Source organism: Aliidiomarina indica (genome assembly GCF_015354615.1).
In the GTDB taxonomy this organism is placed as follows: Bacteria; Pseudomonadota; Gammaproteobacteria; order Enterobacterales; family Alteromonadaceae; genus Aliidiomarina; species Aliidiomarina indica.
The window spans coordinates 173015-230685 of sequence record NZ_JACAVQ010000001.1 but is presented as its reverse complement, the minus strand read 5'-3'; the positions used below and the strand labels follow the sequence as shown (position 1 = coordinate 230685).

Below are 57671 nucleotides of genomic sequence, written 5' to 3'. Positions count from 1 at the left end.
ATAATTCGCAAAAATCCCCTTGCTTACTATCTAATCGAAGCGTTCTTTCTTTGGTAATCACTTCAATAACGCCATCTTTCAAAAAATTCACCTTGGGTGATTTGAAACGCAATCGGAAGCGGCTGGGTACGTAGTTATATGGCAACGGATACATAGAGTCTTGGCCTAACCGCAGCGGGAACGTATTCATGGGGTAGAGCTTTTCAGAATTATCTTCTCGTTTCTTCTCGTAAGTGCGGATAAACGCGGAAAAGCGTAAGTTATACAAGCGCAACGACGACGCGATATAGAAATGAATATTGAGATAGCGGTCATCCCCTTCTTCGAACACATCCGCTTTACTGCGAAACACAATATTATCGCGGCTCAGTACAAAGAATTTATAGATGATAATCCCGAGGAAAATAGACGGCGAGAGCAACGACAAGGTAGCCAGAAACGCCCGAATATTCTGATACATAAATTGATCAGGCAGTGTCCAGCGGGGTTCCTTCCCAAACAACTCGGTATAGATATGATAAAAATAGGTAATGGTATTTTGCACATCACCAATAACAAAGCCGATGATGATTGCCAACAACATCGCGAGCACGGCATTGACGATGATAAAATCGAGCGTGAGCCGCAAAATCGAATGGGAGGCAATATACTGCCGAATTTTAAAATTCTTCCTTGGGTGCATCTATTTATTCTTTTTAGTAACGTGGGGATCGGCTTTACCCTACCCCACTTTTTGTACAAGCGCTAATCTGGGCGCAGATTTTACGCCTTCAGCGCGTACTCAATACCACCCACCACAGCCGCGACCTGGGCCTGTGTACAGATTTCAGGAGTAGCATTGGCGCTATCGGGATACACTTCGGTCGTTGATACAAAAGGTGCGTCAGTTAATCCCATACAAAGGCCATAGCGTTTCCCTGCATAATGAATCAATCCAGGGTAGTCCACAGGCGCACCGATGAGTTCATTGCGCTCATCCGCTTCGGCAATATGGGTTACTTTGCTCACGGATTTAAGAATCGCCTTTTGGAAATCAAGCGTCGGACGCTCACTATCCCCTACCAGATAAAAGCCATCGGGAATATTCCAGTTGGTATTCACCGTCCCTTCACGTGCCGCTAACGCAGGGCGGAACTCGGTATTGTCCGTGTCGGTGGTTTCATGCAAATCGATATGCATAAGGACGGTGCCTTCTAATTTCTCCACCACAGCCATTGCCAGTGCCGCCTCTTGGGCAGGTGAGTCGGCAAGAAATGAACGATTCGGATCCACCGCTAATGGGTTCCAACGATTAATGGTTTCGTATCCCCAAGGACTAATGCACGGGAATACGAGAATGTTTACCGAGGTTTCATAGTGCTTCGCTTTTGTTTGCAGAAAACGTATTGCGCCGTGTACTCCCGATGTTTCATAGCCATGAACGCCTCCGGTAACCACCAGAATCGGTTTCGATTCGTCCCACTGCTTTGATTTCACTAAAAATAGCGGATAATCGCGCCCCACTAAGCTTGCGTACGGCAAGGTCCCATAGCTTTCTACCGCAAAGTCATCACGTAACCCTTCAATAGCGCTAAGAACATCCGTTTCATAGGAGCGACGAATACGTTGACGGGTGAGCCACGCTTGCATATCGGCTTCGTCCCACGGTTGTCCTGGCGTGCCAATTGGATAGGTTTCGTTATGCTTCATATATAACCTCGCTTCAAATTTACGACGATAGCCGACTAACCGCGGCGGCCAACGCCACCACGTATACATCACGGCCAAACAAAAAAGAACGTAGGTGACCATAAACACCCACGCAGGCAAATCAAAATAGATAAACTTGGATACCCAGTGATCAATAAATGAGGCGTCAAAACTGGATTGTCCCGCCGCCAAACGCAAATCGCGTTCAACGTACGTAAGTGGACAATAGCGACCCGACAACGCCTGAATCACCACAATCAAAATAATCACCAAATGCGCTAACCGAAACCAGGTGTTCCTAATCCAACGCCAGCGCTTTATCCCACCGATAATGGTGAGTGGCAGTGCTATGACGACAAACAACACAATAAGCCCGTGCAGCACCATGACGATATCTGCAGCAATGCTTGGATAGGGCACGAAAGCAGTCCACTCGGGTGCGGAAATTAGTTTTGGCATGAATATATCTGGGTTTAGGCGATTAGACTGTCTATACAATAACGTAAAATATCCGCTGAACACACCCCAAACCCGTGCAAATAGACTCAGAATGCATTCAGGTTGTCGTAGCGTATTCTTGCCAAGTTCGTTATAATGAACCTGTTCTAACATCTGGGGCTGATTAGGATTCGACGGGATATATAAAGCTCAAGGTGCATGCCGAGGTGAGGCTGGCCTCGTAAAAAGCCTCAAACTAATAGTTGCAAACGACGACAACTACGCTCTAGCGGCATAATAGCCCGCTAGCTATCCACTGGCGCTTCGTCTGAGAGACCAGGTCTGGATAGTCATCTAAGTCAGACTCGCGTGGCGGCTTCGTCCGGAGCCAAAGCGTTAAAACCAATCGGACTCGCTGCTGAAAAGCCTGCCCCTCGGCGTTTCAGTAGTTAATTAAATGAGACGGCTAAGCATGTAGTACCGAGGGTGGCGATATTGCGGACGGGGGTTCAAATCCCCCCAGCTCCACCAAACACTGAAACCCTGCACTGAAAAGTGCGGGGTTTTTTATTGGGTCTGTCGTAGCCATTGCATCGCGTTGGTCTCTAGCTCCGGGTAGACACGGTGTCAGGAATGTCCCCGTGCGGGACGCCGTAAACCCATCCATGGGGGCTTGGGCGCGGCATCCATGCCGCGCACACCCGCACGGCGCCATATCCTAACCCCGTATTTCCGGCACAGCTTCAAGTATGGTGGTAGCCAACGCACCGCGTTGGTCTCTCGCTCCGGGTAGACACGGGATCAGGAATGTCCCCGTGCTGGACGCCGTAAACCCGTCCATGGGGGTTTGGGCGTTCCCCCCCTCTCTGCCTCAGTTTGCTAAACTACTAGAAACCTTAGTTAATTCACGGGGGTGTTAATGTCCTTAGTCAGGTTTAAGAGTGCCTATAAGAACTCAGGATCGGGAAAAGACATACCGTTATGGATAAAACTCGGCTTTACGGTTATCGCTGTGGTGGTGTTGGTTTTTTGGTGGGATTATATGGGGCCAGCCAATTATCTGTGGTTTTCAGATATTGCGCTGATTTTACTAGTGCCCGCATTATGGTTCGGTAACCGACTGCTCGCAAGTACCATGGCCGTTGCCGTGTTGATACCAGAACTTGTGTGGGTGCTAGATTTTGTCACACTCAGTTATTTTACCGTGATCGCAAGCTATATGTTTGATCCCGACATGGCACTGCATATTCGCTTTCTTTCAGCTACCTTCCATATTGCCCTGCCACTGGTGCTCTTTTATATGCTGTATCAATTTGGTTACGATGAACGAGCGTTACCGCTACAATCTGCCATCGCTCTGGTTGTTTTACCTGTGACTTATTTAGTGAGTGAGCCTTCGGCAAATATTAACTGGGTGTACGGCCCTGGCGCGCCCCAAGATGTAATCAATCCATGGTTGTATTTACTGCTGTTATGGATTGCCTTTGTTGTTGTGATTTATATTCCTACTCATTTGTTACTCAAGCATTTTTTTAATAAATCTAGAGTAGACTAAATAACGCTCGCTATAAAAAAGCCCCGCATGCAGGCATGCGGGGCTTTTAGTACCGTCGTACAGAGGATAATTACCGGCCATTACCCCCACGGTTGCTGTTACCACATTGGGGAACAGGAAGTTGCTTACCACGGGGGTGCGCTGGACGATTACCAATACCAGGCGCGCAGGTAGGAAGCAGATTCAACTCAATGATCAATGGATCATGATCCGATGAACGATAGGGATCCGCATTGTAGAAGCTAGCAGGTTTAAACCATGAGCTTGAAGGTAAGCGCTCTTCATAGTTAAACGCTGGCGTCTCGTCGGAATTGATATGCCAGGCCCGGGCATCAACAACATACTGAGCAAACGCATTGTTCGCATAAGCATGATCAAGCGAGCCCGCCTGTCCCATAAAGGTATAGCTGTACACCTCTGGGCTGCCACCGTTCGCTGCAATTGCGAGGTTCGCGTAACCGGCATCTTTTAGAGCCAGCAATGGGTCTTCCATGGCATAGGCATTAAAATCACCTAAAATGACCACCGCATCAGCGCCTGTTCCGGTCGGATCCGTCTCCATCCAGCGCGTTAGTGCACCAGCAGAGAGCGTACGCCATTCATTCCAACAACCTTGGCCATCACCAGAATCCGCGTTGGGGCCTGAGCCACTTGGGCAGGATGCTTTCGCTCGTAAATGTACCGCCACAGCTGTAAACACTTGACCTGTTGGCGCGCGGAAGCTCTGAGCTAGCGCCGGACGCTGACGCGAGTCATCAAAGTCTGGATCAACAGCCGAGGTAAGTACCGCTAAATCCCCTTCCAGCGCTAAGCTACCGGTCCGATAAATAAATGCTGGTTTAATCGCATCCGTACCAACAAAGCCGGTGGGGATATATGCCCAATCCGCGCGGTTGTCTGCAGCATTCAATGCGCTTACCAACATCGCTAAGGTGGCGTCGTTGCCATCATTCTCGATTTCAACAAGTGCCAGCATATCGGCATTGGTTGCGAGAATGGCGGAGGTTACTTTGTCTAATTGACGATCCAACTCGTTTTGATTTCGGGCACCCCGACAGCCTAACGCATTAGGGCCACAGCTATTCCCTGATTGTTGGAAGGTCGTAAACAAGTTCTCTACGTTGTAGGTACCAATCCGCAGGTTACCGGTTTGCTGCATCTGTGGCTCTTCGCTACGCGCATTTGCGTTGGTATCAAACTCCGGTGTTGCTTCGCTGCGAATGCGATAGGCATTAAATGCATATCCCATAATGCCGCTAAAGCCTGGGTTTACCACGAAGCCATTACGAATTGGATTAGACGCAGAAAGCTCAGAGAAGCCATCAGCACCGGTCATATATGGCGTGCGGTAGGTTCCTGTGCGCGCGTTATCGATTAATAAGCGGTTGCGATCGTTTTCTGCTTGCAGCGCACGGGCATCATCGCCCGCTCGAACGACTTGCGTTGGCTGGAAAATACGCCCTTTAGACACACCGATTTCACCGAACCGCGCCACATTAAACACGTCAGTAACGGTAAGGCTTTGAGTGGTCTCGACCCACATCCCTTCAATTGATTCGAAATCAATCAAACTTGCTGCTGGCAACTCAACCGCTACTGGCGATACTCGGCCCAACTGATTGGTTGCACATACCGCGACATCGGTCACATCTTGAATTTGCGTATGACCAAAGAACTCACCGACCACACCGGCCACCCGTACTTTGTCGCCCACATTAACGTTCACGCCAAAGTTATTGTCGTAAACAAAAATACCTTCAGATGTAAGCGGGTTATCGTCGTGATTCTCATCTGCTTCTTGCAGATAGAAACCACCTAAACCACCATCAAAGGTATCTTGGAACGACGCAGTAACAATGGCTTCCACTTGTACTTGCGCACCTTGCACCGGGCTTTGGAAACCAAATCCTTGTACCCAATGTATGGCATCCGCATGTGCACCACACTGGAACGGAGATTCGTTGTTTTGAACATCTGCCTCAATGGCGAAGTTGGCAATGCGCCATGTGCTGCAATTTCCGCTATCAAAGGCATATCGGAAGGCAACATAACCTAGGCCTGATTCCCCCTGCAATGTGTCAAACGGGCCAAAACTTACCGGCGTATTATTGCTCGAGAAATCGTTGCCCGTAATTTCGGTAATCAGTGTCCAATCGGCCGCATCAATTACACCCGAACCGTCGTAACTGCTTGAGAAATACACTTCAAGACCGTTACTCCCGTTAAATCCGCGTGCCACATCAACCAATAAACGCTCGCCGCTTTGCCGGTCTAAATCAAATGCCGGGGAGATCATCCAGCTATCGGCTTCTGAACAGGAACCACCACTGAAAGTGGAGTAGCTCACATTGGCGAAACTACCGTTCCAATCCCAAGGTACATCTCCCACCACGTTTACTTGCTGCCAACCCCGTGAAAAAGGGTCATCTGCAAAGTCACGATCATAAACCGTCATGCGCGTTAGGCTATCTAAGCTCACGCCTGAAACCAGAATGTTATCGAATCGATTGTTGCCAGATGCATTGGTTGCACCGTCAATGGTGATACGAATATACACCTGATTGTTATCGTTCAGTTCGTTCACATCAGACAAATCATAAGAACGCACAAACCAGCTGCCGCGGCCTTGGTCAGTGGCAAACTCGGTGTAATTCACACCATCCGTTGACCACTCAAATACGCGCGTATCAAAGCCGGTTGCTGTGGTGTTAATGGCCAAGCTAAAGCGAATATCTTGAAAGCCCGTGGTATCTACTTCCATAACAACCTGAGCGCCGTTGTTACTTAAACCCGCGCCCCCTTGAATAGAAAGCGAACCACCGGAAGGATAACTCGTGCTCAAACGGTTTTGCGTGCTGCCGGCAAAGCTTAAAATGCGCTGATAGGCGCCCGCAGACGTTAAGGTTTCATCGAAATTCTGTAAGTACAGAATGCCGGACCCTTCATCCGCTTGCTGTGGAAAGGAATCTGGGCTGAAGCCATTCGAGCCATCAGCTAAGACATTGTCGTTTTGTGCCCAGTAGGCTATTGGTTCCTGCGCCCAGCTCGGCGCAACTGCGATAACCAATAAAATTACCGCAAGTAACATTCTCATGGTGGGAATCCCCATATTTTTATGTAGTTTTTGGTTCAGACGGATGCGGACAACGCGCTCGCACAATTAGCCGTTCAAAGGCTAGGGGATCTTCGTTACATTTGCATGACATTGAAATGAGGGAAAACCCCTATATTTGATCTAACAAAGATCATACACAGGGGCTATTTGCTTAATTTTTCAGCTATTTTTGCAAGGTATTCACCCTGAAAAAATGCACCATTTATTTCATTTTCTGAAGGAAGGCGCGCACCATCACCGCCTACGATAGTGCTGGCCCCATAGGGAGAGCAGCCGGTAATTTCATCAAGCGTCATTTGTCCCTGAAAACTGTATGGTAAACCCACAATCACAAAACCTAAGTGCAATAAAACCGTATGGAAGTTTAATAAAGTGGCCTCTTGGCCTCCATGTTGTGTCGCCGATGCAGTAAAGACACCACCGGCCTTGCCGATCAATTCGCCCTTTGCCCACTGACCGCCACACTGATCGAGAAAGTTCTTCATTTGTGCCGCCATCATGCCAAAGCGTGTCGGCGTGCCAAAAACAATACCGTCGTATTGCGCTAAATCAGAGGGCTTCGCTTCTGGAATTGACTCATTCACCTGATAGCCTGAACGCTCAGCCACTTCCGCCGGCACCAATTCAGGGACACGTTTTATATCAACATCTGCCCCACCCGCTTGGGCGCCACGAGCAACCGCGTGCGCTAGTGTTTCAATGTGACCATAACTGGAGTAATACAACACCAAAACCTTCGCCATGTTTATGTGCTCCTTCGTGTTCTGAGTTTTCTGGTTATCCCGTTGACACGGGTGTGCTTAATACAACAGCCGCCCGCAAACGCGAACTCCCATAAGAAAATGCTTTTTCAAAAATACTACGTGGTATAGGTAAATACTGTCGTTCGGTAATGGTTTGCCACGGCAATAAATCGTCGTCTGGATCGTTAAGATACACGTATTCATCATCAACGGCCGTGAGTAGTACCCAATGAGGGGCCCGTTGCCGATCAAACTGCCAGGTACTGATGAGCGCAACGACAAGCTTGCCTGCATTCAAGTCTTTCTCGAGTCGGCTTAACGCGTAATCACGATGGTGAATTCGCACGCCCGCGCCTTTCAACGCAGCTATGTCTGCCTCTTGAATACGCATCATTACGTTGCGTTTTTGCTCATTGCGCACCGAATCAAGTAAAACCGGACCTGGTTTACTGACATACACTTGCGCATCAAGCCCGCGTCGAATCGCAGCACGGGCTAGGCCATGAGGCCCACAACCACCATGACCGGAGGTCATATAGATAGTGGTCGCCTCACGCCATATCTCTAACTCTTCATGCTGAGGATTAACCGCCGGTTTATCAAACCAAGCCAACGCCATTAATAAGCTTGCTGGGCCACAGGTAAACTCCGTGCTTTGCGTCAGCAACGGAACTAAGCGCGGTACCTTGGCTGAATCAAAATAGTGCAATTGTTTCTGCAGCACTAAGGCGTCTGCGTGATCATCGTAGTAATCGGTACGCAACCCTAGTTGCACAAAACCGAAACGTTCGAAAAAGCTAACGGCACGTTGCTGATCTGCGCGCACTTCCGAACGCAAAAACAAACAATTCTGGTCGCGGGCTTGATCGATACAGTAATCCATTAAATGTTGCCCATAACCTTCCCCCTGAGCCTCAGGTAGAACAGCAAAGGAATAAAGCCGGCACAGTTTGGTGGCTTGCCGGAACAACAAAATGGCGTAACCCACGACATCGCCCGATGCCCCCTCGATGACCACCATGTGCCCCTGTTCATGCTGCATAAAGCGCCGAAAGCTACGGCGACTCATGGCATCATAGGGAAAACATGCTTTATCAATGCGCAGCAACTGATCAAGATGCTCCGCTGTCGCCACCTTAATATCAGCTGCCGACACTGATGCGGATGTCTTCGGTGTTCCTAACTGAGGGGAATACGCCATGAATTCGTGACCTGTGCACGGTGAATTGAAACTTAGCTACTATGTAAGAGTAGAACATTGGACGCTGAAAAAAACTTCGACACAAGCCCTGAGTGAAAAAATTTCGAGAAAGCATTCAAGCGGAGGCCCGCTGCTGTTAAAATATGCGCCCGAGGAAGCCACTCACCCCGCCGACCACCTGAATGTTCAGGTTAAAAGAGGACTCGTCGTGAACGAACAGAAACCTTCACTAAGCTACAAAGATGCCGGTGTTGATATCGATGCAGGCAATGCGCTGGTACAACGAATTAAACACGTGACTAAACGCACCACGCGCCCAGAAGTCATGGGCAGCATTGGTGGCTTTGGTGCCCTGTGCGAAATTCCAGAGGGTTACAAAAAGCCCGTTCTAGTTTCTGGAACCGATGGTGTTGGTACCAAGCTTCGTCTTGCCATCGATTTAGGCAAGCACGACACTGTGGGCATTGATTTGGTGGCCATGTGTGTCAACGATCTGATTGTGCAGGGCGCCGAACCTCTGTTTTTCCTTGATTACTACGCAACCGGAAAGCTCGACGTTGATGTCGCTGCCGATGTAGTTGCCGGAATCGGAGAAGGCTGTGTGCAATCAGGCTGCGCCCTCATTGGCGGGGAAACAGCAGAAATGCCGGGGATGTATGAAGAAGGCGATTACGATCTCGCTGGTTTCTGTGTCGGTGTCGTTGAAAAAGACGACATTATCGATGGTAGCAAAGTGGCTGCCGGTGACGCCCTTATTGCAGTGGCCTCAAGCGGTCCACACTCCAATGGCTACTCACTGATTCGTAAAGTTATCGAAGTGAGCAACGCCGATTTAAATGAGTCTTTTCATGGTCGCCCGTTGGCCGAACATCTGATGGCGCCTACCCGCATTTATGTGAAACCGGTGCTTGAGCTCATTAAAGAAATCGATGTTCACGCCATTTCTCACATTACCGGCGGTGGCTTCCAAGAGAATATTCCACGGGTTCTGCCAGAATCGTGTAAAGCCGTGGTGCAGCGTGATAGCTGGAACTGGCCTGTGATCTTCAATTGGTTGCAAGAAAACGGCAATATTGCTCGGGAAGAAATGTTCCGGACATTCAACTGCGGCGTAGGCCTGGTTATTGCGGTGCCCGCAGAGCAAGCCGAAACGGCAGTAGGCTTTTTAAAGAATCAGGGTGAAGATGCTTGGGTGATTGGTTCTGTGGCTGCCCGTGACGCGCACGAAGCTCAGGTGCAATTCGTCTGATGGGCGCAACGACTCGAAAACGTATTGTGGTTCTTATCTCCGGATCAGGAACCAACATGCTGAACATTGCTCAGGCCTGTGAAAACAACCACATCCATGGTGATGTGGTGGCCGTGATCAGTAATCGCGATCATGTCGGTGGTTTGGAAAAGGCCGCGGATCTTGGCATCCCTACGGAAGTACTCGCCCATCAAGGCTACGACAGTCGTGAAGACTATGATGCAGCTTTAGTGGAATGCGTTAAAGGCTACCAACCTGACTTGGTTGTATTAGCAGGGTTTATGCGCGTACTGACGCCGGTATTTGTCAGTGCGTTTGCCGATCGCATCCTCAATATTCATCCGTCGTTACTGCCTAAATACAAAGGGCTGCACACCCATCAACGGGCACTTGATGCGGGCGATGAAGAACATGGCGTTAGTGTTCACTTTGTGACCGATGAATTAGACGGCGGCCCTGTCGTTTTGCAAGCGCGCATTCCAATCTTTACCGGTGATACCGTGGATGATTTGCAAGAACGTGTGCACGAGCAGGAATACCGAATTTATCCACTGGTCATTCGCTGGTTCTGTGCCGATCGACTCGCTCTCACAGCCGATGGTGCCATGCTTGATAACATCATGCTGGGGCCGCACGGATACGCAGCCGACGATTAATCAGAAAAAGTTAATGATGTGAGGCTGATTAAAGCGGCCTCACGCCCTCCTTCAATTTGCTGCATGCGAACCAGCGTGTAATTCCATTCGGGCGCAAACCAAAAATAGGTTTCTCGGCGATCGTGATCGCGCACTCGGGATACTCGAATGGTTTCAATACGCTCATCGTTCACCACAATAGTTTCCCGTTTATCGACGGCAAATTCATAGGTCGTCAACGAGCCATCGTCGTCGATTAAATGATATTCAAAGGTCTCGTGCGCGCCTACCGCCACATCGATTTGTAGCTGATGCAACACCGCATTCGGATCGAGTAAGTCATCCCGCCATTCCGCTTGGATCGGTTCATCATTGGCCGGACGCAACACTTCCGCGGCGCGATCGAACACCACCGAAAAATGGCGGTTCGAGCCCGTGCCGCGACGTTCGTATTCAAAAGACATCGGCTGCACCTGACCATTGTTTAAGGTAAAGTAGGTGTCGTTAAAACGACGATCAGACAAAAGAAAAATAGAGGCTCGACTAAAGGTTTCATAGCGCCAGTACACGCTGTTATCGTTGTTACTTGCTGTGAGTTCTCGACCCGCACTGCCGTGACTACGACCGCGCCGACTTAAATCATATTCTGCTTTGTAAGGCCGAGTGATCGCGTTGGCCACCTGTTCGCGCTCAGAAGCGCCATCCGAATTTTCTGTATTGGCTGTCGCTGCAAGGCTAGAAACAATAAAACCCATGCAGAATATTCCGATAACAAGCCACCGCCGTTGCAGTCGTGGAAACAAGGGGGGTGAATCCGTCGGGGCGAGCGAGCTTTGTCCCAATTCCTTTAATAACATCACACTACCTTTTATTGGCGCCATCCCATAGCAAATAAGTGATCTATTTCATCGGTTAAGACCTATGATCATAGAACAAGTTCATTGCTTTTGCGTGCTGCTTTGCTTGCAATGCGAGGCGTTTTGTTCTAGTTTAGAGCTACTGGTCAGACCTCAAAACTTAGGAGTTAAAGATGAGTGTCGCTATTTGGTGTATCGCAACCCTGATTGTCCTCGGTGCGTTACTTTATCACCGCGCGTCGCTACGCGCATTTACCGCAGGTGTGGTTGTCATGTTGGCAATCGGCACGACCATTGGTTTATTCGCATGGGTACCATGGGTAATTGCCGGTGTGTTGTTGTTGCCATTAAATATTGGCTTTGTCCGCACTCGCTTCCTCACCAAGCCGATGCTAAAAACCTATCGGGCGATTATGCCTGAGATGTCGCAAACTGAACGTGATGCGATTGAAGCAGGAACCGTATGGTGGGATGGCGAAGTTTTCCGAGGCGAACCAAACTGGAAGAAACTCCATAGTTTTCCAGCACCAAAGCTGACCGCGGAAGAAGAAGCCTTTTTGAATGGTCCCTGTGAAGAAGTGTGCACCATGCTCAACGATTGGGAAGCAACCCATGAGCTGGCGGATATGCCAGAAAACGTTTGGCAATATCTGAAAGATAACAAATTCTTCGCCATGATAATTAAGAAAGAATATGGCGGACTCGAGTTCTCTGCTTATGCCCAATCGCGTATTTTGCAGAAGTTAGCGGGTCACTCCACAATTCTGGCAAGCACCGTTGGTGTACCGAATTCGCTAGGTCCAGGCGAGTTACTTCAGCTGTATGGCACCAAGGAACAGCAAGATTATTACTTGCCGCGTTTAGCAACCGGTGAAGAAATTCCATGTTTCGCCCTAACAAGTCCGGAAGCAGGCTCCGACGCGGGTGCTATTCCCGATACCGGAATTATTTGTAAAGGAACCTGGGAAGGTAAAGAAACCCTCGGCATCCGTTTGAATTTCAATAAGCGCTATATCACCTTGGCACCGATTGCCACTGTGGTTGGTCTTGCATTTAAACTTTATGATCCTGAAAGCCTGATTGGCGAAAAAGAAGATTTAGGCATTACGTGTGCCCTTCTACCGCGGGATCTTGAAGGCATGCAAATCGGACGCCGTCATTTTCCTCTAAACGTGCCATTCCACAATGGTCCGATTCTTGGAAAAGACGTATTTATTCCACTTGATTTCATTATTGGTGGCCAGGAAATGGCGGGCAAAGGCTGGCGCATGCTCGTTGAGTGTTTGTCGGTTGGCCGCGCCATTACCCTACCCTCAAACAGTGCCGGCGGTGCCAAATCGTTAGCGCTGGTAACCGGTGCATACTCACGCATTCGCCGTCAGTTCAAATTGCCTATCGGCAAAATGGAAGGCGTTGAAGAAGCCATGGCGCGCATTGGTGGTAATGCCTATCTGATGGATGCGGTGACCCGTTTCTCAACGACGGGTATCGATCTCGGTGAAAAACCTTCGGTTATTTCAGCCATTGCCAAATACCACATGACTGAGAAATTGCGCGAAGTCATGAACGACGCCATGGATATCCACGGTGGTAAAGGCATATGTTTGGGCCCGAACAATTATCTTGGTCGTGGTTACCAAGGCACCCCTATCGCGATTACCGTTGAAGGTGCCAACATCTTGACTCGCAGCATGATGATCTATGGCCAAGGTGCAATCCGTTGCCATCCGTTTGTGTTAGAAGAAATGGAAGCAGCTTCAATTAAAGGCAAAGAAGGCCTGACTCGCTTTGATAAAGCTGTGTTTGGACATATTGGCTTCGTGTTCGGTAACTTGATCCGGTCGTTCTGGTACGGGTTAGGAGGCGCTCGCTTTGTTAGTGCTCCCGCCAATGACAGCACGGCGATCTACTACCGTCAGATGACACGGTTTAGCACCAACCTCGCCCTTATGTCAGACATTGCCATGGGTGTGTTAGGTGGTGAACTGAAGCGCCGAGAACGCATATCAGCGCGACTTGGCGATATGCTCAGCTACCTATTTATCGGTTCTGCGATTCTTAAGCGCTTCGAAGACGAAGGACGCCAGGTAGAAGACTTACCCTTCGTGCACTGGGCCATGCAAGATACCTTATATAAGCTTCAAGAAAGCCAGCGCGCTATGCTTGAAAACTTTGGCGGGATTGGCGTTTTCTTGAATCGCCTTATGTTCCCATTTGGTCGCATTGTGAAAGCGCCATCGGATAAGCTTGGCCACAAGGTCGCGCGCTTATTGATGTCACCTAATGCTGCTCGTGAGCGCTTGGGTGATGGTCAATTCTTATCGGAAAAAGGCCCGTTCGGTTACGTTGAACAAGTCCTGCGCGATATCATCGCCATCGAGCCCCTGTACGATAAGGTGGTTGCTGCCTCCGGTGAAAAGCTACCGTTCATGCGCTTGCATGAGGTAGGCATCAAGGGCAAGGAGTTGGGCGTACTTAACGACGAAGAAGTCGCCTTGTTTGCACGTGCTGAAGAAGGCCGATTAAAAGTTATCAATGTTGATGATTTCGATTCTGCCGACTTACTTGCGGGCAAAGCCGCTCGTGAGCAAACAATACCCCAACCGATGAAAGCCAAGGCCAAGCCGAAGGCAAAATCAGTTGCTTAACCTTTAGGCTCAACGCGCCGCGTTAGGCAAGCATCACATAAGCCGCTGCATGCATTTTGTAGCGGCTTTTCTTTATCCGTAAAGTTTACGTAAACACCGTCGATAATCTTACTGAATAGGTTATTTTATCCCTGCCGATCGCAATCATCGTGCAACCCTGATTCGCTTTTTCAGGTTTCTTTGTGTCCTTGTGGGGGACCGAAACCAGTGTGTTGTGAAGAAAAAGCGAATGTTGGCGCCTCATCCTCTGAGGCGCTTTTTTTTGATTAATACCATTACGCCTAAAAAAAAGCGGCTGCATAACAATGCAACCGCCCGATGTTTTTATTTCAACAACTTAAGTAGCGTAACTATTTCACCAAACCAATCTCACGCAAACGTTCCATCAGATAATCATCTGCCGTGATAGGTGGGAATTTCTTCGGATTTTCCTCAGTGACACAGTCTGGCAATGCGTCTATCACAACATCCGGATTAAAATGCAAGAAGAACGGAATGGAGTAACGTGATACTTCATTGTATGGCGCTGGTGGGTTGACCACGCGATGCGTTGTAGACGGCAATAAACCATTAGTCAGGCGCTGTAACATATCACCGACGTTACAGATAATCGCACCTTCGATAATGGTCACAGGAACCCAAGCACCGGATTTCGACAATACTTCTAAACCTGGCTCCCGTGAACCAATCAACAATGTAATCACATTGATATCTTCATGGGCGGCAGCACGTACCGACGGGGTCCCTTTATCGATAATAGGTGGGTAGTGCAGTGGTCGTAAAATCGAATTACCTTTGTTCACTCGGGTACGGAAGTAATCACGTGGCTGCCCCAAGTAAACCGCAATACCTTCTAATACTTGATTTCCCAGCTCATCAAGCGCATTAAACAAGGTCGTCATTTTATCTTTAAAAGACGGTAGTTCTGCAGGCCAAATATTTGGAATCAGTTGCGGATAGTCTGCGGTGTTATCAACTTCACGACCGACATGCCAAAATTCCTTTAAATCAACGTGCTTCGCATCCTTGGCAATTTCAGTACCAAACGGCGTATAGCCACGCGCACCACCGATACCCGGGCGATGATACTTTAATTTCACTTCTTCAGGCAAAGCGAAAAGCTCACGCGTTGTATCTAGCGCATCCATAATCACATCGGTTTCGATACCGTGATGAGTAAGAGCAACAAAGCCATTCACTTCATAGCCTTGGCCAATTGTTTGAACAAATCCATCGAAGTCTTTCGCAAACTCCGACATATCAACATGGGGGATAGAGCTCATTTAAATATCCTGCTTGATCACTGGTATTTAGCTTTCCCGCGAATTCAGCGCAAAACACGGGCACAGATCCTTGATCTTAAACCTAGGCCCCGCACCATACAAGAAGTAAGCCTTATAAAACACAATAAATATTGGTTAAGTAAGTAAACACCGAGTTCCAAACCGCAACATCGAGAGCCAGGGGGTAAAAACCCAGCGTACAACTATGTAAATATTCAGCCAAAACATTACGTGTCAATTAAGTTTACCAAGGGTTTATTTACACAGGTCCGATTTGCATGCGAGTTGTAACAAAATGTTTCACCACAATCGGCAGCCAGACCCATTCAAGATATAAAATACTGATTTTACGTGACTTAATTTACAAACATTCGTTATAAATTTGTAAATAAAAATACTACGAAAATACATGTTTATGCATTACTATCAGGGGGCGCGCCCTTTTTGTGCAAACTATACAACTTGTCTGTGACATCAAGGCATCCAGCGTAAAATAAAAAACCATAAGAGGAAGATCTGAGGATGAAGGTAACTAACAAATTACCACGCTACAGTGTGTTGGCGACGCTAGTCGCCTCGGCGGTCGCCTTCGGCGTATCGGCCAATAACACACAGTTCGTGGAAGCGAACCTCGGTGCGGAGACTCTTGAGCAAAATCGATTTGAAAAAACGAATCGCCATGTTCGCGTCGAGTTTCCAAACTACTATATCGTGCAGCTAACAGATGCTCCTGCCGCAACTTATTCAGGTGGTGTTCGTGACTTGCCGGCGACCAGTCGTGCAGTTACGGGTAAAGACCGTCTCGACGTTCAATCTGATGAAGTGAAATCGTACAGCAGCTACCTGTTATCGCAACAAGGTAAGTTTGCTCAGTCACTGCAATCGCGCTTCCCACAAGCGCAAGTTGAACGCAACCTTACCTTATTGATGAACGCCGTTGTGGTGAGCAATGTGGGTGATGACATTGCCAGCCAACTTCGTTCTATGCCAGGTGTAAAGCATGTCTGGGAACATGAAATGTATGATCTCCACATGGATGCTTCAAACAGCCTGATCAACGCGCCTGAAGTATGGGACATGATTGGTAGCCTCGAAGACTCCGGCATGGGTATTAAAGTAGGTATCATCGATAGTGGTATCATGAGTGATCACCCGATGTTTGCCGCCAATGGTCAAACACGCCCTGCTGACGCACCTGACGACGACTATTGTGCCACCGTTGACGCGACGTTCTGTAACGACAAACTTGTCGCTGCGCGTTTCTATGAGCCAACGTTTGAAACCCACCCTTCTGAAGTACTTACACCTTATGATATCAGTGGTCACGGTACCCACGTTGCAGGTACTGCAGCGGGTAACTTTGTCACCACCACTTTCCAAGGTGTTGAGCTATCGTTCTCGGGTGTTGCACCAGGTGCCACGTTATATGCGTACAAAGCTCTGTTTGTAAACACGGAAGGCCGTGGTGGTGGTTCAAACATCATGCTTTCAGCGGCACTTGAAGACGCCGCAGCGGATGGCGTTCACGTAATCAATAACTCATGGGGTGGTGGCGTTGGTGCTAACCCTGCGGGTAGCCCGTACACATCAATTATCGAGAACATTGAAGCGGCGGGTATTTTAAACGTCACTTCTGCAGGTAACAGCGGTCCAGGTTCACAAACCTTAGGCTGCCCAGCTTGTGCGGAAGCGGGTATGGCTGTCGCCTCGACCGAAACTGGTCGTAGCTTCTCAATGCTTGTAAACGCTCCTGGATTAGATGGTGTTCCAGCGTTACCTGGTAGTGAAACCAGTATTTCTGCTCCTATTACTGGCCCATTAATGCCAGCGATGGAAGTAGATGCCGACAACGAGCTCGCCTGTGATGCCTTCCCTGAAGGTTCATTTGAAGGTCACATCGCTGTTGTTTCACGTGGTGTTTGCGGATTCGCTCTGAAAGCAGAAAACTTTCAGAATGCCGGTGCCATCGCGATGATTCTATACAACAACCAAGCTGGCACTATTAGTATGTCGATGCCGGGCGCCACTTTGCCTAGCGTGTCGATTACGCAAGCTGCTGGTCAGGCGTTGTTAGAAGCATGGGTTGAAGGCGACACAGCAACCATTAATCCACCACAAGTGGTTATTAATCCAGATCGCGTCGACATTATGTCGTCGTTCAGTTCACGTGGTCCAAATGCCGATGCTAGCTTCTTGAAGCCTGATATCGCGGCTCCTGGTACTGCAATTCTGTCTGCCTACCCAATCTTGGGTGAGCCTGGGTATGCCACATTAAATGGTACTTCAATGGCAGGTCCTCACGTTGCAGGCGCGGCCGCTTTATTGCGTCAGTTACGCCCTGAGCTTGATGCTTACCAACTGAAGTCGGTGTTAATGACCTCTGCAAACTGGAATGTTCGCAAAGAAAACACCACAACTCACGCAACGCCATTTGATATGGGTGCGGGTCGTATGGATATCGCTGCAGCTGTGAACACGGCAATTGCATTCGATACGGCATCAATCTCACATCCACAATGTATGGCTGAGTGTTCATTTACCCGCACAGTTACTAGCTTGGTCGGCGAAGGTACTGAGTGGACTGCAACCGTTGAGTTCATGAGCGACAACATCTATGGCGAAGTAAGCTTTGATAACCTAGCTCTTGAAGCGGGTGCAAATGCTGAATTCACCGTCACTGTTGATTCGCGCTTTGCATCAAGCGGCTGGCAGTTTGGTCGTGTGTTGTTTACCGATGCGTCTGGCAACTATGCAAACGCGCATATTCCAATTGCCGTGCAAACATCGCGTAGCGACAACAGCTCAATCATCACTACAGGTAGCAGCGCTACTGCGGTTGTATCAGGTTCACCGGTGGATATGCTCACCCGTGTTAACGATCTTAATTTTGACGGTGAAGTCACGATTGAAATCAGTAACCCTGCAGGTGTAAGCATTGGTGAAGACACGATCAACATCGATACCTATCGCGCAGATGGTGAGTTCACCATGAGTGAAGATGGCACCATGACTTGGGTCGGCACTTTCGATAGCGTTCGCGCTAGTGCAGAGATGCAAGAAACAACCTTCGGGTTTGCCGGATTTAACCTGCGAGCGAATGGATTGGGAACACCTGTTAGCTGTCTTGCGACTAGCTGTGATGAAACCCGTATTGGGTTGAACCTTGGCAGCGCAAATACAGGCTTCGGTTTCTATTTCAATAACGCACCGGTAACTTCGGTGGGTATTTCTGATAACGGCTTCCTGAGCATGGGTACGCAAAACCATTCAGGATCGTGGGTGAATCAGAACCTTCCAGATCCAACACCACCCAATGCAATCCTAGGACCATTCTGGACGGATCTTGATGCAGGCGGTGATGCCGGTGGCGATATTCGTTACGGTGCCCTCACTGATGGAAGTGGTCAACGTTGGTTAATCATTGAATGGAACGATGTTCCTGAATGGGCTAACGACTACGACGGTTCAGAAGAGCGCTATAGCTTCTCGATTTGGGTACGTGCCAACACCAGCGACATCTACTTCCAGTATTTCGATACTGGCGCGCAGTTGCCAGACTGGTTAACTGTGGGTTTTGAAGATGTCACCGGTACTATCGGTATGTCTCGCTACTTCGATGGAACGGGTACTGCACCACAAGTGGGCACCGTACTTAGCCCAGTTGTTATCGCAGCAGATACCGGCAACGTTGAAATTGGCTATGAGCTAGCGGCTGAAATCTTCGGTTATGCAAGCTCTGCTGATGCTCACGTGATGCAAGAAAGCTCTGTCGAAATCGACTTAACTGAGTACTTCTCAGAAAGCCGTGCCGATGGTCTGCAAGACGTAACGGTATCAGACGGTGACACCAGCTATCGCGCAATTCAACCGCTGACGTTCGAAGGCAGTGGCGAATATAGCGTAGAAGTTGTAACACAGCCTGCGAATGGAACTCTGTCGGTAAGCACTGAGTCACTCGTTGTGATGTATGTGCCTAACGCCGGTTACTTTGGCGAAGACAGCTTCGACTTCCGTATCGTTGATAGCGAAGGTGCAATGACCTCAACCGCAACAGTAACTGTTGACGTTGAAAAGCTAAACGAACCACCTGTTGCTCATGCACAAGGTCCTGCATTACCAGTAAGTGCTGGTACTACGGTTACCCTTGACGCATCACGCTCAACAGATCCGGACGGCGATGCACTGACCTTTAGCTGGACGCAAGTATCTGGTCCAACGGTCACATTAAACAACGCGGGTTCAGCAGTCGCTTCTTTCAATGCACCACGCTTCAATCAAGATACTAGCCTCGGCTTCCGGGTGTCTGTATCTGACGGTGAGTACACTGATACAGCGGTTGTGAACGTGCAAGTACGCAAGCACAGCAGTAAGAGCTGGTATGAAGGTAGCTTCGGTGGCCTTATCGTACTCTTAGGCTTACCACTGCTTTGGATTCGTCGTCGCAAGCAGGCTTAATTACTGCGCGTCGATATGAATCATAAAGACCAAAGGGGCCTTCGGGCCCCTTTTTAATAAGTAGGAAAGGAAACGTGCTTCGCTAGCGATCTTCTGCTAACGTCACGTTAATGTTGCTCAGTGCGTTTATGAAATAAAGAGGAAGTTCACCATGCGTTACTCTCAACTGTTACCCACATCGGCTAGCCTTAGCGCTGTTATGCTCACCCTATTTCTTGCGGGCTGCACACCGCAGAATGGCCAGCAAGTCGAAGAGACCGATGCTTCATCACCGCTTACGGAAAATGAAGTAGACCAAGAGATGTTGCGTGATGATTTTACATTTGCGGAACTTGAAGCGCTTCGCTTGCAGGTGCATCGTACCATTGGCACGCCCTTCGCCACAGATCCGAGCCAGTGCCGTGTACTTCCCTTTGGCGCCAAGCCATGTGGTGGACCATCACGTTATGTCATTTACTCGATTCAAGAGACGGATCCAGACGTGATCGAGCCATTGGTAGACCAATACAATACATGGTCGGAAATATACAATGAACGTGAAGGGTTAATGTCAGACTGCGCGGTAGTCCCCGAAGTTTCGGCAACGGTGATTAACGGCATTTGTGTTCCCACCGAATACGCGGATCGGTAGTTAGTTACTTAAAGAAAAGAGAAACGGAGCCCTTATTGGCTCCGTTTTTTACGTATAGACCAAATTAACATCGCGAGAGCGACCGTGAGTCCGCCCACCATACCGAAGAAATGTGATGAAGTGGCTAACTGGCTTACTGTGGCGGCGCCTAGCTCAACAGGCCCCTGTAAGTACTCCCACGTCACTTTGAACAGCACACCAATAAGCAGCAACCAGCCGAATTTAATGTTCTTGCTTACATCTAGCAGAGCGCCCCATGCAAATAAACCATAGAGCACACCAGAAAATCCAACATAACGATGGATCTCCGGATCAAACAAATACATACCCAAGTTACTTGCTAGCGCCAAAGCAATGACAAGGCCGCCGTAGCGCCACCCGCTAATGTGTTCAGCAAACAACAAGTACATTACCCAGAGCCCCATCACATTAAGAATCAGATGACTCCAGGTTAAATGCACAAATTGTCCAGTCAGTAATCGCCAAAGTTCGCCTTGCGCAATAAACTCCCGCTCAAACGTCAGCTGAAATAAGTAAGATTCCGGTAACGAAAATATACCTAAAAGAAGTGCTGAGACCCCAAGGGGCCCCAGCACATAGCGACGTTCTAGCGGCAGGTGAATCACCTAGTCACGCTCCGGATAGAGGTGATTCCACCACTGCGGTTGGTCTTTAAGGTGCTTGTCAAAAAACGCCATATAGGTATCCCACCAATGAAAGCGCGCGTCACGCCCCATAATGTGGTGATCTTGACCCATATACTCTACAAGCTCCACTTCGCGCCCAAGTAACTTCAACGCCGTGTACATATTATGGCTTTCACCCGGTGGCACGTTTGTGTCTGCATCACCATGAATAAGTAGCATGGGTGTGGTTACTTTATCAGCACGATATACTGGGCTTTGGCCCACATAAAGATCACGGTTGTTCCAAGGGAAGCTGTTTTTACTCGCTTCACCCGAATACAAGAAGCCCCACCAGCCCTGGCCCCAATACGACGTAATCGCGCTAATTCCCGCATGGGACATTGACGCCGCGTACATATCCGTCATCGTTGCCAAAAGCATGGTCATAAAGCCACCATAACTTGCGCCTAAATGCCCCACTCGCTCAGCGTCTACAAATGGATGTGCCGTCAAGAATTCTTGGGTGCCTTGAATAATGTCTTCGGCAGTGTACTCACCCCATGCATTCACATGGCGCGCTGAGAAATGCTGGCCATAGCCAATCGCACCAGTCGGCTGTAACACATACACCACATAACCTTGCGCGGCCCATTGATTGAACGGATAACGTCCAGTGAACCCGCGTTGCACCGGTGTTGTACCGCCATAATAATAAACCAGCGCTGGATAGCTGCTGTTTGCATCAAAATGAGGTGGGTAGTACACCCGACCTTCAATAGTATCGCCATGCTTATTGGTAAAATTCCATGGCTCCACCGGAACAATCACGTTATGCGCAAAGTAATGGGTTTTGCTATCCCACAACGTCTGCAAGCGTCCTTCAGCAACATCGAGCTGAACAACCTTTTGCGGTGCCGTCACACTCGACCCTGCGAATACGATGCGAGGCAAAGGCCCTTGACTCGCAGTGACTTGGTCCACCACTTCGATATCACTACTGAGCGAAATAAATTGCTCCCGTTGCGGGTTATAGCGATAAAGCTGGGTGCCATCACGTTCTGTCACCCGCAGCAAAATATTGCCGTTCCCCAAAGCCATGGCGCCGCCAATAGCAGGGTCAAACGAACGGCTTAATGGGTGGATGCTGCCGTCTCGTGAGACGCGATATAATTGACCATCATAGTTGTTACTCAATTTGTCGTCGGGCAAACGCGGATCCCGCCCAGCACCGTCTCCAAATTCAGGGCCTGCCAGCATATAGACATCGTTGTTTACATAAAAAGCACCGCTAAAGGTGCGGTGAGAGCCAAAATCATGGCGCTCGCCTGTGTTTACATTGAGTTCAAACACATCCACTAAGAAGTGAGGAGGTGCGGCATAGTCCACTTGGCGCTGAGACAGTAAAATCCGCTCCCCTGCATTGTGCACATCCAGCAAGCTAATAGAGTTTGCGGCGGACGTTAGCTGGCGTAACGCTTTGGTGTCCGTATGCAGGGTAAATACCTGACTGTTGTTACGGAAAGAGCTCCAACGGTCTTCAAGGGCTTGATAACGCTTACTCAGCTCATTGTCTTTCTCGCCGGATTTACTCCAATTAAACACCACCTGTTCGTTGTTTAACCAGCGCAAGCCGCTTAAACCACTCAATTCAGCAGAAATGGGACGCAAGGATAAGTCGTTCAAATCCAGTACATGAATACGTTGCCCACTCACATAGGCCAGTGTGTGTTCTTGCGGATGCCAAGCAAATTGGCTTGCGCTTGCATCGGTGAAACGAAAGACAATACGGCCTTCGGCTAAGTCGCGTATCACTAAGGAACGCTCTGCGCTATTCCCGCTTGCTGGGTTATAACTCGTCTCTCCCCAAACAACGAAACGACCATCGGACGAAATAGTCAGATTGTTTACAGTCGTCGCATCAAACATCTGTTGCTGTGATAAGCGCCATTGATCCGGCCAACTGCTATCAACCACATCGTGTTCTGCCTTTCCAGACCAGGTGAAATCAACATTCGCCCAATCAGATACATCCTCTGCAAGCACAACCAGACTATGATCACCCGTTTGGATATTGACGTCTAACTTGCCCCCAGAAACATTAACCCGTTTGCCATTTAAAAAGGCGGTCACTTGCTCCAATTCATTAAATTCGAGGGTTCCCTGCGTAAAGCGATCAACACGCAATGGCACGCGCAACACAAATGCCGGGGCTTCGCTACCCACAGCATTCACACGGTAGCCCGCGTCGCTAAAATCATTCAACCAGGGCTGAACCAAGCTGTCTCGCACGCTATCTTTCTGCAGCGAGTCATCAATCGTGACTAAGCTATTGCCTTGGTCAACCGGATGTACGCGGATATGCGCTTTGTCGACTGCAAATGCTGCCGAACTTCCAAACACGGCAACCAATGTCGCAGCAACCAGATGTAAACGAGCATTCTTACCGCTCATTTGAGATCGCTTTATCATGAGTATCTTCCTATCATTGTTGTCATCATTGCGCCCTATCTTACCTAATTGCGCTAAGAAGCGAACCCCTGTTCGACGATGCGTACAGAACAGGCGGTAGAAGTCGCTAAATCGCAACCTATTCAAATGCCTGTGAACCATGTATGCTAACTCGGTTTTAGTTGACTCTAACCAAATAAAAACAGTGGATAACCACGGGGAACTCATCTATGAGCGCAGATAATAAGGCCGACCAAGCCAACAGCGGTTTGCTCAACCGTATCCTCAACAAAGTTGAGGTCATTGGTAATAAACTTCCAGATCCAGCCGTGATGTTCGCGGGTTTACTCGTCATTGTCTGGTTCTTGAGCTTAATTTTCGCTCAGTTTTCATACAGCGAATTAGACCCTCGCTCTGGCGCACCCGTTGTTGTGAACAACCTGCTCGCCCCAGACGCAATGGCTAACTTCCTAGCCACCATGGTCACAACCTTTACCTCCTTCGCACCGCTTGGTGTGGTATTGGTTGCCATGTTAGGTATTGGTGTAGCCGAACGCAGTGGCTTCATTAATGTGGGCATCAAGCTGTTATTGAACAACACAGCAAAAATCCTGCTCACACCCATACTCATTCTTGTGGCCATTGTCAGCCACACTGCGGTTGATGCCGGTTATGTGTTGGTTATTCCGCTCGGTGGTATCATTTTCTATGCAGCCGGACGCCATCCGTTGGCCGGAATTGCAGCGGCCTTTGCGGGTGTGTCTGGCGGCTTTAGCGCCAACTTTGTGCCAAGCGCAATCGACCCAATGTTGCAGGGGATTACGCAAGAAGCTGCACGATTATACGACCCCAATATTATCCTCAACCCGTTAAACAACTGGTACTTCACCGCCGCTTCAACCTTAGTGGTAGTGCTGGTAGGTTGGTACCTTACCGATCGCGTGATTGAGCCGCGCTTGGCCGGCACTGAGATTGATGGCGATCCAGCGGAAATGCCTAAAATCGAAGAAGTAACCGATCGTGATCGCAAGGCGTTTATTGCGGGCGGTTTAACCATGATTCTGGGAACCGTATTACTGGTTGCCGCGGTATGGCCAGAAACTTCTGCTTTACGCAGTCCTGAAGGCGAGATTGCCGCGTTTGATGCGCCATTAATGCAATCCATTGTGCCTATTATCTTCTTGCTATTCTGGTTACCCGGGATTGTGCACGGGTTTGTTGCCGGCACCTTTAGAGAATCCAAAGACGTGATTATGGCCATGTCGAAAACCATGGAAACCATGGCCTACTACCTCGTTATGGCATTCTTCTGTGCTCTGTTTATCAAAGCATTTGGCGATTCCAACCTTGGTATTCTGTTGGCGATGAAAGGCGCTGGATTCCTCCAATCTCTGGCGGTACCAGGCCCTGTTACCTTAGTCGGTATCATCATGCTCGTCGCCATCATTAACTTGTTTGTTGGCTCAGCCAGTGCAAAATGGCTACTGATCTCACCCATTTTTGTGCCCATGCTGATGCAGCTCGGTATTTCGCCAGACTTAACTCAGGCAGCATACCGGGTCGGTGATTCGGTGAGTAATATCATCACGCCGTTATTGCCTTACTTCCCATTAGTGGTGGTTTACTGTCAGCGCTATACGAAAGGAACCGGTATCGGTACCCTGGTATCCATGATGCTTCCGTACAGTGTCGCGCTCGGTATTATCTGGACGGCATTCTTACTCCTGTACTGGACCATTGGCATCCCATTAGGGGTACAAGCCAATTACGTATATCCAGCCGGCTAAGTAACCGACGTACCCATCCTGCAAACGGGAGTTGCCACCAGCAACTCCCGTTTTTCTTTGCTCCCGCATTCCCCGTAAGCATGATAGGATTAACTCAGTTCGTTTCATCGGAGTTGTCTATGTCGGCCACCAGCCCCCCAAATTTTATTGAAATGTATCGCCAATTAATTGCAGCACCCTCGGTATCCTGCTTAGAACCACAATGGGATATCTCCAATCGGCAAGTTATCGAATTGCTCGGTCTGTGGTTAACCACGCTCGGATTTAAAGTTGAGATTCAAGAATTGGAGCGGCAGGCTGGGAAATACAATTTATTGGCCACCATGAACCCGATTGATGGGCCATGTGAAGGCGGCTTATTGCTTTCTGGGCATACCGATACAGTGCCATGGGATGAAGGACGCTGGAGCCGTGACCCATTTACCTTAACCGAAGCCAATAATCGACTTTATGGCCTTGGCAGCGCCGATATGAAAGGCTTTTTCGCGTTTGTCATTGAGGCCATCCGCGATTTAGATTTTCGCCGCTTAAAGAAACCCTTGATGATACTTGCCACCGCCGACGAAGAAACTTCTATGGCGGGGGCTCGTGAGTTACGACGCTTCCCTAATTTGCGCCCCGACTACGCCGTAATTGGTGAGCCGACGCTGATGGTTCCAGTGCGCATGCACAAAGGCCACACCACCGATTGTATTCGCGTGACCGGTCGTTCCGGGCATAGCTCCAATCCAGCGGCAGGTGTGAATGCGATAAGTATTATGCATGATGCCATCGGCTACTTGAAAAAACTCGAACAAGACATGCGCGATAGGTTTCATGAGCCCGCTTTTGAAGTGCCCTATCCGACCCTCAATTTCGGTCATATCCACGGCGGTGATGCCGCCAATAGAATTTGTGCGTGCTGTGAATTACATATGGATATGCGCCCATTGCCCGGCATGCATGTGGATACATTAAATGAAATGTTGTCGGCATGCTTAGCACCACTGCAAGAGCGCCATCCCGGAGCCCTAGAAATTATCGCCATGCATGACCCTATTCCCGGGTATGAAACCAAAGCCGACGCCGCCCTCGTGCGCATGGCTGAAGCGATCAGCGGGCACCCAGCCGAACCTGCGAATTACTGCACCGAAGCACCTTTTATTCACGATCTTGGCTGTGAAACCATTGTTATGGGGCCAGGTTCAATTCAACAAGCGCATCAGCCCGATGAATATATCAGCCTATCTCAGATTCGCCCTGGACAAGAGAAAATTCGAGCCCTCATTGAAAAGGCCTGTTGTTCATGATTGAAAAAGCATTATTAGCACCGGCGTTGCTCATTTGTGGCGCCGATGAAGCCGGACGCGGCCCCATTGCTGGACCTGTGGTTGCGGCTGCCGTTATCCTCGATCCGAACAATCCTATTGAAGGTATTACTGATTCAAAAAAAATCAGTGATAAAAAACGGCAAAAGCTCAGCATAGAAATTAAAGAAAAAGCCTACTGTTGGGCTATCGCGCAATGTGACCCAGAAGAAATTGATGAGTTGAATATCCTGCATGCCTCCATGCTCGCAATGAAACGAGCCATCGAGGCACTGCCCGTAACACCGAGTAAAGCACTGATTGATGGTAATCGCGTCCCGCGGCTATCTATTCCCGCAGAAGCCATCGTTCAAGGTGATGCACATGAAGCCTGTATTGGTGCCGCATCAATTTTGGCAAAAGTAGAGCGAGACCGGCAAATGTTGGCTTGGCATGAAACCTATCCCCAATATAACTTTGCGCAGCACAAAGCCTATCCTACAGCTGCCCATTTAGCCGCACTGATTGAGCACGGTGTAAGCCCAATCCACCGTAAAAGCTTTCGCCCAGTGCGAGAACAACTGGTAAAAAGCGAATGATTTAACGAAACCGTGGTCATACTTAAACGCTTTTGCGCCCTTCGATAGACAACAAAAATAATGATTTTTTAAGCAAGGAGTTATGCATGTTAATTACAGGTTTCATTCGGTTCACGCAGCTGGCAATAGCCGCCGGAGCATTGAGCTTAATGACAAGTGGAGCAGCCCTCGCCGCCGATGAACAGCGCCGCTCTCAACATACTTTAGCCTGTGTACAGGAAGCTCAAGAAGCACAACCCTACATATTAGGAACATTTGCCCTTGAACAAATAGTCGAGATTATTCGCAACTACGATGAGACCTTTGGCCACACGGCGGAAGGACGTGAGCAACTTCGTCACATGGTCGCCATGTTTCAGAAATGGGAAGAAATCGGGCAAACCTATACTCATGATGAATTCCTAGCCGAAGGAACCTGCAGCTTCACTGGTGGTTTTGGATTAATTTCTGCACCTGCAGTAGCTGAACACTGCGCACAAGATCAGTTCAATTTCTGGTGCGCCAGTATGATTACTGAATACCAGTTCGCCGCCCCGTTAAGTACGAATGATCCGGCAAACCTCATGTTCGAAGCGCGGGATCAACAATGCCGTTCATTTAATCAGGAGTACATTAGCCTGATGCAGAATGCACAAGATTCCTTGCCTGAGACTGATAACGAACTTATCTCCCTGCAAAATGATATGCACACCATTTTTGAGCGGGCGTTTCAACGTCGACTTTACACCAATGACGAAGAGGCAAAGCGCACCTTTTTGAGCTTTGCCCGTCGCGCCGAGCAGTTTGAAGAAGCACGTTTAAGCCAAGTTTATGGCAACGTTGCCAATGGCATGCGCGCCCTCATGCTTGAGAACACGTACCAATGGGATAGCTGCCTACGCACTGGCGCAGGCCCAGTTCCACAAGAGAACGATGACTTCAAACAGCTTCGTTTTGCCAATGAAATGCAATGGTGCGTTGACGCCTCTACTCGCGAAGAGCGACCTGATAGTTATGCCCAACGCTGCGAAGATATCGTTTTCTTTGAAAATGAATTCATCCACGTATGCTCAGACGCCCAAGACACCCCCTTCTGCGCCGCTTACATCGACGAGTAAGTAGCCAACGCACCGCGTTAGTTGCGACAACAACCAAGTAGCCAACGCACCGCGTTGGTTGCGAGTTCAAAATACAACGACTAGCACATGTCTGCCGCAGAAATGCGGCAGCCAAGCCCTCTTATGAACGAATTCACGACGTCACGCACGAGGGCATTCCAGCCCCCGTGTCTTCGTAGAGCCACGGACCAACGCAGTGCGTTGGCTACCAGTGCGCGCAAGCTGTGCCGGAGATACGGGGGTAGGATATGGCCCTGTGCGGGTGTGCGCGGCAGGGATGCCGCGCCCAAGCCCCCATGGATGGGTTTACGGCGTCCCGCACGGGGACATTCCTGACCCCGTGTCCGCACGTAGCCACGGACCAACGCGGTGCGTTGGCTACCAGCGTACTTGAACCTGTGCCGGAGATACGGGGGTAGGATATGGCGCTGTGCGGGTGTGCGCGGCAGGGATGCCGCGCCCAAGCCCCCATGGATGGGTTTACGGCGTCCCGCACGGGGACATTCCTGATCCCGTGTCTTCGTCGAGCCAGAGACCAACGCGGTGCGTTGGCTACCAGCGTACTTAAAGCCGTGCCGGAGATACGGGGGTAGGATATGGCGCTGTGCGGGTGTGCGCGGCAGGGATGCCGCGCCCAAGCCCCCATGGATGGGTTTACGGCGTCCCGCACGGGGACATTCCTGATCCCGTGTCTACCCGAAGCCAGAGACCAACGCGGTGCGTTGGCTACCAGCGTACTTGAACCTGTGCCGGAGATACGGGAGTAGGATATGGCCCTGTGCGGGTGTGCGCGGCATGGATGCCGCGCCCAAGCCCCCATGGATGGGTTTACGGCGTCCCGCACGGGGACATGCCTGACCCCGTGTCCGCACGGAGCCAGAGACCAACGCGGTGCGTTGGCTACCAGTGCGCGCAAGCTGTGCCGAGGATACGGGGTCAGGATATGGCGCTGTGCGGGTGTGCGCGGCAGGGATGCCGCGCCCAAGCCCCCATGGATGGGTTTACGGCGTCCCGCACGGGGACATTCCTGATCCCGTGTCCGCACGTAGCCACGGACCAACGCGGTGCGTTGGCTACCAGCGTACTTGAACCTGTGCCGGAGATACGGGGGTAGGATATGGCGCCGGGCGGGTGTGCGCGGCATGGATGCCGCGCCCAAGCCCCCATGGATGGGTTTACGGCGTCCCGCACGGGGACATATCCTGCCCCCGTGTCTTCGCCGGCTCAACAGTCAACGCAGTGCGTTGGCTACCGCATGACGGTGAGCATTTGTATCGGGTCTTCGAGGAATTGCTGCCAGCGCTTGTTGAAGTTCGCGATAGTAGCACCGTCAATGATTCGATGATCACCCGACCAACTTGCTGTCATCATGTCGCGAGCAACCACTGCGCCATTGGCATCGAAGCGAGGCAAGCTTTGAACTTTACCTAAGGCAACTATCGCCGCTTCCGGTTTATTGATGATTGGCGTTGTTACCGTTCCGCCAACCACACCAATATTGGAAATGGTAATAGTGCCGCCCTTCATATCCGCTTGCGCCACCTTGCCTTCACGAGCCGACGCTGTCAGACGATTTACTTCCTCAGCGACTTCAAGCAACGACTTTTGATTCACTTGCTTAATATTGGGCACCATCAAACCTACTTTCGTGGCCACTGCCATACCAATATTATGGTCATCAAAGTAAGTAATCTCTGTTGCTTCGTCATTAAGCTGGGCATTCATAATCGGGAATTCGCTCAGGGCCAAAGACATCGCCTTGATAAAGAATGGCATCAAGGTAAGACGAATCCCCTGCTCTGCATATTGCGCCTTTAAACGGGCATGCATCGCACGTAATTCCGTGAGATCGAATTCTTCAGCATAAGTAAAGTGCGGAATTGTGCGTACAGATTCCGCCATTTGTTTCGCCATTGCCGCCCGAACCCCACGCATGGGCTCCGTGCGAGTACCTCCGGCTACCGGAGCTTTTGCTGCCGCAGACGGCTGAGAAGCCGTTTCAGAGGTCTTAGCGCTCGCTGTCGCTTGGCTTAAGTCGTCTTTAAGAATACGACCCTTCTTGCCGCTACCTTGCACTTGCGTGAGATCAATGCCTTGTTCACGGGCACGACGACGAACCGCCGGACTGGCTAATGCCTTACCCGGTGCTGCCGGCTGCGGTGCTTCAAACTCACCGCCCGCATCGCGCACGTTTGCGTTTGCCGCTGACTTAGGTGCGCTTGCTTCAGGCGCATCACTCGATGTCGCCGCATCAGCAGAAGCCGCTTCGGCTCCCGCTTCTGCGAGTGCAAATAATGGCTCGCCCACTTTCGCAATATCGCCCTTCGCGTAATACAGTTTTGCTACAGTACCATCAGATTTCGCCGGAATCTCAACAACGGCTTTGTCCGTCATCACTTCCACAACCACCTGATCTTCAATAACCTCGTCGCCTTCGTTTACACGCCAATCAACAATTTCGCACTCCACAATACCCTCACCAATATCAGGCAGGATAAAGTCACTTAGTGCGCCGTTAGAACTGGCCGTGCTCGGCTTAGATTCAGACTGTTTTACTTGTTTCTTCTCTTCCGCAGATGAGTCCGCAGGTGCTTTTGGTTGCGGCTTACTTTCCGCAGTATCACCCGCGTCGGCACCGTCAGCATCAATTGCAAATAAAGGCTCGCCAACTTTTGCGATATCCCCTTTCGCGTAATAAAGCTTCGTCACCACACCATCAAACTTGGCTGGAATTTCCACCACCGCTTTATCGGTCATGACTTCCACGACCACTTGATCTTCTTGCACTGAATCGCCTTCTTGGACCTGCCATTCGACGATTTCACACTCTACGATACCTTCACCGATATCTGGCAAAATGAAATCCGTGCTCATGTCTGCTCCTATTAGTAATTCAGTGACCGTTTAATAGCTTCATACGTTTTCAGGTGATCAGAGAAGTACTCTTTCTCATGCGCCAATGGATATGGCGTATCTAAGCCTGATGCTCGCATAACCGGGGATTCTAAGTATAAGAAACATTTTTCCTGAATGGTGGCGGCAACTTCACTACCGAACGCCATCGTATGCGGCGCTTCTTGACTCACCACTGCACGCCCGGTTTTCATCACCGACTTCGCCACCGTATCCACGTCCCACGGCAAAATGCTGCGCAAATCAACAATTTCAACACTCACGCCATCTTTTGCAGCCAGCTCCGCGGCACGCTCAATCACTTCAATCTGAGCACCCCAGCCAACAACAGTTACATCCGAACCTTCCTGAACCACTTCCGCTTTACCCAATGGAATCGTGTATTCATCTTCTGGAACTTCGCCCACAGCTGCCCGATAGAGACGCTTAGGCTCCATGAACAACACCGGGTTTGGATCAAAAATAGCACTGAGAAGCAGGCCTTTGGCTTGATACGGATTGCGAGGAATCACGATTTTCAAACCTGGCGTGTGCGCAAAATAGGCTTCCGGCGATTGTGAGTGATAATGACCGCCGTGAATACCACCGCCATAAGGGGTACGAATGGTTAATCCACCGACATTAAATTCATTGCCTGAACGATACCGGAACTTGGCAGTTTCATTCACGATTTGGTCGAACGCAGGGAAAATATAATCACCAAACTGGATTTCAGCGACTGGGAAACTTCCCTGTGCCGCCAACCCATTGGCAAATCCAATAATTCCCTGTTCAACCAACGGGGTGTTAAAACAACGACTGCGCCCGTATTTCTCTTGCAACCCGCTGGTTGCACGGAAAACACCGCCAAAATGGCCGACGTCTTCACCGAAAACGCTCACTTTATCGTTCTTCGCCATCGCCACATCAAGGGCACTATTAATGGCCTGGAGTAAATTCATCTTCGCCATTACTTCACGCCTCCTGAAGTTTTCGGATAGGCATCCGGGTATTTCTTAATATGCGTTTTAAGTTCTTCGAGCTGGTCATAAAGCGCTTGCGTGGGGGTGTCATATACATCCACGATAATTTCTTCAAGCGCTGGCACGGGTACAGTTTCTGCCTTCTTCAATGCCGCTAGCACCGTTTCTTTATGAGACTGTTGCTGCGCATCAGCCTCTTCTTCCGTAATCCAGCCTTTCTTCACCAACCAGTTACGGAAACGCACCATAGGTTCACGTATGCGACGGGCATCTTCTTCTTCCCGTGTCCGGTAACCGGTAGGGTCATCCGATGTAGAGTGACCGGCCATGCGATAGGACATCGCTTCAATGAGAACAGGCTCATTTTCTTCCACTGCCAAACGGCGCGCTTCTTGAGTTGCGGCGTACACAGCAAAAATATCGTTACCATCCACACGAATCGCTTTCATGCCATAACCCGTTGCACGCGGTGCAATTCCATCACCGGCAAATTGTTCATGGGCTGGCGTAGAAATGGCGTATCCATTATTGCGGCAGAAGAAAATCACCGGCACTTTGTATACCGCAGCCATATTCAGGCCCGCATGGAAGTCACCTTCTGACGCGGCACCTTCGCCGAAATAACATAGCGTGCAGGTTTTATCACCGCTTTGCTTTTGACCAAATGCATAACCCGTTGCTTGCGGGATCTGCGTGCCAAGTGGCGAAGATATCGTCATAAAGTTAAGCGCTGCACAGCCGTAATGCACAGGCATTTGGCGTCCTTTACCCAAATCTTTAGCGTTCGAGAACAATTGGTTCATAAACTGTTCAATGGTAAAACCACGGAACGCTAACGCCCCCTGTTCACGATACTGCCCCATGATCATGTCTTCAAATTCAAGGGCCGCGGCAGAGCCAATGGCTGCTGCTTCTTCACCTAAAGAAGACAAGTAAAAGCTAATCCGCCCTTGTCGTTGCGCGGCAATCATGCGCTCATCAAGAACGCGAATAAATTGCATCGTGCTAAACATTTTCAGAGCTAATTCTTTATCGATATCAGGCAGTTTCGCGCCTTTATGCACGCTGCCATCTTCTTTAAGTACCTGAAACATGGGGATATCCAGTGCATTTGCTGGAATCACCTCAAGCTTGGTAGTGACCGCAGTTTTCTGCGGGTCTTTTGCCATTTGCTTTGCCATAGCTTTCTCTCATGGGCTGACATGGTCAGCTCGGTTCTGGAAATAAACTTCTGACTCTTAAGTCGTTGACCGAAGGATAGTGTCACTTCAGGTTAACGCCCAAGAAAATTATTTGGGGCAACTTTACCTTTACGTAAACGGCGATGCAAACACCGAACGCAAGAATCCCCATGATGCAGCGGAATCTTGCGTACAAAAGATGATACACCCGCTCTACTCCACCATGCTTTTGCGCCAGTAGTGCAGCAAAAAAGGCCGCTTAGTTTCTCATAAAAGGCGTCTTTTCTCCTAAACCAGTGCCGCTGCTCAGACCAGACTGATACTGTCGAGTGGGATCGCATGCACCGTGAGAAGCGCTCGTTGCCCTAGTGCCACTTTTGCGTTGGGAAATATAATTGATTCGCCAGTTTGTTCTGCGTAGTAGTAAGTATCGCCATCCCTTGCTAATAAATCCCCCTTCTCAAACGGGGTAAAGTTAGCAACGTCATCGGGAAAGTGAAGCTCGAAATCTTCTTGGGTTCGATTAATCACCCGCAAAACTTGGTAAATACGATGGTCGTCCTCTGAAAAATCACCGTCTACCGTGCTGCCTTCACTAATCAGTCGTATTAATTGCGCTTTAGTTTTCGCAAAGCGGCTCATGTCATTCTGGCCAAATGGACGTACCTTACCTAACTCCACCGTAAAGCCATGGGCTTGAAATTGATTCACTGAAAAGTAAGAAAACGTTGTGGTAGGGCCATCGTTTAACAATACCGTGGGTACATCAAGCTGCTTGAGTAATTGCAGGTGTTTTTTGCTGTACGGACGGCCATCTTGATATGGATATACCGCGAACTTTTCATGACGAGAATCGCGAATTGCCGTATGCATATCATAATGAATGCGTTCGCGTTCCCCTGCTGGGGCTTCCGTAAAGAATCGCGTCACATAACCTTCAATCTGTTTAGCTCTCTTACGCTCAGGGTTGACTAAGCCCGGGCCTTTGCTATGCGCTCCCGAGAATAGCCGATTCATATTCTCTTCAATAAAACGCGTTCCCTTGTTCATCGCTGCCGGATTCGCAATCAAAAAAAGGACACGGCAGCTCGGTACGAGATCCCCCGTACGCAAACGCTCGATAAGCTCATCAACAATTTCAATTGGCGCCGTTTCATCGCCGTGCACGGCGCAACTCAGCACTAAATCCATCTGGGAGGGTTTGGCGGGCGTAAACACCATCACGCCACTATCCCATACCTCAACTGTTACACCATGGGCTAAAACCTGCTTCGCGTTGATATCAACGCCCCACTCGTGGGTTCGGGTAAAATCGAGAAAGTTACCGCCGGGGATTTCACGTAATACGTCTGACACAACCACTCCTTATAAATCTCCCTGCTGTTTCGGACCAGGCTCGTAACCATGGGTCGCCAGTAATGCTCTTAGCACCCGGGAATTGTATTCACGACGATAGAGCACCGCGACCACAATAATGCTTGAGGTGATTAATACCCAAGGCGAAACAAACCAGCACAAATAAGCCAATGCAAAGTAATAAGCGCGCAACCCATAGTTGTATTCATGACCGGCTTGGTCAAGTACCTTGGCTGCATTCAAAGAGAAAGCATCGCGTTGTGCTTTATCCACTGTAGGTCGTGAAATAGACGGCGCCATGCCCAATAAAATTGATACGAAACCAAACTGACGAACCGCCCACGTGAACTTAAAGAAAGCAAACACCATGATGCTGGCGATACCCGCGAGCTTCAATAACACTAACCCATGACTCTGCTCGTAAGCGAACGGCAACTGCTCCAACACCCTAACAAACGCATCGTTTGAGGCAATAACGGTAAGCACACCGGCCAGAACAAAAATAGTTGATGAGGCGAAAAAAGTAACGGTCCGTTCCACGTTACCGACCAAAGCGGCGTCGGCAATGTGATGTTCTTTATGCACCACTGCATCCATCCACTCCACGCGTAAGGTACATAAAATGCTGGATAGGGAATGTTGTGTCTTAGCCCGTCTCCGCGCAAATAGCGAATAGCCGATCCAACAAAACAAAAACCACAAAAAGGCAATTAAATCGAGTAATGGAATTGATAGCATGCAAAGGTATCCTTCGAATGGTTCAGCCGCCTGAATAAACCTGAGCCTTAGTGTAGCTTTTTTCCCATAAGAAAAAAGGGGCAATGCCCCTTTCTTCATCGAACTTTCATTTATTTAGCGCGCTTCTGTCACGCCACCATTCTGTTCTTGCATGGCTGCTAACTGCTCGTCGCTGAGAACTTCTGGGCGACCAAAACCAAAGTAACGTTTGATGTCGTTCTGCACCAAATACAAACATGGAATCAGCAACAAGGTGATTACGGTGGCAAACAAAATACCAAACGCGAGCGATATCGCCATGGGAATTACCATCTGAGCCTGTAAGCTGCGCTCAAGCACGATCGGGGTTAGACCAAGGAAGGTCGTCAGGGACGTCAGCACAATGGCCCTAAAACGCGCGCAACCGGCATTCACGACAGCATCACGTAAATCGGTAAACTGATTCTTGGTTTTATTGACGTAGTCCACCAAAATCAAGCTGTCGTTTACCACAACCCCCGCCAGCGCAATGATCCCGAACAGGCTTAACAAACTTAATGGCATACCCAGCACAAAGTGACCGAAAATGGCGCCGATGATGCCAAACGGAATCACCGACATAATCATCAATGGCTGCCCGTACGATTTAAGTGGAATGGCCATCAGGGCATAAATGCCTAGTAACGCAATCAAGGCGCCAAAGCCCAATGAACGTAGCGCTTGTTGCTGATCTAAGCTTGCCCCTTCCAATCCAAACCGAACATTTGGATACTGCTCGAGAATATTCGGCAAATAATTCTCACGAATATCCCGCACAATCGCACCTGGCTCTACCCGATCTTTGTCGACCCGCGCCCTCACCGTGACCGCGCGTACGCCATTGATACGGTTGATGGTTCCAAAGCCTTCGCCCATGCTCGCACTCGCCACCTCGCGGAATGGGATTTCTCGCCCATCAGCGGTACGCAGCATCATATTCTCTAGGTTGCCAATAGAGCGGCGCTCTGACAGGGGATAACGCACCATTACCCGCACTTCTTCGTCATTGCGAGGGAGACGCTGCGCTTCTGCACCGTAGAAAGCAAACCGCACCTGATTGGCCACATCTTGGAGGGTGAGCCCTAATGCATCCGCCTGAGGTAATAAACTAAGTTGCACTTCTTCGCGTGAAATGCCAAAGGTATCGGAGATATCAAAAACGCCACCGTACTCATTCAGCGCACTGCGTAAATCACGGGAGGCGCCAGCGAGTTCGCTTAGATTAGTTCCGCTGAGCAGAAATTCCACGTCATAGCCAGGCCCACCACCGATGCTGCCGGAGAAGTTGAGATCACGCGCACCCGCCAATTCCGGCACCCGCTCTCGCCATTGATTAATCACGGCGAAGCCATCAACCTCACGGCGTTCACCCTTTTCCATTTCCACCAAAATAGTGCCGGTTTCAGGGCTATTTAAGAAAACGTTCACGTGCCGCACCATGGGGCTGCCATAACGCGCCTCGTATTCATCATTCATTTCAAGCAACACCGACCGAATTGTACGCAAATTATCAATGGTACGATTCTCGTTGGTGCCAGGCTGCATTTCTAAGTTTGCCTGAACAAAATCACTTGGAATGTTCGGGAAGAAGACAAATCGAACATGGCCTCCAGCGAGCAAGCCGAACATCAAGATCATCAGCGCAATAAAGGCAGAAATTGTGGTGTAACGATGCTTAATACAAAGTTCCGCAAAGGGCTTATAACGGGTTTGTACGAATCGTTTCAGGCCGCTTGAGAAATTGTTGCGAAAACGCTGAAAGCCATTTTGTTTACTGTCTGGGGTTTTCGAGTATTTCATGCCATTGATATGAGCTGGCAGAATCCACTTCGACTCAATTAATGAGAAAATTAGACAGAAGATCACCACAAAAGCGATCGACTCCCAAATGGCAGACTGGGTGCCGCCCACAAACAGCATGGGTAAAAATGCCACTATAGTGGTAAGTACCCCGAAGGTTGCGGGAACCGCCACCCGTTTAGCCCCCCGAATCACGTTATCCTCGGATTTTCCGTACTCCTCTATCTCGGAATAGGCGCTTTCCCCGATGATAATGGCATCATCCACCACGATCCCAAGCACCAAGATGAATCCAAAGAGGGAGATCATGTTGATGGATACATCAAACATCGGCAGATTCATCATGGCCAGCGCGCCTAAGAAGCACACTGGCAGGCCAATCATGACCCAAAATGCTAACCGCAGCTGCAAAAACAACGTCAGGGCGATAAATACCAGTGCAATCCCGAAATACATGTTTTTCAACATGAGATCGAGACGTCCTTGCAAATAGTATGATGAGTCACCCCAGTGGGCCAAATGCACCCCTTGCGGCATTGTTTCCGTGCGTTGCTCCACGTATTCCTTCACTACGCGGGCAATGGCTAATTGGTCTTGATCACCCACCGAATCGACGCGTACAAAGGTGGCTCGACTACCATCAAACTCAGCAAATGACCGGCTCTCGACGAAACCATCGGACACCACGGCCACATCACCCAAACGCACCCGCGTGCCGTCGTCGCGACGAAGCAGGATAATGTCTTCAAAATCTCGACCGGTATACCCCTGCCCCTTGGCTCGCAGTAAAATATCGCCGTTTGGGGTACGAATGGTCCCACCGGGAATATCAATTGATGTACCACGCACCGCTTGCACAACATCTTGGAAGGTAAGACCAAACTGACGCAAGTTAAACTCAGAGATTTCAATGGCGATCTCGTCATTACGGGCTCCGACCACCGAAGCACGGGTAACGCCGGGCAAAGAGCGGATATCATCTCGAATCGACTTTGCCAAATTCTTCCGGGATCGCTCATCGATGTCGCCAAACACCGACACCCAAATCACTTGCTGCTGTGGCCGCATTCGATAAACCATGGGCGGTTCAATTTGTGCTGGAAAGCTGGCAATGCCATCCACACTCATGCGCACTTCATCCATCACTTCCTGCACACTGTATCCGCTTTCTACTTCAACAGTGACGGTGCCCATGCCTTCCCGCGCTGTACTGCGGATCGACTTAATGCCCTGTACTTCATCAATGGCATCTTCAACCCGAACAATTACCCCTTGCTCAACTTCCTGAGGCGCGGCTCCAGGATAGATCACTCGAACCGTAATGGTATTGAGGTCAATGGTTGGGAAAATTTGCTTGCGTATCGCAAATACGGAAATGATCCCAGCCACAATAATGAGAATCATCAGTAAGTTGGCAGCAACCCGATTCCGTGTAAACCACGCGATAATACCTGTTTCCCGAGTTTCCATTAGCGATCACCTTGGTCTAATGCTTGTTCTGCGGAGCCCTCGCGCTCCCGAGGCTCTATATCGGCGCTAATACGCACACGGTGACCGGGCAGCGGCGTATCCAATTGGGTTAACATGACGCGCTCTCCGTGCGTCAGTCCATCGCGCACATAGGCATAATCCCGATCAAGGCGAAATACATCCACGTCACGTAACTCTAAAATGCGTTCGTCGGTAATCACCCACACTTGATTATTCGAGTTAATCGCATAGCGCGGTAATCGAATGAGGTCACCCATCTCAATGCCTTCCACAAAGGCTCTTACATAGCGACCAAAGGTGAGTGGCACAGGGTGGATATCCCCTTTGCGGTTATAGGGATCGTCGATTTGAACCACGCCAAAAGTGACACGTGTGCCCATATCTACCATTCCTTCCGTTCTTACCAATGACCCCACCCATTCTTGAGTGCTGCCAGCAACTTCGGCTCGAACGCGCACGCGTGGGCCCGGAAAGCTCTCACTGGTCACCTCTGGAATATCTAAAATCGATAAATCAAAATCTGTGAAAGGGAGGCGGATCTCGGCAATATCGGTACCGAACAAGGTGCCAATATTGGCGTTGACCGAGAGGAACTGACCAAGATTGACATTGCGGCTCTGCAATACACCTGCAAATGGCGCACGCACGCGCGTTCGCTCAAGATTTCGCTCTGCTTGTGCCACCCGAGCCTGAGCACTCTGTAAATTGGCAAGTTCACTGGCTAACTGAGGACGACGCAAGCCCAGTTCTGGAATCTCTCCCGCTTGAATAGAACGCCACTCGCTTTCTGCTACTTGTCCCCGGGCCCGCTCTTCGGCCACTGATGCCTGTGCTCGCGCGAGGTTTGCACGTGCTTCTTGTAAGGCGGTTTCAAAATCAAACTCTTCGATTCGCAGCATCACTTCGCCTTCGTCGAAGTAACCACCAGCGACCAGTTTCGGAGACAGCCAAGCCACCCGCCCACTCACCTCGGTTGTGATCTGAGTGGCAAAGCGCGGGCTCACATTGCCTTGGCTAGGCACCTCAAAACGCACCGTTTCCCGCTCCACTACTTGATAGTCCACGAGCGCGGGTAAACGCTCGCTCGGGGTCCTATCGGGACCAGAGCGCGTCATAACAAACACAATCAGGATGAGGATGGCGGCAACAATGATCAGTACCGGAAGCAGACGAGAAACAGTCTTTGAAGCCATAGCGGCGCATTTCCTTATAGGGGCAGTAACGTTATTAGTATAAAAAATCTAGGATGGCATTATCGCTAAATTTAAGGTTTGCGTCAGCGCAAAAAATGAGGATATTTTGTGCAGTTGCTAATTAAAGTGTAACTAGCTATTTCATAAACCATGTAACTTATTGATTATTATCTTCTATTTTAACTTTCAACCATTTCCTCTGGCGCGCTACAACAGCACTTCCCCAAGCCACGCGAACTTGCTTTCCGCCTTGACTTCGCTGCAGTTGCCTTTGTAACTCTAGCAACACCGCTTGGGAAGGCATGGAAATGCCTTCATGAGCAAGCCAAGCGCGCAGTAATCCACGCTGTAAACGATCATCCAAATTCCACCAGTCAGGTTGCAAACGAAAGCCTTCTGGCTCAAGCCGAGATCGCAATTGCTCCTGCAACAGCAGCTCAAGTAATGCCGATTGCTCTGCACATAAACTCGCTGAGCGGGCAACGGTATGTTGAACTGCCGGCCACCGACGCTCTAATGTCGGCAAAATCTCGTGCCGAATAAAATTACGATCAATATCCGTATCTGTGTTGGTATCGTCTTCAATCCATTTGAGATGTCGGGCTTGGGCGTAGGCATAGATTTGCGCTTTTGTGACCGTGAGTAGCGGCCGTACCAAGCGACGTTGGTTTTTTTCTGACAAATGCTGGCTATATACAGACTTCATGGGTGCAACCGCGGCCATAGCGGCAAGCCCTTTCGGACCCGCGCCTCGCTTCACCTGCAGAAAAAACGTCTCCACCTGATCGGTGCGATGTTGCCCGAGTAAGATAACCGCGTTGCTATCGCTAAGCTCCGCTAAGCGCCGATAGCGGGCGTTGCGCCCTTGCTCCTCTTTGCTTAAACGAGAGCCACTGGGCACCGCTAAGGGCTCAACAATGGCATCGATGGCCACGTCCGCACAGTATTGGCGCAAAAACTCCGCCCACTTTGGCGAATCGGGATGAAAAAAGTGATCAAGATGTATTGCAAGATAACGAAATTCAGGATGGGCCTGACGATAACGCAGAGTCAAATCAAGCACACTCTGGGAGTCCGCGCCGCCGCCTAAAGCGACGATGATTTGCTGACCCGCCTGCAAAGCAAGCGAGTCGAGCATCTCAACATAAAGGGGATAAAGATCATCGGGGAAGCTAGGTTCCCCTTGCACAGTGTCGTGGTTAACAGTAGCCAAAAGACATGAGTTTCCGATAGCGCTTTTCGAGCAGCTCGTCTTTTGATAGGCCCGACAACGATTCCAGATCATCAATTAAGCGACGCTTTAAACGTGCTGCGGTTTCTTGATAATCCCGATGGGCACCACCTAGCGGCTCCGCCACGATTTCATCAATAAGGCCCAACTCCAACGAACGCTGAGCGGTTACACCCATCGCTTCTGCTGCAAGCTCTGCTTTACTGGCGCTTTTCCATAAAATTGATGCACAACCTTCCGGCGAAATGACCGAGTAAGTGCTGTACTGCAGCATGTTAACGCGATCACCCACACCAATCGCTAGTGCTCCACCAGAGCCACCCTCGCCAATCACGGTACATACCGTTGGTACTTTTAAGCGTGACATCACCTTAAGGTTACGAGCAATAGCTTCACTTTGCCCACGCTCTTCGGCACCGATCCCAGGATAAGCTCCCGGGGTATCGATAAAGGTCAGTACCGGCATATTAAAGCGCTCGGCCATTTCCATAAGGCGCATCGCTTTGCGGTACCCTTCCGGCTTTGGCATACCAAAGTTGCGACGTACTTTTTCTTTGGTTTCACGCCCTTTTTGCTGGCCAATAACCATCACCGGAGTCCCATTTAAACGGGCTATGCCACCAACAATAGCTTTATCATCAGCAAAGGCCCGATCGCCTGCCAACTCATCAAATTCGGTAAAGATAAGATCGATGTAATCGAGCGTATAAGGCCGCAATGGATGCCGCGCCAGCTGCGCCACCTGCCACGCACCTAGATCTGAGAAAATCTTTTCGGTTAATTCCAACTTCTTCTTCTGAAGCTGCTTCACTTCCGATTCGAGATCGATATCAAGACCGCCTTTTGCACCCACGGCCCGTAGCTCATCAATTTGCGCTTGTAGCTCTGCAATTGGTTGTTCGAACTCTAAAAAATTCAAATTCATCAGTGCTTCCAAATTTTATTCAAAGTTCAGTCGGACGTTTTCCTCACCCAACTGAGTACGTAATTGATAAATTAGGTCATCGCCAGGTTCAACGTACCATTCGGCACCTGTCTCTAGCGTTGCGCTCGCTCCTTCGATCGCACAAAAAAATCTGACCGGGCATGTTCCACGGGGAGCATCCCGAAGTTTCTCAATCAGCGCCGTTGTTGTAGGCGTTTTCGACCCACGAAAATCCAAAGACACGTCCAACGACCGAACATATTGTGCACGTGCTTGTTCCAACGTCATAATTTCACTGACCGTCATTGTATTGCCCCCGCTGAAAGAATCAAAGCGGACCTCTCCTTTTAACCAAAGGATTTGGTCCTTTTCTAGCAAGGGCACATAACGCTCATATTCCTGATTAAATAAGCGTACATCAATTCGGGCACTTTTGTCGTCTAAGGTAACAATAGCCCAACGTTGGCCTTTTTTGTTCATCATGCTACGTACATCGAGCACTAAACCCGCAACCGACATGGTTTCCGCTTTACGCCGATCGGCAATGTCACATAGCCGACCACTGGTGTAATTCGACAGTTCTTTACGGTAGCGGTTCAATGGATGGCCCGTCAGGTAAAGTCCTAGGGTTTCACGTTCCCCCTCTAACCATACCCCTTCCGGCCAAGGCGCAACCTGTTCAAACTCATGCTCTAAATTATCAGATGATGATGCTAACACACCAAACAAATCATTTTGCCCCATCGCTTCGGCGTGAGCATGTTGTTCGGCTTGGCGCATGGCTTTTTCTAATGTGGCGAGTAGCGCCGCACGATGCGGACCTAGCGAGTCCATCGCGCCGGCCTTGATCAACTTTTCCATCACCCGTCGGTTCAGTTTCTTCAGATCAACCCGACAGCAGAAATCAAACAGATCGGAAAAGGGGCCGTCTTGCTCACGCGCCGCAATAATGGATTCGATTGGTCCTTCACCGACGCCTTTGATGGCACCAATGCCGTACACCACCCGTTGTTCATCATCGACTGTAAACTTATAGCGACCCACATTCACATCAGGGGGTAATATTTTTAACCCCATCCGTTCGCATTCGTCTACCAAGGTTACGATCTTATCGGTGTTATCCATATCCGCCGACATCACCGCTGCCATAAACTCCGCAGGATAATGCACCTTCATCCACAGGGTTTGATAACTCACCAAGGCGTAGGCGGCGGAATGCGATTTATTGAAGCCGTAGCCGGCGAATTTCTCCACCAAGTCGAAGATTTTCATCGCCAATTCAGGATCAATGTTGTTCTTCGCCGCACCTTCACGGAAAATTTCCCGCTGTTTCACCATTTCTTCCGGCTTTTTCTTACCCATCGCACGCCGTAGCAAATCTGCGCCGCCGAGCGTATAACCGGCCATCACCTGAGCAATCTGCATGACCTGCTCTTGATACAAAATAACCCCATATGTGGGTTCAAGTATCGGCCGCAAGCATTCATGCTGCCAGGTGGAGTCCGGGTAGGAGATTTCTTCTCGTCCGTGCTTCCGGTCAATGAAGTTATCCACCATGCCCGACTGCAAAGGCCCCGGACGGAACAAGGCCACCAGTGCGATAATGTCTTCAAAGCTATCGGGCAATAGGCGTTTAATCAGCTCTTTCATACCCCGTGATTCAAGTTGAAATACGGCGGTGGTATCGGCTTTTTTCAGAAGGTCAAAGCAACGTTTGTCGGTTAATGGAATTGATTCAATATAGATCGGGTCTTGATTCACCTCGCGACGACGCGCGTTCACCATATCCAATGCCCATTGAATAATCGTTAACGTGCGTAATCCCAAGAAGTCGAATTTCACCAAACCGGCGGTTTCAACATCGTTTTTATCAAATTGAGTGACGGGGAAGCGTCCTTCCGAATCACAATACAGGGGAGTGAAATCAGTAATTTTAGTCGGGGCAATCACCACCCCACCCGCGTGCTTACCCGCGTTACGTGTCACCCCTTCAAGGCGACGGGCCATATCAATCACTTCCCGCACTTCGTCATCGTCGTCATACAGCTCTTGCAGACGTGGCTCTTCTTCAAACGCTACTTTTAACGTCATGCCGGGTGTGGGTGGAATTAGTTTAGAGATACGGTCCACAAAACCATAGGGATGCCCTAGCACACGCCCTACATCCCGCACGACCGCTTTTGCCGCCATGGTGCCAAAGGTAATAATTTGCGATACCGCTTCGCGACCATAAAGTTCGGCTACGTGATCAATCACCTCATCGCGCCGATCCATACAAAAGTCCACGTCGAAATCCGGCATGGATACCCGTTCTGGGTTTAAAAATCGTTCAAAAAGGAGATCAAACTCTAGGGGATCGAGATCCGTAATTTTTAGCGCATAAGCCACCAATGAGCCCGCACCCGAACCACGGCCCGGACCAACCGGAATGCCGTTGTCTTTACTCCATTGGATAAATTCCATAACGATCAAGAAGTAACCGGGGAATCCCATCTCATTGATCACTTCAAGTTCGATTTTTAAGCGCTCGTCATATTCACCACGGCGCTGAGCTCTCACCTCAGGATCTGGGAATAAAAACTGAAGCCGCGCTTCCAGTCCTTCTTCGGATTTCTTAATTAAATAGTCTTGTTCGCTTAAACCACCCGTGGGGAAGCTCGGCAAGAAGTACTCATTGAGTCGCACCGACACATTACAACGGCGCGCTATTTCGACGGTATTGGCGAGGGCTTCTGGAATATCTGCAAACAACGTCTGCATTTCTTCTTCGGTGCGCAGATACTGTTGGTCACTATACTTCTGCGGTCGACGGGAGTCCGCGAGGGTGTAACCATCATGAATCGCCACGCGAATTTCATGGGCTTCAAAATCTTCTGGCTTGCTAAACACCACTTCGTTCGTCGCCACCACCGGTAGCTCGTATTCTTGCGCCAGTTTCACCGCACCATGCAAATAGCGCTCTTCATCTGGACGCCCGGTGCGCACCAATTCCAAATAAAAACGGTCATGAAAGTGGGCTTGGTAAAATGCGAGCGACTGTTCAAGGGGTTTTTGTTGATTGCGTAACAAGGCGCGACCAATATCCCCGTCTTTGCCACCAGATAATAGAATCAAGCCTTCACCGTGTTCGGCAAGCCATGCTTGGTCAATACAGGGCTTATCAAACTTATGGCCTCGTAAATAGGCCTCGGAAATCAAAATGGTCAGATTTTTATAACCGCTGTCGTTCATCGCCAGCGCAGTGAGGCGGAAAGGTTCGTCAGCGAAATCCTCGCTCAGTACATTCAGATCACAACCAATAATGGGCTTGAGGCCCAGGCCACGCGCAGTTTGGTAATAACGGACCAATCCGCACATATTCATTTCATCGGTGAGCGCCATCGCTGGCATATCCAAATCGGCGACATGCTGACACAATGGTTTCACCTTTTGCAGGCCATCAACCATTGAAAAATCGCTGTGCATACGCAGGTGGACAAAGGCCGCTGCCGTCATAAACTTCGCTCATTCATTTTGATTTTTATTGAGCCGATTATTGTGCCCCTTCCAGCGTCATGCTGCAACAGATGGAATGGATTCGTTCAGCTTGAAAATGCAGTTAATGCGTAAAGATCGCGGTCAATAGAATGTCGCGGAAGAAATTGAGAAAAATCAGAAAACCAGAACCGAACCCACGGGCTTTTGAATCAAGCTAGGTCAAGGGTACCGAAACAGTGAGGGATATATATAGCGTAAAGAAATGGCGGAGCGGACGGGACTCGAACCCGCGACCCCCGGCGTGACAGGCCGGTATTCTAACCAACTGAACTACCGCTCCATTGTTAATTTCGCTGCAGCGGGTAGTTCGACACGTGCGGCGATGTGATATCAAGTCAGCGATTTTGCATGGCTGCAAAATGGCGGAGCGGACGGGACTCGAACCCGCGACCCCCGGCGTGACAGGCCGGTATTCTAACCAACTGAACTACCGCTCCTGACCTGAAATCTGGCTGAGGTGGTTGTTTGCAAAGTGGCGGAGCGGACGGGACTCGAACCCGCGACCCCCGGCGTGACAGGCCGGTATTCTAACCAACTGAACTACCGCTCCACTGGGTTTTGCAATCAACGTGATGTGATACCGTTTAGGCATCCCCTCAACGCGGCGAGGATAATACGAGCCAGACCGCGTAGAGTCAACCCCTTTTTTTACACTTTCGCGACTGATTGCTCAGGAAAAAAGCAATCGTGCAATTAAACAACTTAAATTGCTGCAATTAGCAGCAATTTCGGCCCTAGCCGTTGCCCATTACTGGCTAGGCTCTACCCATTTACGCACGCCGCTCTCTTCTTCAATTTGGGCCAAGTACGCCGCATGGGCTTCTTGCTCCGCGGCACTCGCATGCACCACGCGCAGGGGCTGTCTATCTTCCGCTAAACGCTTAATGCCTTTCTCATGGTCACTTCCCTTCTGAGTTTGCGTGGGCACAAAAAGCTTGCGCTGACCGCCGGTCATCATCAAATAGACGTCGGCGAGAATCTCCGCATCGAGCAATGCGCCGTGCAAGGTACGATGACCATTGTCGACATCGAAACGCTTACATAGGGCATCAAGACTGTTGCGTTGCCCTGGGAATTTTTCGCGAGCATAAGGCAAGGTATCGAACACAGTAGCCACATCTTCGATGCGCCCTTTATGCGATCCAATCAAGGCCAGTTCGCTATTCAAGAAGCCAACATCAAACGGGGCGTTGTGAATAACCAACTCCGCACCCCGAATATACTCAAGGAAATCATCTACTACCTGCGCAAACACCGGCTTATCCTGAAGGAATTCATTGGTAATTCCGTGTACCCTAATGGCTTCTTCTTCCACTAAGCGCTCAGGGTTAAGATACACATGGAAATGATTCCCGGTTAGCTTGCGGCCAATCATCTCAACACAGCCTATTTCAATGATACGGTGACCTTTCGCCGGATCGATGCCGGTGGTCTCTGTATCAAGGATAATCTGACGCTTGGTTTTCGGGTCTTGGTTGTTGTCTATCTGAGTGTGATCCATTTTTTTACGCTGCTCGGTTTGTGCCGCCCACATTGGGCACGTATACTCGCGAAGAATTCACTTATCTTAAAGCATTCACGATACAGAGCAAATGACGAAGAAAAAAGAAGTGATCATTTACACAGATGGTTCCTGTCTCGGAAATCCTGGACCGGGTGGCTATGGTATTGTGATGCGTTATGGTGGTCATCGTAAAGAACTAGCCAAAGGCTATGCCCTCACCACAAACAATCGGATGGAGTTGCTGGCCGCCGCGGTTGCATTAGAAACCCTGACCCGACCTTGCAATGTTGATCTTTATACCGACAGTGAATACGTTCGCCAAGGCATCTTAAGTTGGCTTGCAGGTTGGAAACAAAAAGGCTGGCGTACCAGCCAGAAAAAACCGGTGAAGAACGTGGATTTATGGCAACGTTTAGATGCCGCACAAGCCCGTCATAAGATCACCTGGCATTGGGTAAAAGGACATTCTGGCGATATTGAAAACGAACGCTGTGATGTACTCGCCCGCGACGCTGCAACGCACCAAGCCAGCCATGAAGATACCGGCTATTTAGCCCAAGTAAGCTAAGAGGCGTCGCTCATTCCCCATCACCATTAATCCGAAGAGCGCGTGGAAACCCCGGATGCACCGAGGGCAATGCGTTGTTTTTGACGATTATTTGCGCCCATGCGAACGGGCGTAATTGGCCACTCTCTCTTGCGCGCAATCATGTAATACCCGGCTTGCAATGAAGGCCATTGGCGCATCAGCCAACGCCACCCTTTTTCCGGATCTTTAACTGTTGAGGTGGGAACGCCCGCGGCAAAGTAGCCTTGGTGGATAACCTCATAGTGCATTAAATTCAGCCAGTCGCTAACCCGCGCCTGACTAAACATCCGCGTATTTAACAGTGGCGATTTCCGCCAGGCCGGCCACATCCTCGCAACTGTTGTTGGGCTCCATGGGTTCGTGAGCGCCAGCAAAAGATGGCCGTCGGCGCGCAAAACCCGATCCACTTCACGTAAAATACTATGAGGATCTGATGCATATTCGAGCACATGGGTCAGTAACACCGCGTCGACTGTATTTTCACTAAAGGGCAATGCATTGTATTCCGCATGCACATGCGCTTTTGAGCCGGGCCCGACGCAATATTGCTCGCGGATACGACACCGATTCGGTAAACCATGACTGAGCGGGCCTAACGACAACAGATAGTGTCCAAATAGCGTTTCCCAATGGGGTTCTAGCGCGACCGCCAGCGCATCGCGCCACCAGCCACCGTGGGGTATCTGTTGCCAATGTTGAGGCGCTTTAGGCGCGTTATCGATACGCGCCGGTTTCAACCACATAGAAAATCCCACTATACTGTTGGTGAATTCTAGCTTTAGAAAAGGAATGTCAGGTATGCGAATCCATCCCGTTCCCGCCTTTACAGACAATTATATATGGGTCATCGACCAGCACCAGTCCAAGCAAGATGCGCGGGCATGCGTGATTGTCGATCCGGGCGACGCAACGCCAGTATTTGCCTATCTTGAGCAAGAAAACCTGGTGCCCGAAGCGATTCTGTTAACCCATCATCATTGGGACCATACTGGCGGTGTTGTGGAATTATTGCAACGCTATCCTTGCCCCGTCTATGGGCCTCATAGCGATAACATCGATAGCGTCACGCACCCTTTACGCGAAGGTGACGATATTCAGCTGCTTGATGGCGCCCTGCAATTACGCGTGCTTGAGTGTCCTGGTCATACCCTCGACCATATTGCATTCTATAACGATACCCAGTTATTTTGTGGTGATACATTATTTGCCGCTGGCTGTGGACGCATGTTCGAAGGCAAACCGGATCAGTTTTATCAATCTTTGCAAAAACTGGCCGCACTTCCGGCAAAAATAAAGGTATATTGTGCACACGAATATACAGCTGCTAATTTGCGCTTTGCAGCAGCGGTTGAACCGAATAATCAAGCGATTTCTGAGCGACAACAGCAGGTTGCGCGGTTACGTTCAGAAAACAAGGTAACCTTGCCATCAACATTGGCAGACGAACTGGCAACGAACCCATTTTTACGGGTAGAAAAATCTTTCGTACGTAACGCAGCGGAATCAAAAGAAAAACAGTCGTTAAGTGGCCCCGCAGAGGTATTTGCAAGCATTCGGCGCTGGAAAGATTCGTTTTAAGTGATTAAAATATGCACAATCCAAAAGCTCACACACCTGGCTTGATAACCATGTGCGATGGCTTAACACGTGCGCTACAAACATATAAGTGTTACGAAGCAACGTCTGAGATAACACATTGTGAGTACAGTGAGCCCAACTCACTGCTGTTCATATTTAACGATTATTAAGTTTTAGGGGATATCATGAAGCGAGCCATTCTCGCCGCGTCTGTTGTACTTGGTTTATCTGGGTGTCAGTTAACAAGCACCGCCGATCACGAAGCCGAGCAAGATGTTGCACCTACCACCGAGTATCCATTGCAAGAAGGATTACAGCGCTACGCGTTAGTCCATCCAGTGCAGGCCGACGTTGCTCAGCAAGAAAAAGAGCTACCGCCGCAGTTGCAAGCGGATATCTGGGATCGTGTACGTATGCAAATGGCGATTGAAGTGCCAGATAATAGTTTGGTGCAGAGTCACCGGGACTGGTATTTACGCCATCCAGGCTATATTGATCGGGTCGCTCAACGGGCTGCGCCATTTTTACATCTCATCGTTGAAGAAATTGAGAAGCGTAATCTTCCGCTCGAGCTGGTGTTGGTTCCTGTTGTGGAAAGTGCCTATGACACCTTTGCATACTCCCATGGCCGTGCCAGTGGCATTTGGCAGTTTATTCCGAGTACAGCGCGCCATTACGGCTTAGATATCAACTGGTGGTATGACGGTCGCCGCGATGTGATGGCCGCCACCACGACTGCGTTAGATTACTTTGACCGCTTAGGACAAACCTTTAACGGCGATTGGTTGCTTGCTTTAGCGGCATATAACGGCGGTCAAGGTCGTGTTTTAGGGGCTATGCGGCGCAATGAGCAAGCCGGCAAAGGCACCGATTTCTGGTCACTAGATAATCTGCCGCGGGAAACACGCAACTACGTGCCGAAGATTCTTGCACTGGCAGAGTTGCTTAAAGAAAGTGATACGTGGGCTGTCACTTGGCCTTATATTCCAAACCAACCTGTCACCGAAATAGTCGATGTCGGCCAACAGATTGATCTTGCATTAGCCGCTGAAATGGCAGGCATGAGTTTAGAGGAATTGCACCGCTACAACTCTGGTTATAATCGTTGGGCAACAGCCCCAGATGGGCCACATACCCTGCTGTTACCGTCAGAGCGCGCACGCGATTTTCGCACTGCTATGGCAAACTCAGATCCCAAAGATTGGCTCGCTTGGCAGCGTCATCAAGTACGTTCTGGCGAGAGCTTGATCACCATTGCCCGTCGTTACAATACGACGCCGACCGCCATTCAGCAGTTTAATAATCTGAGCGGCACAATGATTCGCCGTGGCGATTATTTGCTCATTCCGGTCGCCAGTCAGGATTTAGAGCGCTACACCTTAAGCGCTGAACAGCGCCTAGCGTCTGCACAAGGCCGTACAAGCTCTGGCACACGTGTTGAACACCGTGTTGCCCGTGGCGATACCTTGTGGGATTTATCACGCAAATATGGCGTCACCGTGGCTAATTTAGCACGATGGAACAATATGGCGCCGGGCGATATGCTGCGTCCTGGTCAAACTCTCGTGGTTTGGCAGACCCAAGCTACCGCCAGCACGGGCACTACAGCGTCAACAAGCACGCCGGTAGTACGCACTATTCAGTACCAAGTGCGCTCGGGTGATTCGTTAGCCCGTATCGCCTCGCGTTTCCGTGTCTCTATTGCCGATATCGAGCAGTGGAACTCGATTAGTCGTGACCGCTTTTTACAGCCGGGGCAACGCCTGACGCTGCATGTCGATGTCACTCGCGTAAACATTTAAACGCGACGCGTACAGCATACAAAAAAGGGGCTCACTGATTAGTGAGCCCCTTTTAGTATCCGTCATCATGGCATTAGTGCTCACCAAGCAGATCGACCAACTCAGTCTCCGTGAGTACCGGTACGCCTAGGCTTTCTGCTTTCGCCAGCTTCGAGCCCGCAGCGTCACCGGCAATTACCGCCGTTGTTTTCTTCGACACGCTGCCAGACACTTTGGCGCCAAGCGCCTGAAGAGCGGCCTTCGCCTCATCGCGAGTCATTTCCGTTAAGCTGCCGGTAAGTACATAGGTATGCCCCTGCAACGGCAGTTCTTCGGCAGCCTTTACTTCGATATCCGGCCATGACACCGGATTGTCACCGCTCGTTAACGCATCAATCACTTCTCGGTTGTGTGGCTCTCGGAAGAAATTATAAATATGTTCAGCAACAACCACGCCCACATCAGGCACCTCCTTGAGGGCGTCTTCATCGGCTTCCATAATTGCATCTAAGGAGCCAAAGTGAAGTGCCAAAGATTGTGCCGTCGCCTCGCCTACCTCACGAATGCCTAAACTATAAAGAAACCGCGGTAAGGTGGTGCGGCGCGCCTTTTCCAAGGCATCAACTAAGTTGAGGGCGGATTTTGATCCCATACGTGGCAGTGACGCAAACTCGCGCGCACTGAGCTGGAACAGATCAGCGGGATGCTTCACCCATTCACGTTCAACCAATAATTCGACAAGCTTATCCCCAAGCCCATCGATGTCCATGGCTTTGCGCGAGGCAAAGTGTTTGATCGCTTCTTTGCGTTGGGCCGCACAAAATAGGCCTCCGGTGCACCGTGCAACAGCTTCGCCTTCAACCCGTTCCACCGCAGATCCACATACCGGGCAGTGTTCTGGGAAAATAACTGGTTGCGTGTGTTCTGGACGTTCATCCATCAGCACTCCAACAACCTGTGGAATAACATCGCCCGCGCGGCGAACAATCACCCGATCGCCAATACGCACGCCTAGCCGCGCAATTTCATCCGCATTATGCAAGGTAGCGTTCGACACCACCACACCCGCCACTTCCACCGGTTCAAGGCGGGCTACTGGCGTGATGGCACCAGTGCGGCCCACCTGAAAATCCACATCTTTCAACCACGTCAGTTGCTCTTGTGCCGGAAATTTAAACGCAATCGCCCAACGTGGCGCGCGTGATACAAAACCAAGCTGTTCTTGCAAATCTACTGCATCTAACTTAAATACAACCCCATCAATTTCATAGGGGAGTGAATCGCGTTTTTCACCAATGCGTTGGTAGTAATCAAAGCAATCCTCGCTGTGCCCCAGTTGCGCGATTTCAGGACACACAGGGAGTCCCCATTCGCGTAATTGCAATAGACGCTGGTAATGGCTGTCATCATCTAATTGACGCGCTGGCTGCACGGTGCCCATGGCATAGGCGTAAAACTGCAATGGCCGCTTGGCGGTTACACGGGAGTCGAGTTGACGTAGGCTTCCGGCCGCAGCATTACGCGGGTTCGCAAACACTTTTTCACCCGCTGCCAATGCCTGTTCATTCATGCGTTCAAAACCCGCTCGGCTCATAAAGACTTCACCACGTACTTCCACCCGATCAGGGAAGTCGCCCCGCAGCTGTAGAGGAATCGCACGAATGGTTTTTACATTGGCAGTGATATCTTCACCGCGATAACCATCACCACGGGTTGCTCCACGCACTAATTTGCCATGTTCGTACAGCAAACTCACTGCCAGACCATCGAGTTTAGGTTCTGCACACCAACGCAACGCCGCTGCAGACATGCCAGCACGCTCGCTGACGCGACGAATAAAGGCATTCATCTCATCTTCTGCAAATGCATTATCCAGAGACAACATAGGCACTTCGTGTTCCACTTCCGCAAATGCACCACTTGGCGGCGCTCCCACTCGTTGCGTTGGCGAGGTGTCTGAAGCTAATTCTGGATGTTCTGCCTCAATTGCCTGCACCTCGCGAAATATACGATCGTACTCGGCATCAGGCACAGACGGTTGTGCCAACACATAATATTCATAATTGTATTGGTCTAATTGGGCCCGCAACGCCTCAAGTTTGGCGCCGGTTTCATCGTGGTTCGTCTCTGTCATGCAATGCTTCACTCGTGCTTTTGGTCATCTTTAGAATAAAAGAAAGCGGCCGCAGCCGCCTCTTTTCTTATCCGCGTCGTTATGATGAGGACGAGCGCAATCCAGCCAGACGTTGGCGTCGCTCAAACTCGCGAATACGTTGATAGGTATGTTGCACCGATTGTTTGGTCATCGGGTTGCGATTATGATCCAACACCGCCGCTCGTGGCATCGCTTCAGCAATTTTATTTGCGGCGTTGTACATCATGGTGAAAGCTTTGTGACCGTCATACTTAATCGGCAGTGCCATGAATAACACCACACCTCGCGTGCGGAAGTTTTCCAGATCATCTAAATCAAAGGTACCTGGGTTATACATATTGGCCATGCGGAACAACAACGGTCCGCGCCCAGAAGGTTGTTCGTAACGATGGAAAATATCTAACTCGCCAAACTTCAAGCCCAGCTCGGTCACCGTTTGCAATAGAATCGTGCCTTGAATATCACCCGACACGTAAAGTGTAATCACCTCTTCTTTCGGCGGTTCCGCTTCTTCTTCGCTTACTTCAGACTCCGGTAATCCAATATTCAATTGCTCAACGGTTTCGCTTTTTTCGGTGCTCTTGGCTGGCGTATTTGTTGCCGTAGTTGCGGCAGGTACTTCGCCACTTTCATGGCGCTCTGCGCGAATTGGGCTTGCATTCTCCGATGACGCATCGGAGCGCACATCGCGAGGCTCCGCGCGAAACGATGGCAATTCAGGCTCAATATCGTCACTGTGGGTTTGCATCGACGGTGTTTCTATAGATGGCTGCGATTTGGCATCATTGTTTGTACTCATCACTGACGCTTCAGCCTGATCCACGTCTTGCGTTTGCCGAGTACCCTGCTTAGGACGTAAACGCACCTTACTTAAACCTAGCTCATCGAAGGCAGCATGATCGGCGTCGGCATCATCGGCGGCATCAAGCAAATCTGCTTGCGCTCCTTTTTGGCGCTTACTCGACCCGTGTGTTTTCGGGTTCCCGTTGCGTTGTTGGTTACTGCGCAAAGTCCACAACCCGTGCGCAACTAATCCTATAATTAGGGCAATGCCAATTAAAATAAGTATGACTCGTAAACTATCCATTGCTGCTACCTGTTATCCGTCAGCTTCTTTCATTGATTGTAATGGGTTTATTCTGCAATAACACCCGTCGTTCACGGAAATTCTTGTATTTTCTGCGGGCGCTCACCCACTTAGCGCAACCTGCGCTTATATTAAGCCGTTGCATCGGCCATCGCCAATGCCTCATCCACATCCACCGCGACCAATCGCGATACCCCAGGCTCTTGCATGGTGACCCCTGATAAATGGGTGGCCATTTCCATCGCAATTTTATTATGACTAATATAAATAAACTGGACGGTTTCCGACATTTCTTCAACCAAACGGCAGAATCGACCGACGTTAACGTCATCTAACGGTGCATCAACCTCATCTAGCAAACAGAAAGGCGCTGGATTCAGGCGGAATATTGCAAATACCAGTGCCAGCGCAGTTAATGCCTTTTCTCCACCCGAGAGCAGATGAATGGTACTGTTCTTTTTCCCCGGAGGACGCGCCATGATGGTGACCCCCGTTTCTAGCAAATCATCATCGGTCAGTTCTAGGTAAGCATTACCGCCACCAAACACCTTCGGGAACAATTGTTGTAGATCCTGATTGACCTGATCATAAGTTGCTCTGAATCGTTGCCGTGTTTCCCGATCAATTTTCTTAATGGCATCTTCTAAAGTCTGCAATGACGCGGTTAAATCCTCATGCTGCGCATCTAAATAAGACTTACGCTCTGCCTGAACCTCTACCTCTTCGAGAGCTGCCAAGTTTATCGCACCGAGCTGACTTACTTTGCGAATCACCTCATCAAGCTGGTTTTGCCAGCGACCTTCTTCCGCGTCCTCAGGCATCGATTCGAGCACTGATTTTAAACTAACATTCATGTCCTTCAGCGCATCGAGTAACGCATGTCCTCGTTCCCGCGCCGCGGCAAGCTCTAGTTTACCGCTTTGTACTCGTTCCTGCTGCCGAGCAATGCGTTCAAGCACTGCACTTTGACCTTGATTAAGATCTGCCAAATCCGTCGTCACCGCGGCTAATTGTTCGCGCACAGCAGCCAGTTCAGTTTCAATATTTTCTCGTTGCAACAGTTGTATTGCTAGATCTTCTTCAATAAGTGCCACGTCATGGGCCTGCTCATCAGTATGATCGAGTTCCTGTAAACGTTGGGCAATATCTTTCTTTTGTTGCTCAATACGCGCCAGCATCTGTTGCAAATTTTCTTGCTTACTTTGCTGTTGAGACAACACTAATTGCGCTTCGTGCCGTTGCTGCTGCACAATTTGGCATTGTTGATTGGCACTTTGACGTGCCCCCTGCAAGGTCTCACCTTCACGCTGTTGCCGCTCTAATTGCGGAGCAGCATCATTTTGTTGCTGCGATAACTGCGCTAACCGATGCTGTGCCTGTTGCAGTTGGTCACCGAGTGCCGCCAACTGCGTCTGAAGTTCTGCTTGCTCTTGATGTAAGCGTTCACTGCGCAGCGCATGTTGTTTCTGATCGCGTTCGCTACTTTGCTGCCGCTCACTCAAGCGTGCATGAGCTTCTCGTGCTGCTGCCAATGCCTCCTGCTGCTCCGCGATGATTGACTTCGTTTCCGCGATGCGGCGGCGTTGTTCTTCGATCGCCTGTTCTTGCGTATCAATCTGAGCCGAAATGTCTAACGCTAACGCTTGCTGTTGCTGTAACTGCGCTTGCCAATCGAGCGCCGTGTCCTCTCCGTCATTCCCTTTTAATACCCAGTCCCGACTACGGACCTCACCTTCAGGAAGCAGTACTGCCAGAAGTTCTGGATGGCTTGCCAGTGCCTGATCAGCGGCGTCTACATCGTCAGCCACGGCCAGTAACTGTAGAATTGATAAGGGACGTACGCGGGAGTCTGCAAAGGCCGCTATGCTAGCGCTCGCATTATCTGCAGAATTAGACGAGGGGACCACCAAAGCTCCCTGCTGACATGCGCGCTGCGGCAACGGTTGCGTTAGTACCGGTAATGATAACCAAGGCCCCAATACATGTTGCGCGGCCGCTCGGAAGCGCTCTGGAATATCGAGCAGTTCCCGCAGTAAACCCAATGGGTTTTGGTCAGTAACCCACGTATCCGTGGCGGCGGCGGTTTCAGTGGTGGCCAAAAGCTGTTCAAGCGAGGCAATACGTCCTGCGGTTTGTTGCGCCCGATGCTGTTCCTGTTGCAATGCATCTTGCGCCGCTGCTAGCGCATTCTCAAGCTGTTGCAAATTTATCTGGCTCGCTTGCAAATCCTCTTGCACGCTTGCCACTCGCTCACTTTCCGCAGTCACCAAAGCCGATAGCTCGCGTAGAGCCGTATCATCAAACTCGGGAATATCGGCAATCTCAGCGACAATAACCTCTAATCGATGCTCAATGCGCTCTTTTAATGTTTGATTCGATTTAATTTCTGCTGAAAGCAGGGTGAGATCACGATTTCGCTCCGCTTGTTCATCGCGAAATAGCTGGAAGCCTTCCTGCCACGTTTGATACTGCAGCTCTGCTTCTTCTCTGGCAAGCTCAGCAATCTGTAAAGATTCACTGAGTTCATCAAGGGTAAATTGCTGATCGGCAATACGCTCTGCAAGCGTCTGAACATGTTCGCTGTCGGCATCATATTGCGCACTTAATTGTTGCAACTGGGCGCGATATTCATGCCCTTGCCGCTCTCGTTGCTGGCTAAGATGACGAGCATGTTGAATTTGCTGCTCTAACTTAGTGATTTCATTGTTTACCTGATAAAACCGTTGCTGCACTGCATCAAGCTGATTTTTTAAATCCGCTTCGCGCTCCCGCAACTCAGTTTGTCCGCGCTCACTGCCCCGTTGCTCGGCGACCCATTTTTGCAGTTCGGTTTCTTCTTGCTTTACTTGATGCTCAAGCCGGTCACATTCTTGTTGATATTTGGTCCAACGTAATGCCTGTAGTTCTGCCTTTAAGGTGCGCTCTTCGGCTTTTAAAGTTTGATAACGGCGCGCTGCTGCCGCTTGTCGCTGTAGCTTGGCGAGCTGTTGGCCAAGTTCTTCGCGCACATCAGCCAAACGCTCGAGATTGTCGCGGGTGCGATTCATGCGACTCTCTGTTTCTTTGCGCCGTTCTTTGTATTTGGAAATGCCCGCCGCTTCTTCAATAAAAACACGAAGTTCTTGCGGCCGTGATTCAATCAACCGAGAAATCATCCCCTGCTCGATAATCGCATAGCTTCTCGGTCCTAAGCCTGTACCTAAAAACAAATCCGTAATATCTCGGCGGCGGCATTTGGTTCCGTTGAGCAGGTAGGTAGATTGCGCTTCGCGAGTCACGATGCGCTTTAC

At 50.0% G+C, this 57671-nt stretch carries 37 protein-coding genes, 3 tRNA genes, 1 other RNA gene and 1 pseudogene (2 of these 42 running past the window's edge); 14 read left to right on the top strand and 28 right to left on the bottom strand.

What is annotated here, in order from left to right; all coding sequences use genetic code 11:
- The 3 genes and pseudogenes from HXZ99_RS01055 to HXZ99_RS12140 form a co-directional block, all read right to left on the bottom strand.
- Nucleotides 1-682, bottom strand: the 5' portion of a protein-coding gene (locus HXZ99_RS01055) for a hypothetical protein (RefSeq protein ID WP_194755420.1). The gene continues 245 nt to the left of window position 1, outside the view; 682 of the gene's 927 nt are visible here — the first part of the coding sequence; the start codon lies at nt 680-682; its stop codon lies beyond the left edge, outside the window.
- 80 nt (nt 683-762) lie between these two features.
- Nucleotides 763-1689, bottom strand: a complete 927-nt coding sequence (locus HXZ99_RS01050; protein ID WP_228517575.1) for a M14 family metallopeptidase — start codon at nt 1687-1689, stop codon at nt 763-765.
- Between the two features lie 57 nt (nt 1690-1746).
- Nucleotides 1747-2148, bottom strand: a pseudogene (locus HXZ99_RS12140) (DUF2784 domain-containing protein); the annotation flags it as partial.
- Nucleotides 2149-2303: 155 nt separating this feature from the next.
- Between HXZ99_RS12140 and ssrA the strand changes: the two are divergent.
- Nucleotides 2304-2658: a transfer-messenger RNA gene (gene ssrA, locus HXZ99_RS01045) on the top strand.
- 388 nt (nt 2659-3046) lie between these two features.
- Nucleotides 3047-3682 carry a membrane-associated protein gene (locus HXZ99_RS01040; protein ID WP_194755418.1) on the top strand — a complete coding sequence of 212 codons (636 nt, stop codon included), beginning with the start codon at nt 3047-3049 and terminating at the stop codon, nt 3680-3682.
- Between the two features lie 70 nt (nt 3683-3752).
- Here HXZ99_RS01040 and HXZ99_RS01035 read toward each other — a convergent pair whose 3' ends face one another.
- From HXZ99_RS01035 to HXZ99_RS01025, 3 genes are all read right to left on the bottom strand, one after another.
- Nucleotides 3753-6776 (bottom strand): ExeM/NucH family extracellular endonuclease, encoded by a 3024-nt coding sequence (locus HXZ99_RS01035; protein WP_194755417.1) that lies wholly within the window; start codon nt 6774-6776, stop codon nt 3753-3755.
- Between the two features lie 164 nt (nt 6777-6940).
- Entirely contained in the window at nt 6941-7540 is a 600-nt protein-coding gene (gene wrbA / locus HXZ99_RS01030) for an NAD(P)H:quinone oxidoreductase (protein ID WP_194755416.1), read from the bottom strand.
- 34 nt (nt 7541-7574) lie between these two features.
- The gene (locus HXZ99_RS01025; protein ID WP_194755415.1) at nt 7575-8741 is read right to left on the bottom strand and encodes a peptidase C39 family protein; all 1167 of its coding nucleotides are present in this window, start codon (nt 8739-8741) and stop codon (nt 7575-7577) included.
- A 208-nt stretch (nt 8742-8949) separates the two neighbouring features.
- On the opposite strand from HXZ99_RS01025, the gene purM reads away from it, so the two are divergent.
- Nucleotides 8950-9990 carry a phosphoribosylformylglycinamidine cyclo-ligase gene (gene purM / locus HXZ99_RS01020; protein ID WP_194755414.1) on the top strand — a complete coding sequence of 347 codons (1041 nt, stop codon included), beginning with the start codon at nt 8950-8952 and terminating at the stop codon, nt 9988-9990.
- The gene (purN, locus tag HXZ99_RS01015) at nt 9990-10646 is read left to right on the top strand and encodes a phosphoribosylglycinamide formyltransferase (protein WP_194755413.1); all 657 of its coding nucleotides are present in this window, start codon (nt 9990-9992) and stop codon (nt 10644-10646) included. The genes purM and purN overlap by 1 nt, the downstream gene beginning before the upstream one ends.
- Here the strand turns inward: purN and HXZ99_RS01010 are convergent.
- Entirely contained in the window at nt 10643-11380 is a 738-nt protein-coding gene (locus HXZ99_RS01010) for a DUF3108 domain-containing protein (protein ID WP_194755412.1), read from the bottom strand. The two genes, purN and HXZ99_RS01010, sit on opposite strands and share 4 nt — an antisense overlap.
- 275 nt (nt 11381-11655) lie before the next feature.
- Between HXZ99_RS01010 and fadE the strand changes: the two genes are divergently transcribed.
- Complete coding sequence (fadE, locus tag HXZ99_RS01005) at nt 11656-14130, top strand: acyl-CoA dehydrogenase FadE (RefSeq protein ID WP_194755411.1); 2475 nt, start codon at nt 11656-11658, stop codon at nt 14128-14130.
- A gap of 350 nt (nt 14131-14480) precedes the next feature.
- Here the strand turns inward: fadE and HXZ99_RS01000 are convergent, their stop codons facing one another.
- Entirely contained in the window at nt 14481-15413 is a 933-nt protein-coding gene (locus tag HXZ99_RS01000; RefSeq protein WP_194755410.1) for an isopenicillin N synthase family dioxygenase, read from the bottom strand.
- A gap of 522 nt (nt 15414-15935) precedes the next feature.
- Between HXZ99_RS01000 and HXZ99_RS12300 the strand changes: the two genes are divergently transcribed.
- Nucleotides 15936-19868, top strand: a complete 3933-nt coding sequence (locus tag HXZ99_RS12300) for a S8 family serine peptidase (protein WP_194755409.1) — start codon at nt 15936-15938, stop codon at nt 19866-19868.
- A gap of 151 nt (nt 19869-20019) precedes the next feature.
- A complete protein-coding gene (locus HXZ99_RS00990; RefSeq protein WP_194755408.1) occupies nt 20020-20499 on the top strand; it encodes a hypothetical protein in 480 nt (159 codons plus the stop codon).
- A gap of 32 nt (nt 20500-20531) precedes the next feature.
- Here HXZ99_RS00990 and rrtA read toward each other — a convergent pair whose 3' ends face one another.
- Nucleotides 20532-21125: a rhombosortase gene (rrtA, locus tag HXZ99_RS00985; protein WP_194755407.1), complete on the bottom strand. Its 594-nt coding sequence runs from the start codon at nt 21123-21125 to the stop codon at nt 20532-20534.
- Entirely contained in the window at nt 21126-23594 is a 2469-nt protein-coding gene (locus tag HXZ99_RS00980) for an alpha/beta hydrolase family protein (protein ID WP_194755406.1), read from the bottom strand.
- A 209-nt stretch (nt 23595-23803) separates the two neighbouring features.
- Here HXZ99_RS00980 and HXZ99_RS00975 point away from each other — a divergent pair, with 209 nt between their 5' ends.
- The 4 genes from HXZ99_RS00975 (at nt 23804) to HXZ99_RS00960 (ending at nt 28342) form a co-directional block, all read left to right on the top strand.
- The gene (locus HXZ99_RS00975) at nt 23804-25360 is read left to right on the top strand and encodes an AbgT family transporter (protein WP_194755405.1); all 1557 of its coding nucleotides are present in this window, start codon (nt 23804-23806) and stop codon (nt 25358-25360) included.
- Between the two features lie 119 nt (nt 25361-25479).
- Nucleotides 25480-26649 carry an acetylornithine deacetylase gene (argE, locus tag HXZ99_RS00970; RefSeq protein ID WP_194755404.1) on the top strand — a complete coding sequence of 390 codons (1170 nt, stop codon included), beginning with the start codon at nt 25480-25482 and terminating at the stop codon, nt 26647-26649.
- Complete coding sequence (gene rnhB, locus HXZ99_RS00965) at nt 26646-27245, top strand: ribonuclease HII (protein WP_194755403.1); 600 nt, start codon at nt 26646-26648, stop codon at nt 27243-27245. Before argE ends, rnhB begins: the two co-directional genes overlap by 4 nt.
- A gap of 86 nt (nt 27246-27331) precedes the next feature.
- Complete coding sequence (locus HXZ99_RS00960) at nt 27332-28342, top strand: hypothetical protein (protein WP_194755402.1); 1011 nt, start codon at nt 27332-27334, stop codon at nt 28340-28342.
- 1248 nt (nt 28343-29590) lie between these two features.
- On the opposite strand, the gene HXZ99_RS00955 is transcribed toward HXZ99_RS00960, so the two are convergent.
- From HXZ99_RS00955 to dnaQ, 14 genes are all read right to left on the bottom strand, one after another.
- Nucleotides 29591-31216, bottom strand: a complete 1626-nt coding sequence (locus HXZ99_RS00955; protein ID WP_194755401.1) for a dihydrolipoyllysine-residue acetyltransferase — start codon at nt 31214-31216, stop codon at nt 29591-29593.
- A gap of 11 nt (nt 31217-31227) precedes the next feature.
- Nucleotides 31228-32205, bottom strand: a complete 978-nt coding sequence (locus tag HXZ99_RS00950; RefSeq protein WP_194755400.1) for an alpha-ketoacid dehydrogenase subunit beta — start codon at nt 32203-32205, stop codon at nt 31228-31230.
- Nucleotides 32205-33398 (bottom strand): thiamine pyrophosphate-dependent dehydrogenase E1 component subunit alpha, encoded by a 1194-nt coding sequence (locus HXZ99_RS00945; protein ID WP_407928484.1) that lies wholly within the window; start codon nt 33396-33398, stop codon nt 32205-32207. Before HXZ99_RS00945 ends, HXZ99_RS00950 begins: the two co-directional genes overlap by 1 nt.
- Before the next feature lie 306 nt (nt 33399-33704).
- A complete protein-coding gene (gene astE, locus HXZ99_RS00940; RefSeq protein WP_331458457.1) occupies nt 33705-34754 on the bottom strand; it encodes a succinylglutamate desuccinylase in 1050 nt (349 codons plus the stop codon).
- Between the two features lie 9 nt (nt 34755-34763).
- Entirely contained in the window at nt 34764-35492 is a 729-nt protein-coding gene (locus HXZ99_RS00935; RefSeq protein WP_194755399.1) for a DUF599 domain-containing protein, read from the bottom strand.
- 114 nt (nt 35493-35606) lie between these two features.
- Nucleotides 35607-38780, bottom strand: coding sequence for an efflux RND transporter permease subunit (locus HXZ99_RS00930; protein ID WP_194755398.1), 3174 nt, complete (start codon nt 38778-38780; stop codon nt 35607-35609).
- On the bottom strand, nt 38780-39994 hold the full coding sequence (locus HXZ99_RS00925) for an efflux RND transporter periplasmic adaptor subunit (protein WP_194755397.1): 1215 nt from the start codon (nt 39992-39994) through the stop codon (nt 38780-38782). Before HXZ99_RS00925 ends, HXZ99_RS00930 begins: the two co-directional genes overlap by 1 nt.
- 157 nt (nt 39995-40151) lie before the next feature.
- Nucleotides 40152-41207: a tRNA lysidine(34) synthetase TilS gene (gene tilS, locus HXZ99_RS00920; RefSeq protein WP_194755396.1), complete on the bottom strand. Its 1056-nt coding sequence runs from the start codon at nt 41205-41207 to the stop codon at nt 40152-40154.
- On the bottom strand, nt 41194-42150 hold the full coding sequence (gene accA / locus HXZ99_RS00915; RefSeq protein WP_194755395.1) for an acetyl-CoA carboxylase carboxyl transferase subunit alpha: 957 nt from the start codon (nt 42148-42150) through the stop codon (nt 41194-41196). Before accA ends, tilS begins: the two co-directional genes overlap by 14 nt.
- Before the next feature lie 15 nt (nt 42151-42165).
- Nucleotides 42166-45645 (bottom strand): DNA polymerase III subunit alpha, encoded by a 3480-nt coding sequence (gene dnaE, locus HXZ99_RS00910; protein WP_194755394.1) that lies wholly within the window; start codon nt 45643-45645, stop codon nt 42166-42168.
- A 245-nt stretch (nt 45646-45890) separates the two neighbouring features.
- Nucleotides 45891-45967 (bottom strand) — tRNA-Asp (locus tag HXZ99_RS00905).
- A gap of 80 nt (nt 45968-46047) precedes the next feature.
- A tRNA-Asp gene (locus HXZ99_RS00900) sits at nt 46048-46124 on the bottom strand.
- Between the two features lie 36 nt (nt 46125-46160).
- Nucleotides 46161-46237 (bottom strand) — tRNA-Asp (locus tag HXZ99_RS00895).
- A gap of 198 nt (nt 46238-46435) precedes the next feature.
- Complete coding sequence (dnaQ, locus tag HXZ99_RS00890; protein ID WP_194755393.1) at nt 46436-47188, bottom strand: DNA polymerase III subunit epsilon; 753 nt, start codon at nt 47186-47188, stop codon at nt 46436-46438.
- Between the two features lie 91 nt (nt 47189-47279).
- Here dnaQ and rnhA point away from each other — a divergent pair, with 91 nt between their 5' ends.
- On the top strand, nt 47280-47759 hold the full coding sequence (rnhA, locus tag HXZ99_RS00885) for a ribonuclease HI (protein ID WP_194755392.1): 480 nt from the start codon (nt 47280-47282) through the stop codon (nt 47757-47759).
- Nucleotides 47760-47785: 26 nt separating this feature from the next.
- On the opposite strand, the gene HXZ99_RS00880 is transcribed toward rnhA, so the two are convergent.
- Nucleotides 47786-48523, bottom strand: a complete 738-nt coding sequence (locus HXZ99_RS00880; RefSeq protein ID WP_194755391.1) for a class I SAM-dependent methyltransferase — start codon at nt 48521-48523, stop codon at nt 47786-47788.
- A 55-nt stretch (nt 48524-48578) separates the two neighbouring features.
- Between HXZ99_RS00880 and gloB the strand changes: the two genes are divergently transcribed.
- Nucleotides 48579-49358, top strand: a complete 780-nt coding sequence (gene gloB / locus HXZ99_RS00875) for a hydroxyacylglutathione hydrolase (protein WP_194755390.1) — start codon at nt 48579-48581, stop codon at nt 49356-49358.
- Nucleotides 49359-49543: 185 nt separating this feature from the next.
- Entirely contained in the window at nt 49544-51160 is a 1617-nt protein-coding gene (locus HXZ99_RS00870) for a lytic transglycosylase (RefSeq protein WP_194755389.1), read from the top strand.
- Between the two features lie 73 nt (nt 51161-51233).
- Here HXZ99_RS00870 and ligA read toward each other — a convergent pair whose 3' ends face one another.
- The 3 genes from ligA to smc all read right to left on the bottom strand — a co-directional run.
- Nucleotides 51234-53273: an NAD-dependent DNA ligase LigA gene (gene ligA / locus HXZ99_RS00865; RefSeq protein ID WP_194755388.1), complete on the bottom strand. Its 2040-nt coding sequence runs from the start codon at nt 53271-53273 to the stop codon at nt 51234-51236.
- A gap of 79 nt (nt 53274-53352) precedes the next feature.
- Nucleotides 53353-54381, bottom strand: a complete 1029-nt coding sequence (zipA, locus tag HXZ99_RS00860) for a cell division protein ZipA (protein ID WP_194755387.1) — start codon at nt 54379-54381, stop codon at nt 53353-53355.
- 131 nt (nt 54382-54512) lie between these two features.
- A protein-coding gene (gene smc / locus HXZ99_RS00855) for a chromosome segregation protein SMC (RefSeq protein ID WP_194755386.1) crosses the window boundary here: on the bottom strand, nt 54513-57671 show its 3' portion. 306 nt of this gene lie beyond the right edge of the window; the window shows 3159 of its 3465 coding nt (coding positions 307-3465); its start codon lies beyond the right edge, outside the window — the gene reads right to left on this strand; it ends in the stop codon at nt 54513-54515.

Bases quoted from the DNA above. Each gene is read 5' to 3' on its own strand.
- argE (WP_194755404.1), top strand. From the start codon at position 25,480: ATGTCGGCCACCAGCCCCCCAAATTTTATTGAAATGTATCGCCAATTA.
- HXZ99_RS00930 (WP_194755398.1), bottom strand. From the start codon at position 38,780: ATGGAAACTCGGGAAACAGGTATTATCGCGTGGTTTACACGGAATCGG.
- HXZ99_RS01050 (WP_228517575.1), bottom strand. From the start codon at position 1,689: ATGAAGCATAACGAAACCTATCCAATTGGCACGCCAGGACAACCGTGG.
- HXZ99_RS00880 (WP_194755391.1), bottom strand. From the start codon at position 48,523: ATGTGGTTGAAACCGGCGCGTATCGATAACGCGCCTAAAGCGCCTCAA.
- gloB (WP_194755390.1), top strand. From the start codon at position 48,579: ATGCGAATCCATCCCGTTCCCGCCTTTACAGACAATTATATATGGGTC.
- HXZ99_RS01010 (WP_194755412.1), bottom strand. From the start codon at position 11,380: ATGGGTTTTATTGTTTCTAGCCTTGCAGCGACAGCCAATACAGAAAAT.
- HXZ99_RS00980 (WP_194755406.1), bottom strand. From the start codon at position 23,594: ATGATAAAGCGATCTCAAATGAGCGGTAAGAATGCTCGTTTACATCTG.
- HXZ99_RS00975 (WP_194755405.1), top strand. From the start codon at position 23,804: ATGAGCGCAGATAATAAGGCCGACCAAGCCAACAGCGGTTTGCTCAAC.
- HXZ99_RS01025 (WP_194755415.1), bottom strand. From the start codon at position 8,741: ATGGCGTATTCCCCTCAGTTAGGAACACCGAAGACATCCGCATCAGTG.
- HXZ99_RS00955 (WP_194755401.1), bottom strand. From the start codon at position 31,216: ATGAGCACGGATTTCATTTTGCCAGATATCGGTGAAGGTATCGTAGAG.
- rnhA (WP_194755392.1), top strand. From the start codon at position 47,280: ATGACGAAGAAAAAAGAAGTGATCATTTACACAGATGGTTCCTGTCTC.
- HXZ99_RS12300 (WP_194755409.1), top strand. From the start codon at position 15,936: ATGAAGGTAACTAACAAATTACCACGCTACAGTGTGTTGGCGACGCTA.
- HXZ99_RS00935 (WP_194755399.1), bottom strand. From the start codon at position 35,492: ATGCTATCAATTCCATTACTCGATTTAATTGCCTTTTTGTGGTTTTTG.
- rnhB (WP_194755403.1), top strand. From the start codon at position 26,646: ATGATTGAAAAAGCATTATTAGCACCGGCGTTGCTCATTTGTGGCGCC.
- dnaQ (WP_194755393.1), bottom strand. From the start codon at position 47,188: ATGGATCACACTCAGATAGACAACAACCAAGACCCGAAAACCAAGCGT.
- HXZ99_RS00945 (WP_407928484.1), bottom strand. From the start codon at position 33,398: ATGGCAAAGCAAATGGCAAAAGACCCGCAGAAAACTGCGGTCACTACC.
- accA (WP_194755395.1), bottom strand. From the start codon at position 42,150: ATGAATTTGAATTTTTTAGAGTTCGAACAACCAATTGCAGAGCTACAA.
- HXZ99_RS01035 (WP_194755417.1), bottom strand. From the start codon at position 6,776: ATGAGAATGTTACTTGCGGTAATTTTATTGGTTATCGCAGTTGCGCCG.
- HXZ99_RS00990 (WP_194755408.1), top strand. From the start codon at position 20,020: ATGCGTTACTCTCAACTGTTACCCACATCGGCTAGCCTTAGCGCTGTT.
- HXZ99_RS01000 (WP_194755410.1), bottom strand. From the start codon at position 15,413: ATGAGCTCTATCCCCCATGTTGATATGTCGGAGTTTGCGAAAGACTTC.
- zipA (WP_194755387.1), bottom strand. From the start codon at position 54,381: ATGGATAGTTTACGAGTCATACTTATTTTAATTGGCATTGCCCTAATT.
- ligA (WP_194755388.1), bottom strand. From the start codon at position 53,273: ATGACAGAGACGAACCACGATGAAACCGGCGCCAAACTTGAGGCGTTG.
- HXZ99_RS01040 (WP_194755418.1), top strand. From the start codon at position 3,047: ATGTCCTTAGTCAGGTTTAAGAGTGCCTATAAGAACTCAGGATCGGGA.
- wrbA (WP_194755416.1), bottom strand. From the start codon at position 7,540: ATGGCGAAGGTTTTGGTGTTGTATTACTCCAGTTATGGTCACATTGAA.
- HXZ99_RS00950 (WP_194755400.1), bottom strand. From the start codon at position 32,205: ATGGCGAAGATGAATTTACTCCAGGCCATTAATAGTGCCCTTGATGTG.
- dnaE (WP_194755394.1), bottom strand. From the start codon at position 45,645: ATGACGGCAGCGGCCTTTGTCCACCTGCGTATGCACAGCGATTTTTCA.
- fadE (WP_194755411.1), top strand. From the start codon at position 11,656: ATGAGTGTCGCTATTTGGTGTATCGCAACCCTGATTGTCCTCGGTGCG.
- HXZ99_RS00870 (WP_194755389.1), top strand. From the start codon at position 49,544: ATGAAGCGAGCCATTCTCGCCGCGTCTGTTGTACTTGGTTTATCTGGG.
- HXZ99_RS00925 (WP_194755397.1), bottom strand. From the start codon at position 39,994: ATGGCTTCAAAGACTGTTTCTCGTCTGCTTCCGGTACTGATCATTGTT.
- HXZ99_RS00960 (WP_194755402.1), top strand. From the start codon at position 27,332: ATGTTAATTACAGGTTTCATTCGGTTCACGCAGCTGGCAATAGCCGCC.
- purN (WP_194755413.1), top strand. From the start codon at position 9,990: ATGGGCGCAACGACTCGAAAACGTATTGTGGTTCTTATCTCCGGATCA.